46 protein-coding genes and 1 tRNA gene (1 of these 47 running past the window's edge) are annotated in these 57,671 nt (G+C 65.0%); 14 read left to right on the top strand and 33 right to left on the bottom strand.

What is annotated here, in order from left to right; translation table 11 throughout:
• The 8 genes from iscA to BO1_RS06560 form a co-directional block, all read right to left on the bottom strand.
• On the bottom strand, positions 1 to 192 hold the 5' portion of the coding sequence (iscA, locus tag BO1_RS06600; protein ID WP_028216880.1) for an iron-sulfur cluster assembly protein IscA. The gene continues 132 nt to the left of window position 1, outside the view; 192 of the gene's 324 nt are visible here — the first part of the coding sequence; its start codon is at positions 190 to 192; the stop codon falls past the left edge of the window.
• Between the two features lie 23 nt (positions 193 to 215).
• On the bottom strand, positions 216 to 620 hold the full coding sequence (gene iscU, locus BO1_RS06595; RefSeq protein ID WP_028216879.1) for a Fe-S cluster assembly scaffold IscU: 405 nt from the start codon (positions 618 to 620) through the stop codon (positions 216 to 218).
• Between the two features lie 91 nt (positions 621 to 711).
• A complete protein-coding gene (locus BO1_RS06585; protein WP_028216878.1) occupies positions 712 to 1,935 on the bottom strand; it encodes an IscS subfamily cysteine desulfurase in 1,224 nt (407 codons plus the stop codon).
• Positions 1,936 to 2,012: 77 nt separating this feature from the next.
• Entirely contained in the window at positions 2,013 to 2,546 is a 534-nt protein-coding gene (gene iscR, locus BO1_RS06580) for a Fe-S cluster assembly transcriptional regulator IscR (protein ID WP_028216877.1), read from the bottom strand.
• Positions 2,547 to 2,700: 154 nt separating this feature from the next.
• Positions 2,701 to 3,183 carry a low molecular weight protein-tyrosine-phosphatase gene (locus tag BO1_RS06575; protein WP_028216876.1) on the bottom strand — a complete coding sequence of 161 codons (483 nt, stop codon included), beginning with the start codon at positions 3,181 to 3,183 and terminating at the stop codon, positions 2,701 to 2,703.
• Between the two features lie 118 nt (positions 3,184 to 3,301).
• Entirely contained in the window at positions 3,302 to 3,541 is a 240-nt protein-coding gene (locus BO1_RS06570; protein WP_028216875.1) for a hypothetical protein, read from the bottom strand.
• A 159-nt stretch (positions 3,542 to 3,700) separates the two neighbouring features.
• Positions 3,701 to 5,137 (bottom strand): lactate utilization protein B, encoded by a 1,437-nt coding sequence (locus tag BO1_RS06565; RefSeq protein WP_028216874.1) that lies wholly within the window; start codon positions 5,135 to 5,137, stop codon positions 3,701 to 3,703.
• A gap of 137 nt (positions 5,138 to 5,274) precedes the next feature.
• The gene (locus tag BO1_RS06560) at positions 5,275 to 5,997 is read right to left on the bottom strand and encodes a (Fe-S)-binding protein (RefSeq protein WP_028216873.1); all 723 of its coding nucleotides are present in this window, start codon (positions 5,995 to 5,997) and stop codon (positions 5,275 to 5,277) included.
• Between the two features lie 235 nt (positions 5,998 to 6,232).
• Between BO1_RS06560 and BO1_RS06555 the strand changes: the two genes are divergently transcribed.
• Positions 6,233 to 7,033, top strand: coding sequence for an IclR family transcriptional regulator (locus tag BO1_RS06555; protein WP_028216872.1), 801 nt, complete (start codon positions 6,233 to 6,235; stop codon positions 7,031 to 7,033).
• 86 nt (positions 7,034 to 7,119) lie between these two features.
• Here the strand turns inward: BO1_RS06555 and BO1_RS06550 are convergent, their stop codons facing one another.
• The 3 genes from BO1_RS06550 to pbpG form a co-directional block, all read right to left on the bottom strand.
• Entirely contained in the window at positions 7,120 to 7,644 is a 525-nt protein-coding gene (locus tag BO1_RS06550; protein WP_028216871.1) for a helix-turn-helix transcriptional regulator, read from the bottom strand.
• 3 nt (positions 7,645 to 7,647) lie between these two features.
• Positions 7,648 to 7,935, bottom strand: coding sequence for a hypothetical protein (locus BO1_RS60965; protein WP_043283961.1), 288 nt, complete (start codon positions 7,933 to 7,935; stop codon positions 7,648 to 7,650).
• Positions 7,936 to 8,203: 268 nt separating this feature from the next.
• Complete coding sequence (gene pbpG, locus BO1_RS06540; protein WP_028216870.1) at positions 8,204 to 9,385, bottom strand: D-alanyl-D-alanine endopeptidase; 1,182 nt, start codon at positions 9,383 to 9,385, stop codon at positions 8,204 to 8,206.
• A 739-nt stretch (positions 9,386 to 10,124) separates the two neighbouring features.
• Here pbpG and BO1_RS06530 point away from each other — a divergent pair.
• A complete protein-coding gene (locus tag BO1_RS06530) occupies positions 10,125 to 10,700 on the top strand; it encodes a phasin family protein (RefSeq protein ID WP_028216869.1) in 576 nt (191 codons plus the stop codon).
• A gap of 218 nt (positions 10,701 to 10,918) precedes the next feature.
• On the opposite strand, the gene lpdA is transcribed toward BO1_RS06530, so the two are convergent.
• From lpdA to aceE, 3 genes are all read right to left on the bottom strand, one after another.
• The gene (gene lpdA / locus BO1_RS06525) at positions 10,919 to 12,688 is read right to left on the bottom strand and encodes a dihydrolipoyl dehydrogenase (RefSeq protein ID WP_028216868.1); all 1,770 of its coding nucleotides are present in this window, start codon (positions 12,686 to 12,688) and stop codon (positions 10,919 to 10,921) included.
• Positions 12,689 to 12,775: 87 nt separating this feature from the next.
• Positions 12,776 to 14,440 (bottom strand): dihydrolipoyllysine-residue acetyltransferase, encoded by a 1,665-nt coding sequence (aceF, locus tag BO1_RS06520; RefSeq protein WP_028216867.1) that lies wholly within the window; start codon positions 14,438 to 14,440, stop codon positions 12,776 to 12,778.
• Positions 14,441 to 14,520: 80 nt separating this feature from the next.
• Positions 14,521 to 17,217 (bottom strand): pyruvate dehydrogenase (acetyl-transferring), homodimeric type, encoded by a 2,697-nt coding sequence (aceE, locus tag BO1_RS06515; protein ID WP_028216866.1) that lies wholly within the window; start codon positions 17,215 to 17,217, stop codon positions 14,521 to 14,523.
• A gap of 296 nt (positions 17,218 to 17,513) precedes the next feature.
• Here aceE and fixL point away from each other — a divergent pair, with 296 nt between their 5' ends.
• The 4 genes from fixL (at position 17,514) to BO1_RS06495 (ending at position 24,221) form a co-directional block, all read left to right on the top strand.
• Entirely contained in the window at positions 17,514 to 20,030 is a 2,517-nt protein-coding gene (gene fixL / locus BO1_RS06510; RefSeq protein ID WP_028216865.1) for an oxygen sensor histidine kinase FixL, read from the top strand.
• The gene (fixJ, locus tag BO1_RS06505) at positions 20,027 to 20,680 is read left to right on the top strand and encodes an oxygen response regulator transcription factor FixJ (protein WP_028216864.1); all 654 of its coding nucleotides are present in this window, start codon (positions 20,027 to 20,029) and stop codon (positions 20,678 to 20,680) included. The genes fixL and fixJ overlap by 4 nt, the downstream gene beginning before the upstream one ends.
• A 288-nt stretch (positions 20,681 to 20,968) precedes the next feature.
• Positions 20,969 to 21,823: a bifunctional methylenetetrahydrofolate dehydrogenase/methenyltetrahydrofolate cyclohydrolase FolD gene (gene folD / locus BO1_RS06500; RefSeq protein WP_028216863.1), complete on the top strand. Its 855-nt coding sequence runs from the start codon at positions 20,969 to 20,971 to the stop codon at positions 21,821 to 21,823.
• 298 nt (positions 21,824 to 22,121) lie between these two features.
• Positions 22,122 to 24,221 (top strand): M3 family metallopeptidase, encoded by a 2,100-nt coding sequence (locus BO1_RS06495; protein WP_028216862.1) that lies wholly within the window; start codon positions 22,122 to 22,124, stop codon positions 24,219 to 24,221.
• 94 nt (positions 24,222 to 24,315) lie between these two features.
• Here BO1_RS06495 and BO1_RS06490 read toward each other — a convergent pair whose 3' ends face one another.
• Together BO1_RS06490 and dinB are read right to left on the bottom strand one after the other, a co-directional pair.
• Entirely contained in the window at positions 24,316 to 25,602 is a 1,287-nt protein-coding gene (locus BO1_RS06490; RefSeq protein WP_028216861.1) for an amidohydrolase family protein, read from the bottom strand.
• Between the two features lie 183 nt (positions 25,603 to 25,785).
• Positions 25,786 to 26,916 carry a DNA polymerase IV gene (gene dinB, locus BO1_RS06480; RefSeq protein ID WP_245643721.1) on the bottom strand — a complete coding sequence of 377 codons (1,131 nt, stop codon included), beginning with the start codon at positions 26,914 to 26,916 and terminating at the stop codon, positions 25,786 to 25,788.
• Positions 26,917 to 27,107: 191 nt separating this feature from the next.
• Between dinB and BO1_RS06475 the strand changes: the two genes are divergently transcribed.
• Positions 27,108 to 27,803 carry an aspartate/glutamate racemase family protein gene (locus BO1_RS06475; protein WP_028216858.1) on the top strand — a complete coding sequence of 232 codons (696 nt, stop codon included), beginning with the start codon at positions 27,108 to 27,110 and terminating at the stop codon, positions 27,801 to 27,803.
• A gap of 88 nt (positions 27,804 to 27,891) precedes the next feature.
• On the opposite strand, the gene BO1_RS06470 is transcribed toward BO1_RS06475, so the two are convergent.
• Together BO1_RS06470 and BO1_RS06465 are read right to left on the bottom strand one after the other, a co-directional pair.
• A tRNA-Met gene (locus BO1_RS06470) sits at positions 27,892 to 27,968 on the bottom strand.
• Between the two features lie 181 nt (positions 27,969 to 28,149).
• The gene (locus BO1_RS06465) at positions 28,150 to 28,695 is read right to left on the bottom strand and encodes a PadR family transcriptional regulator (protein ID WP_028216857.1); all 546 of its coding nucleotides are present in this window, start codon (positions 28,693 to 28,695) and stop codon (positions 28,150 to 28,152) included.
• Positions 28,696 to 28,957: 262 nt separating this feature from the next.
• Between BO1_RS06465 and BO1_RS06460 the strand changes: the two genes are divergently transcribed.
• On the top strand, positions 28,958 to 29,944 hold the full coding sequence (locus BO1_RS06460; protein ID WP_028216856.1) for an NAD(P)H-dependent flavin oxidoreductase: 987 nt from the start codon (positions 28,958 to 28,960) through the stop codon (positions 29,942 to 29,944).
• Between the two features lie 118 nt (positions 29,945 to 30,062).
• Here the strand turns inward: BO1_RS06460 and BO1_RS06455 are convergent, their stop codons facing one another.
• Positions 30,063 to 30,692, bottom strand: coding sequence for a 2-hydroxychromene-2-carboxylate isomerase (locus tag BO1_RS06455; protein WP_028216855.1), 630 nt, complete (start codon positions 30,690 to 30,692; stop codon positions 30,063 to 30,065).
• A 79-nt stretch (positions 30,693 to 30,771) separates the two neighbouring features.
• Here BO1_RS06455 and BO1_RS06450 point away from each other — a divergent pair, with 79 nt between their 5' ends.
• Both BO1_RS06450 and xth read left to right on the top strand, forming a co-directional pair.
• On the top strand, positions 30,772 to 31,500 hold the full coding sequence (locus tag BO1_RS06450) for an SDR family oxidoreductase (protein WP_028216854.1): 729 nt from the start codon (positions 30,772 to 30,774) through the stop codon (positions 31,498 to 31,500).
• A gap of 539 nt (positions 31,501 to 32,039) precedes the next feature.
• Positions 32,040 to 32,825 carry an exodeoxyribonuclease III gene (gene xth, locus BO1_RS06445; RefSeq protein ID WP_028216853.1) on the top strand — a complete coding sequence of 262 codons (786 nt, stop codon included), beginning with the start codon at positions 32,040 to 32,042 and terminating at the stop codon, positions 32,823 to 32,825.
• A 53-nt stretch (positions 32,826 to 32,878) separates the two neighbouring features.
• Here xth and BO1_RS06440 read toward each other — a convergent pair whose 3' ends face one another.
• The 4 genes from BO1_RS06440 to glnA all read right to left on the bottom strand — a co-directional run bounded on the left by BO1_RS06440 (position 32,879) and on the right by glnA (position 39,458).
• A complete protein-coding gene (locus tag BO1_RS06440) occupies positions 32,879 to 34,960 on the bottom strand; it encodes a prolyl oligopeptidase family serine peptidase (protein WP_028216852.1) in 2,082 nt (693 codons plus the stop codon).
• Positions 34,961 to 35,093: 133 nt separating this feature from the next.
• A complete protein-coding gene (gene ntrC, locus BO1_RS06435; protein WP_028216851.1) occupies positions 35,094 to 36,668 on the bottom strand; it encodes a nitrogen regulation protein NR(I) in 1,575 nt (524 codons plus the stop codon).
• Between the two features lie 47 nt (positions 36,669 to 36,715).
• Positions 36,716 to 37,858 carry a nitrogen regulation protein NR(II) gene (glnL, locus tag BO1_RS06430; RefSeq protein WP_028216850.1) on the bottom strand — a complete coding sequence of 381 codons (1,143 nt, stop codon included), beginning with the start codon at positions 37,856 to 37,858 and terminating at the stop codon, positions 36,716 to 36,718.
• A 184-nt stretch (positions 37,859 to 38,042) separates the two neighbouring features.
• Entirely contained in the window at positions 38,043 to 39,458 is a 1,416-nt protein-coding gene (gene glnA / locus BO1_RS06425) for a type I glutamate--ammonia ligase (protein ID WP_028216849.1), read from the bottom strand.
• 507 nt (positions 39,459 to 39,965) lie between these two features.
• On the opposite strand from glnA, the gene BO1_RS06420 reads away from it, so the two are divergent.
• Positions 39,966 to 40,430: a rhodanese-like domain-containing protein gene (locus tag BO1_RS06420; RefSeq protein WP_028216848.1), complete on the top strand. Its 465-nt coding sequence runs from the start codon at positions 39,966 to 39,968 to the stop codon at positions 40,428 to 40,430.
• Between the two features lie 186 nt (positions 40,431 to 40,616).
• Here BO1_RS06420 and BO1_RS06415 read toward each other — a convergent pair whose 3' ends face one another.
• From BO1_RS06415 to hrpA, 5 genes are all read right to left on the bottom strand, one after another.
• Positions 40,617 to 41,444, bottom strand: coding sequence for a competence/damage-inducible protein A (locus BO1_RS06415; RefSeq protein ID WP_028216847.1), 828 nt, complete (start codon positions 41,442 to 41,444; stop codon positions 40,617 to 40,619).
• A 42-nt stretch (positions 41,445 to 41,486) separates the two neighbouring features.
• Positions 41,487 to 42,320, bottom strand: coding sequence for an EI24 domain-containing protein (locus tag BO1_RS49915; protein WP_043283958.1), 834 nt, complete (start codon positions 42,318 to 42,320; stop codon positions 41,487 to 41,489).
• 173 nt (positions 42,321 to 42,493) lie between these two features.
• Positions 42,494 to 43,522 carry a sterol desaturase family protein gene (locus tag BO1_RS06405; RefSeq protein ID WP_043283957.1) on the bottom strand — a complete coding sequence of 343 codons (1,029 nt, stop codon included), beginning with the start codon at positions 43,520 to 43,522 and terminating at the stop codon, positions 42,494 to 42,496.
• A 45-nt stretch (positions 43,523 to 43,567) separates the two neighbouring features.
• Positions 43,568 to 44,599, bottom strand: a complete 1,032-nt coding sequence (locus BO1_RS06400; RefSeq protein WP_043283955.1) for a YVTN family beta-propeller repeat protein — start codon at positions 44,597 to 44,599, stop codon at positions 43,568 to 43,570.
• A 208-nt stretch (positions 44,600 to 44,807) separates the two neighbouring features.
• Positions 44,808 to 49,466, bottom strand: coding sequence for an ATP-dependent RNA helicase HrpA (gene hrpA, locus BO1_RS06395; RefSeq protein WP_028216844.1), 4,659 nt, complete (start codon positions 49,464 to 49,466; stop codon positions 44,808 to 44,810).
• Positions 49,467 to 49,489: 23 nt separating this feature from the next.
• Here hrpA and argA point away from each other — a divergent pair, with 23 nt between their 5' ends.
• The 3 genes from argA (at position 49,490) to proP (ending at position 53,356) form a co-directional block, all read left to right on the top strand.
• Positions 49,490 to 50,890 carry an amino-acid N-acetyltransferase gene (argA, locus tag BO1_RS06390; protein ID WP_028216843.1) on the top strand — a complete coding sequence of 467 codons (1,401 nt, stop codon included), beginning with the start codon at positions 49,490 to 49,492 and terminating at the stop codon, positions 50,888 to 50,890.
• Positions 50,891 to 50,960: 70 nt separating this feature from the next.
• Positions 50,961 to 51,236: an oxidative damage protection protein gene (locus BO1_RS06385; protein WP_027793465.1), complete on the top strand. Its 276-nt coding sequence runs from the start codon at positions 50,961 to 50,963 to the stop codon at positions 51,234 to 51,236.
• Between the two features lie 650 nt (positions 51,237 to 51,886).
• On the top strand, positions 51,887 to 53,356 hold the full coding sequence (gene proP, locus BO1_RS06380) for a glycine betaine/L-proline transporter ProP (protein ID WP_156992161.1): 1,470 nt from the start codon (positions 51,887 to 51,889) through the stop codon (positions 53,354 to 53,356).
• Between the two features lie 128 nt (positions 53,357 to 53,484).
• Here proP and BO1_RS06375 read toward each other — a convergent pair whose 3' ends face one another.
• From BO1_RS06375 to BO1_RS06355, 5 genes are all read right to left on the bottom strand, one after another.
• On the bottom strand, positions 53,485 to 53,964 hold the full coding sequence (locus tag BO1_RS06375) for a metallophosphoesterase family protein (protein WP_028216841.1): 480 nt from the start codon (positions 53,962 to 53,964) through the stop codon (positions 53,485 to 53,487).
• A gap of 157 nt (positions 53,965 to 54,121) precedes the next feature.
• A complete protein-coding gene (locus BO1_RS06370) occupies positions 54,122 to 54,490 on the bottom strand; it encodes a cupin domain-containing protein (RefSeq protein WP_407669907.1) in 369 nt (122 codons plus the stop codon).
• Positions 54,491 to 54,561: 71 nt separating this feature from the next.
• Complete coding sequence (locus tag BO1_RS06365; RefSeq protein ID WP_028216839.1) at positions 54,562 to 56,052, bottom strand: mercuric reductase; 1,491 nt, start codon at positions 56,050 to 56,052, stop codon at positions 54,562 to 54,564.
• Between the two features lie 313 nt (positions 56,053 to 56,365).
• A complete protein-coding gene (locus BO1_RS06360; protein WP_028216838.1) occupies positions 56,366 to 56,575 on the bottom strand; it encodes a hypothetical protein in 210 nt (69 codons plus the stop codon).
• Positions 56,576 to 56,767: 192 nt separating this feature from the next.
• On the bottom strand, positions 56,768 to 57,382 hold the full coding sequence (locus BO1_RS06355; protein WP_028216837.1) for a glutathione S-transferase family protein: 615 nt from the start codon (positions 57,380 to 57,382) through the stop codon (positions 56,768 to 56,770).
• Positions 57,383 to 57,671: the final 289 nt, after the last annotated feature.

The raw sequence follows: 57,671 nt of genomic DNA, 5'->3' as shown, positions 1-57,671 counted from the left end.
CACGATGACCTTCACGCCGTGGCTCTCGAACACGTTGTCCTCGGGCGCGAGCTCGTCGACATATTCGAGCTTGTAGGCGAGGCCCGAGCAGCCCGTCGTACGCACGCCAAGGCGCAAGCCCACGCCCTTGCCGCGACGGACCAGGTACTTCTGCACGTGCTGTGCCGCTTTTTCTGTCAACGTGATTGCCATAACGTTCTCGCCCTGACCAGTCCTTAAGCCGCGTCGGCCTTTGCTTCCGTCGTGTGACGCTGACGGTAATCGGCCACCGCTGCCTTGATCGCGTCTTCCGCGAGAATCGAGCAGTGGATCTTCACCGGCGGCAGCGCCAGTTCTTCAGCGATCTGCGTGTTCTTGATGTCGAGTGCCTGATCGAGCGTCTTGCCCTTCACCCACTCGGTCACGAGCGAGCTCGAAGCGATGGCCGAGCCGCAGCCATAGGTCTTGAACTTCGCGTCTTCGATGACACCGTCCGCGCCCACGCGGATCTGCAGCTTCATGACGTCGCCGCATGCGGGCGCGCCAACCATGCCGGTGCCGACCGCGTCGTCGTCCTTCGCGAACGAGCCGACGTTGCGCGGGTTTTCGTAGTGGTCCAGAACCTTGTCGCTATATGCCATGATCACACTCCTTCAATTCGTGTTTGCCGCGCTGCATCTGTTTTGCGCTGCGGCCGGTTCGATTTTCGCTGCCAGCTGCTTCCAGTAAGCCTTAATGCGCCGCCCACTGGATGGTCGACAGGTCGATGCCATCCTGGTGCATTTCCCACAGCGGCGAGAGCTCGCGCAGCTTGGCGATCTTCGTCTGCAGCAGGTTGATCACGTAGTCGACGTCCTGTTCGGTCGTGAAGCGGCCCACCGTGAAGCGGATCGAGCTGTGCGCCAGCTCGTCGTTGCGGCCGAGCGCGCGCAGCACGTACGACGGCTCCAGCGACGCCGAGGTGCACGCCGAGCCCGACGACACCGCCACGTCCTTGACCGCCATGATCAGCGACTCGCCTTCGACGAAGTTGAAGCTGATGTTCAGGTTGTGCGGGACCCGCTTTTCCATGTCGCCGTTCACGTAGGTCTCTTCGATTTCCGAGAGGCCCTTGAGCAGACGGTCGCGCAGCATGCGCACGCGCTCGTTTTCCGTCGCCATTTCTTCGCGCGCGATGCGGAACGCCTCGCCCATGCCGACGATCTGGTGCGTCGCGAGCGTGCCCGAGCGCATGCCGCGCTCATGGCCGCCACCGTGCATCTGCGCTTCGATACGCACGCGCGGCTTGCGGCGCACGTACAGCGCGCCGATGCCCTTCGGACCGTAGGTCTTGTGCGCCGAGAACGACATCAGGTCGACCTTGAGCTTTTGCAGGTCGATGGGCGCCTTGCCGGTCGATTGCGCGGCATCGACGTGGAAAATGATGCCCTTCTCGCGGCAGATCTCGCCGATCGCCTCGATATCCTGGATCACGCCGATCTCGTTGTTCACGTGCATGACCGAAACGAGGATCGTGTCGGGACGCAGCGCGGCCTTGAACACTTCGAGGTCGATCAGGCCGTCTTCCTTCACGTCCAGATAGGTGACTTCGTAGCCTTCGCGCTCGAGCTCGCGGCAGGTGTCGAGCACGGCCTTGTGCTCGGTCTTCACCGTGATGATGTGCTTGCCCTTGCTCTTGTAGAAGTGCGCGGCACCCTTGATCGCGAGGTTGTCCGATTCGGTTGCACCGGAGGTCCAGATGATTTCGCGCGGGTCGGCGTTCACGAGCGCCGCGACGTTCTCGCGCGCTTCCTCGACGGCACGCTCCGCGTCCCAGCCGTAGGCGTGGCTGCGCGACGCCGGATTGCCGAACTGCTCGCGCAGATACGGAATCATCTTGTCCACCACGCGCGGGTCGACAGGCGTCGTCGCGCTGTAGTCCATATAAATGGGCAGGTGGGGAATGTCGTTATTCATCTATCGCTCCGGGGGATTCTGTCTGCTGCTCTGTGTATTGCGCTGGCCGTAGTCGGGATCGAGAACCAGGTTCAGGATCAGGAACCGGCCATGTTGAATATGGAATTCGGCCCGAGCGGCACCGTGCGCACCGGCTCCATTGCCGGCGCCTCGGTGCGGCGGTCGCGCAGGACGGTGGGCGCGGCGCCTTCGCGGGCGCGCTGCTTGTCCACCAGATCCTTCAGCGAAACCGAATCGAGGTACTCGACCATCTTCTGGTTCAGCGTCGACCAGAGCTCGTGCGTCATGCAGTGGCCGTCGTGCTGCTTGGTGCCTTCGCAAGCGCCCTTGCCGCCGCACTGGGTCGCGTCGAGCGGCTCGTCCACGGCGATGATGATGTCCGCAACGGTGACGTCCTCCGCGCGGCGCGCGAGGTTATAGCCGCCGCCCGGCCCACGGACCGATTCGACGATTTCATGACGGCGCAGCTTGCCGAACAACTGTTCCAGGTACGACAGCGAGATATGCTGGCGCTGGCTGATACCCGCAAGCGTCACCGGGCCCTGCTCCTGGCGCAGGGCCAGGTCGATCATCGCCGTAACGGCGAAACGGCCTTTGGTGGTGAGTCTCATGATGTAGGGGAACCGCTATTCTCGACAATTTTCGTCAAGTATAAATACATGACTAGTTTAGTCAAGTATCCGCGCCGCCATCCGGGTTATTAGGCGCATGACGAAAAGGGAAAACGGCGCGAAACCTGCACGAGGATGCGCCGCAACGTTCATCTCAGTCCGCCAGCCGCGGACGCAGTGCCGACAGCAAGCCCGAACAGGCCGCTTCGCACTGGTCAAGCACCGCCTCGAACCCGGCGTCGCCACCAAAATAGGGGTCGGTAACGACGCGCTCCTGCGCGTGTGGAGCGAATTCCATCAGCAGACGAATCTTGTCGCGCCCGGCAGAAGGCGCCACCTGCTGGAGCGCCGTCACATTGGCGTCGTCCATCGCAACGATCAGGTCGAACGTGCCAAAGTCTTCCGGCGCGATCTGACGGGCGCGCAGCGGCGCCAGATCGTAGCCGCGCTTCGCCGCGGCGCGCTGGGCGCGTTCGTCGGGCGCCTCGCCGATATGCCAGTCGCCGGTGCCCGCCGAATCGACCGACACGTGCGTGCTCAAACCCGCCTCGTCGACAAAACGCCGCATCACGGCTTCAGCCGTAGGCGAGCGGCAGATATTGCCAAGACAAACGAAGCAGACGGAAACCTTTTTCATCGTGTCGGGTGTGAGGCGGGAAGCGGCTTCAGGCGTGCCGCCCGGCGCAAACGAAGCGTCGATTATACAAAGTGTCGGCGATGTACGCTGGGCGTATCCCGCGTAATCAACGATACGTTTAGATCGCGCTCGTCTGCGGCGGCAACGGCGCCACGCTGCGCATGGCCTTGACGGGCGCCTTCACGTCGCCCGCATCGCCAACCAGGCCATACGACACAGTGCGCGCCAATTCGGCGCTCACTTGATCGGCTGCCAGCGGGAACTGCTGCTCGGCGGTATGCCAGGCGTGAGCCCACGCAATCGCCGCAAGCGGCACGATCAGCGCCAGCGGCCAATACACCACTATTTTCTTTCTCATGATGCGACTCTCTCTCGACTGTGGGGCGACACGTGCCAACGCACTATCGCCAGTCGAAATGATATAGACGATCGCAATCAGGAAAAACCCGGCAAAGACGAACACACTGTTGTCGCAGATTAAACAGTGCACGGTCTGTCGTTGACGAGAGCCCAGTCATCACGTCTTCCGCGTACGCCCCGTAGCGTCCAGATGCGTGTGCCGCGCAGCGTACAGCTCGCGGAACGTACGGCCGACCGGAGCCGGCATGTCACGCCCATCGGTCCAGCCACGCGCGAACGGCAGTTTGCGAATGAGCTGCGACTGGCCGCCCATGCGCTCCAGCACGCGCACGCCGAGCTTCGTGAGCAGCGCATACGCGCCCGGATGCAGGGCGAACCATCCCCAGACCGCCAGCGCCGCGCGTTCGCGCCATGGGCGCAGGCGCCGCTCGGTCTGCTTCTCGCGCAATTTGCGCAGCAGGTCCGAAAGCGGTATGCCCACCGGACAGACGCTGTTGCACTCGCCACAGAGCGTGGCGGCCTGCGGCAGATCGAGTGCCTTGTCGATGCCGACGTAGCTGGGCGTGAGCACCGACCCCATCGGCCCCGGATATACCCATCCGTACGCGTGTCCGCCCACCTTCTGATAGACGGGACAATGGTTCATGCACGCGCCGCAACGGATGCAGCGCAGCATCTCCTGGAACTCGCCGCCGATCAGGCCGGTGCGCCCACCGTCGACGAGCACGACATACATATGCTCGGGGCCGTCCTGATCCTGTGCGCCGCGGGGGCCCGTGAGCACGGAAAAGTAGTTCGAGGTGGCCTGCCCCGTAGCGGAGCGCGGCAGCAGGCGCATCGCGGTGGCGAGGTCCTCGAGCGTCGGCAGGACCTTTTCGATGCCGGTGACCGCCACATGCACGCGCGGCATCACGGTGCACATGCCCTCGTTGCCCTCGTTCGTCACGAGCACGACCGAGCCCGTCTCCGCGACAAGGAAGTTGCCGCCCGTCACGCCCATGTCCGCCGAAAGGAAATGCGGCCGCAGGACCTCGCGCGCCTCGCGCGTCATGTCGGGGATTTCGGTCAGGCGCGGCTTGTGGTGCGTCTTCGCGAACAGATCGGCGATCTCGTCCTTGTCCTTGTGGACGACGGGCGCAATGATGTGGCTCGGCGGCTCGTTATTGTTGATCTGCAGGATGTATTCGCCGAGATCCGTCTCGATGGATTGCACGCCCATCCCGGCAAGCACGGTATTGAGCTGCATCTCCTCGGAGACCATCGACTTCGTCTTGATGACCTTGCGCACCTCATGCTTGCGCGCGATCTCGGCGACGAGCTTCGCCGCATCGCGCGCCGTCTCGGCGAACAGGACCGTCACGCCGCGGCGCGCGGCCTCGGCCTCGAATTGCTCGATCCAGACGTCGAGATTCTCCAGCGCGCGATTGCGCCGCTCCTTGAGCGCGGCGCGCGTGGCCGGGAAATCGATCGCCGTGATCGCCTCTGCGCGAGCGGAGACGAACTTGGTCGAGAGCTTCTTGAGGTTTTGCTGAAGACGCTGATCGGCCAGCTTCTGGCCTGCGCGCGCCTTGAATTGCATCGATTGAACTTGCATGGCGTGGAATCGGGGCGTGTGTGCGTTCGTATGCGGTCGGATTCAGGCGAATTGCTGTGGCGTCATGGCGTGGACGCCTCGCCCGGTGAGCAAAATGCAGCCAGTTGGCCGCAACCAGACGGCGAGCGCGCGTCGCCTCAAACGTCGCCGGCCAGCACCTGGGCGACATGCAGCACGCGGGTGCTGGAATCGCCGGTGCGACGCAGACGCCCTTCGATGTTCAGCATGCAGCCGAGGTCGCCGAGCACCACGGCGCCCGCCCCGCTTGCCTGCACGTTCATGCATTTTTCGTCGGCGATCGCCGTGGAGATTGCGCCGTACTTGACCGCAAAGGTGCCGCCAAAGCCGCAACAGTGCTCGCAGTCCTTCATCTCCTGCACGGCCACGCCCCGCTGCGCGAGCAGCGCACGGGGCTGCGCCTTCACACCCAGCTCGCGCAGTCCCGCGCAGGAGTCGTGATAGGTTACCGGCCCGCGGAACTCGCCCTCGGGCAGCGTGACTTTCGCGACATTCACGAGGAAGTCCGTCAATTCGTAGACGCGCTCGCGCAGACGGCCGTAGCGCGCCATCAGTTCCGGATCATCGCGAAAGAGATCGCCGTAATGCACGCGGATCATGCCGCCACACGAGCCCGAAGGCACCACCACATAGTCGAATTGCTCGAATTCGCGCAGCGTCTTTTCCGCCAGGTCGCGCGCAAGCGCCCGTTCGCCCGAGTTATAGGCCGGTTGGCCGCAGCAGGTTTGCGCAGGCGGCACGTCCACCTCATAGCCGGCCTCCTCGAGCAACTTGAGCGCCGAAAAACCGATTTCGGGACGCATTGTGTCGATGAGGCAAGTGACGAACAAACCGACTCGCATGGGAACTCCTCGTGAAAACCGTCCCCGATTATCCGACGTTTCGCCGCCACCACCAACGCCGGACTGCACCAGGATGGACCGTCGGCCGCGCCAGACAGGCCTGCTAGCGCGGCCGCCACGCCGAGGCGCCATCCCGTCAGCCGCTGTCTTTTTTCACCATACGAGATACAATGCACGCTTCCGCGTCGCGTTTCCAATACGCGCCAAACGATTCTGCCCCCGGAATTTGCCCCCCATGACCGACACCAATCCGGATCCGAAGACCTCGATTCAGGTGATCGAGCGCATGATGCGCCTCCTCGACGCGCTCGCCGCGCACACCGATCCGGTCAGCCTGAAGGATCTCGCGCAACGCACCGAACTCCATCCTTCCACCGCACACCGCATTCTCAACGACATGGTGAGCTGCCGGCTCGTCGACCGCTCGGACCCCGGCACATACCGGCTCGGCATGCGGCTGCTGGAGCTCGGCAATCTCGTGAAGGCGCGCCTCTCGGTGCGCGACGCCGCGCTCACGCCCATGCGCGAGCTGCATCGCCTCACGGGCCAGACCGTGAACCTCTCCGTGCGCCAGGGCGACGAGATCGTCTATATCGAGCGCGCTTACTCGGAACGCTCCGGCATGCAAGTGGTGCGGGCAATCGGCGGCCGCGCGCCGCTGCACCTCACCTCGGTCGGCAAGCTCTTTCTTGCCGCCGACGAAGCGAATCGCGTACGCGCCTACGCCACCCGCACGGGCCTTTCGGGTCACACGCGCAACAGCATTACCGACCTTGGCCGGCTGGAGCGCGAACTCGCGCACGTGCGCCAGCAATCTTGCGCACGCGATAACGAAGAGCTGGAACTGGGCGTGCGCTGCATTGCAGCGGGCATCTACGACGATACCGGCAAGCTCGTCGCCGGACTTTCTCTCTCCGCGCCCGCCGACCGCCTTCAGGACTCGTGGCTCGGGCAACTGAGCAAGACGGCGCTCACGATTTCAGAGTCGCTCGGCTATCACCCGGAGCCCGCCGAAGGCAACGTGCAGACCGCCTGAGGCCGACGGTTGCGCGAACCGGCTTCGCACCCAAGCCGAAGTCCCTGAAGCGCCGGCAGGTCCGGCGCTTCTCTTCTTCATGCTTCTCACTCGACAAGCTCGGCAAGCTGGCGCTTGATGCCCGTGTCGATTTCGCGCGCCTCCTTCACCAGATTGACCTGCTTCGCGGTAAACGCCGTCTCCAGCAATGCGACGTCGATGCTGTAGCCCTGGCGGCCGCTCAACCACGCGAGGATGTCGCCGAGATGCCAGAGCGACGGATTGCCTTCGTGCACAGGCGGCGGAAAATCTACCGTGTGCGCGAGCATCAACTTGCGCATGTTCTGACGCGACATGCCTGTCATGTCCGCAACATCGGTCAAGCCGACCAGATCCGGCGCGGCCTCCACCAGACGCGCCCCGGGCGCCGCCTGCTTGACATTCTGCAACGCCGAGTAGATGGCCGACCACGCGCTCTCGCTCTCGCGTGCGAATGCCAGTGCGATGCGACCAGGCTGCCCTACGCCGATCGTGGCGTCGTCGCAGCCCGCTTGCGCCAGCCGCTCCACGAGGTCGTCGTGATCGCAGTCTTCCGGCGCGAGCTGATACTTGAGCGTGAATACATAGTTCATCAGTTACTCCTGCTGTTTGGCACTCGGTCGCCCGGGCGGCGCGTTCGCGCGCTGCACCGTGCAGTTGTCGACCACGCGCCTCAACAAATGCGCATGGTTGCCGGCGTTGCGCGGCGTGCTCCAGATGCTCGTGATGCAGAACTCTCCGCACCGGCAATCTGCCTGGTTGTACGGGCAGTACATCCTGCCCCACGCGTGGCCCTTGCCTTTACCTGGCTGAACTAACCAACCTCTGGATTCGGCATAAGCCAGCGCAGCCTCGACCTCTTTCTTGGGATGCGATCGTCTCATCGGCAAACTCAGTGTAGGGGCCGCCGCAGAAGTTGTCAATTGACAACCGACAAACTTGCGGCAGCCAAATCGCGCTATCCGGCCGGACAGCGCGTCTCGAACCACTGAAATTCTGCTGACGAAACCGATCGCCCAACAGCTAGCCTCATGGCGTAGGAAACGCCCATGCCGGCCCGAAAAGCAAACGCCCCGCAATTGCGGGGCGTTTGTACTGGCGAAGCCGAAAGCGACTTGACTGACCTGATATCAGGCCGGGCTTCGGGCCCGATCAGGTGCCCGGACCGCCAGCGTCCGCGCTCGTGATGCGCGGCTGCTGGTCGGCGCCGCCGTTATCGAGCCACGTGCGCACGCGGGTCGCATCGGCGAAACGCGAATACTTGCCGCTCGAATCGAGCAGCACCATGATCACCGGCCGGCCGTGGACCGTCGTCTGCATCACGAGGCACTCGCCCGCTTCGTTGATGAAGCCGGTCTTCTGCAGGCCGATGTCCCATGACGGATTGCGGATCAGCGCGTTCGTGCTGTTGTAGGCGAGATTGCGCTTGCCCGTGAACACGTCGTAGCTGCGATCGGTCGAGAACTGGCGGATCATCGGATACTGATAGGCCGCGTTCACCATCTTCACGAGGTCACGCGCAGTCGAGACGTTGTGGCTGGAGAGCCCCGTGGAATTCTCGAAGTGCGTGTCGGTCATGCCAAGCTGCTTCGCCTTGGCGTTCATGGCCGCGATGAACGCAGGACGGCCGCCCGGGTAGTAACGCGAAAGCGCCGCCGCCGCGCGGTTTTCCGACGCCATCAGCGCGATATGCAGCATGTCTTCGCGCGAGAGCACCGAGCCCACCGAGAGGCGCGAACCGGTGTTCTTCTCGTAATCGCGGTCTTCGTCGGTGACTTCGATCTGCTCGGTGAGCGGCGCCTTCGAATCGAGCACGACCATCGCGGTCATCAGCTTGGAGATCGAGGCGATCGGCACGACCGCATGCGAATTCTTGTCGAAGAGCGGCTCCAGCGAGTTCTGGTCCACCACGTAAGCAACACCCGAGCGCAGCATCAGCGAATCGGGCGTTTCATGCAGGCCGAACGCCTGGCCCACGGTCGGCTGACGCGGCTCGAACGCGACGCGGCGTACCGCCGTGTGGTGGCGGCCGTTCATCGTGTAGCTGACGCGGCGTTTCCTGGCTGTCGGGCGCGCATCGTCCGTCGCGGCGACGGTGCGGGTCGCACCCGATTTTTTGGCAACCTTCGCAGGCGCCTGCGCGCCGCTTGCGGCCTTTTTGGTCGTCTTTTTGGCCTTGGCCGGATTGGCCGCAGCGGTGTCCTGCGACGCAGCAAAAGCGCCCTCAGGCACTACGAGCGTCGCGCTGATGACCACGGAGACAGCGACCGACAGTGCGGTACTGACAACCGATGAGGGCACCAGTTTGAACGACAGGAGCTTGTCGGATTTCATTGGTGTTCTGGATGAAGCGGCGGGATCGTTCGCCAAGTGTAGTAAAACCACGAAAAATTCGCAAATTGAAGCACTTATGGCTACTCGTTAAACCGAAGTCTGGCTTTCAATTGAGTTGACCAATGCGCTTCGCACATTCGATGGAGAGAGACAATCGCCTGGGTGGCCCCACCCTGCTGCGCCTTGCGCTGGCAATGTTTGTTGATTGCCTACGCATTGACGGCGCGCGCCATGCAGAACTTGATGTGGGGGAAATACCGAGGACGATTCTCTGACGCCGGTGCCGCCGAACCACGCGACGGGCATTCGACAGCCATGGAGCTTTAACGTTCCATGACGAAATTTGGTGGACGCGCTCAGCGCAATCCTGCACCGGACTTCAACGAATCGTACGACGCACGCCACATCCGGCGCGCATCGTAAGACTGAATCTTGCCAGATCGAGCGCGGACACGCTTGATCTCGTCAGGGAAAGCCGCACAGCAAGTAGGATGCAGACACTATGCCGCAGTTCGGCGAGACGGCTGAGCACACGTTCATGCCGGGCGCATAAGCAGTTGTTTAATAATGCTTTCATGTAATTGTGCGTTGCACCAAAAGTTCTTGACTTTCGTTTTTGGCGACCTAAAATCGAGATCAATGTTGCGACGCACCAAAGCGCCGTGCAGATCACTCCGAGTCTTGCCACTTACTCCAGGCGACCCGCGAACGAGGCCGCCAAACATCCAGGAGCGTAAACATGAGTCTGCTGACCCCTGAGCAATTCGCCGCTGCCCAGAAAGCCAACCTCGAAACGCTGTTCGGTCTGACCGGCAAGGCGCTCGAAGGCGTGGAAAAGCTCGTCGAATTGAACCTTCAGGCCGTTCGCTCGAATCTGGCGGAATCGCAGGAACAGGCGCAGCGCGCACTGTCGGCAAAGGACGCGCAAGAGTTCTTCGCCCTGCAATCGAGCTTCGCTCAACCGCTCGCCGAAAAGCTGCTCTCGTACGGCCGCCACGTCTATGAAATCGCCTCGGCTACGCAAGCCGAGTTCGCCAAGGTTGCTGAAGCGCACTACGAAGAGCAAAACCGCAAGGTCCAGTCGCTCGTCGACAACGTCGCCAAGAACGCGCCGGCCGGTTCGGAAACCGCGGTCGCCGTGATCAAGTCGGCCATCAACGCTGCGAACACGACCTACGAAACGGTCCACAAGGCCACCAAGCAAGCCGTCGAAATCGCCGAAAGCAACTTCAACGCCGCGACCGCCGCGGCCAGCAAGGCTGCTGCGCAAGCTTCGCGTTCGGCTGCCGCCGCTACCGCCAAGAAGCCGGCCTGAACGTCGCGTATCGACCTGTGGCGCGCTGAAAGGCGCGCCCAGTGCCGGACCTGACGCTCCGGTCCGGCATGTCGCTTGCCCGGTCGCTGGAGGCCGGGAATTTTTTTCGCTCCTGCGCCTCTCGCAGGCAATCAAAGCGACCCACGGCATCGCTACCTCCCAAATGAAAACGGCGCACTCCTCGCGGAGTGCGCCGTTTCTTCATGCGCGCGGCAAACTTACTTCTTCTTTTGCGGCGGCAGGTCCGTGCAGACGCCTTCGTACAGCTCGGCAGCCATGCCCACCGACTCGCCCAGCGTCGGGTGCGGATGGATCGTCTTGCCGATGTCGGTCGCGTCCGCGCCCATTTCCACGGCGAGGCAGACTTCGCTGATGAGGTCGCCCGCATTCAGGCCGACGATGCCGCCACCGATCACGCGATGCGTCTCTTCGTCGAAGATCAGCTTGGTGAAGCCCTCGTCGCGGCCATTGGCGATCGCGCGGCCCGAAGCGGCCCACGGGAACACCGCCTTGCCGTACTTGATGCCTTCGGCCTTGCACTGCTCTTCGGTCTTGCCGGCCCACGCCACTTCCGGATCGGTATAAGCCACCGAAGGAATCTGCAGCGCGTCGAAGTACGCCTTCTCGCCGTGCGCCGCCTCGGCCGCCACGTGGCCTTCATGCACGGCCTTGTGCGCGAGCATCGGCTGGCCGACCACGTCGCCAATCGCGAAGATGTGCGGCACATTGGTGCGCATCTGCTTGTCGACTTCGATGAAGCCGCGATCCGTCACCGCCACGCCGGCCTTGTCCGCGCCGATCTTCTTGCCGTTGGGCGAGCGGCCCACGGCGACCAGCACGAGGTCGTAGCGCTGCGCTTCGGCCGGCGCCTTCTCGCCTTCGAAGGTGACGTAGATGCCGTCGTCCTTCGCCTCGGCCTTCGTGGTCTTGGTCTTGAGCATGACGTTCGCGAAGCGCTTCGCGTTGTACTTCTCCCAGACCTTCACGAGATCGCGGTCGGCGCCGGCCATCAGGCCGTCGAGCATTTCCACGACGTCGATCTGCGCGCCGAGCGTCGCGTAGACCGTCGCCATTTCCAGGCCGATAATGCCGCCGCCGATCACCAGCATCTTCTGCGGGATCTGGCGCAGTTCAAGCGCGCCGGTCGAGTCGACCACGCGCGGATCTTCGGGCATGAACGGCAGCTTCACGGCCTGCGAGCCGGCAGCGATGATCGCCTGCTTGAAACGAACGATCTTCTTGCCGCCCTCGCCTGCCACTTCCATGTGGTGCGGATCGAGGAACGTGCCAAGGCCGGTCACGACTTCGACCTTGCGCGCCTTCGCCATGCCGGCGAGGCCGCCCGTGAGCTTCTTGACGACGCCCGACTTGAAGTCGCGCAGCTTGTCGAGGTCGATCTGCGGCTTGCCGAACGTGATGCCGTGCGAGCCGAGCGCTTCGGCTTCGTCGATCACGAGCGCCGTGTGCAGCAGCGCCTTCGACGGAATGCAGCCAACGTTCAGGCACACGCCGCCGAGCGTCGAATAGCGCTCGACCAGCACGGTCTTCATGCCGAGGTCGGCGGAGCGGAACGCCGCCGAATAGCCGCCGGGGCCGGCGCCGAGCACGAGCATGTCGCATTCGACATCGGCGCTGCCGCCAAAGCTGCCGGCTTGCGGCGCGGCGGTTTTTGAAACTTCGGCGGCCTTCGGCGCTTCAGCGGCCTTGGGTGCCTCGGCCTTCGGTGCCGCAGCCGGAGCCGCCGCGCCTTCCGAAGCCTCGACCAGCGCGATCACCGTGCCTTGCGACGCCTTGTCGCCCGCCTTGATCTTCACTTCCTTGACCGTGCCCGCGACATCGCTGGGCACTTCCATCGTGGCCTTGTCCGACTCGAGCGAGAGCAGCGTCTGCTCTTTTTCGATGACGTCGCCGGCCTTGATGTTGACTTCGATGACGTCGATGTCCTTGAAGTCGCCGATATCCGGCACTTTCACTTCGACGAGACTCATGGTGTCCCCTTATGGAACGACCGGCCGCGCCCACGGCGACGCGCACCCGTTGGTGCGGCGCCGCGGCGCGAGCCGGTCGAAGCGGTTTTACAGAATCACGCGGCGGAAATCGCCGAGGATCGAAGCGAGGTACGCGTTGAAGCGCGCGGCAGCGGCGCCGTCGATCACGCGGTGGTCGTACGAGAGCGAAAGCGGCAGCGTGAGGCGCGGCACGAACTGCTTGCCGTCCCACACCGGCTTCATGGCGCTCTTCGAGAGGCCGAGGATCGCCACTTCGGGCGCGTTGATGATCGGCGTGAAGTGCGTGCCGCCGATGCCGCCGAGCGACGAGATCGAGAAGCAGCCGCCTTGCATCTGGTCGGGCTTGAGCTTGCCTTCGCGCGCGAGCTTCGAGAGCTCGGCCATTTCCTTCGCGATGTCGACGAGGCCCTTCTTGTCCGCGTCGCGGATCACCGGCACGACGAGGCCATTCGGCGTGTCAGCGGCAAAACCGATGTGGTAGTACTGCTTGAAGACGAGATTGTCGCCGTCGAGGCTCGCGTTGAACGCCGGGAACTTCTTCAGCGCCGCGACGCAGGCCTTGATGACGAACGCGAGCATCGTGAACTTCACGCCCGACTTCTCGTTTTCCTTGTTCAGCTGCACGCGCAGCGCTTCGAGGTCGGTGATGTCCGCTTCGTCGTTGTTCGTGACGTGCGGGATCATGACCCAGTTGCGGTGCAGGTTCGCGCCGGAAATCTTCTTGATGCGCGAAAGCGGCTGCGTATCGATCGGGCCGAACTTCGTGAAGTCGACCTTCGGCCACGGCAGCAGGTTCAGACCCGCCCCGCCGCCGGCAGGCGCCGCGGCAGCAGCCGGCGCTGCCAGCGCGCCCGTCATCACGCCCTTCACGAACGCGGTGACGTCGTCCTGGGTGATGCGGCCCTTGGGACCCGTGCCCGTGACGCGGCCGACGTCCACGCCCAGATCGCGCGCGAACTTGCGCACGGACGGCGATGCGTGGCTCGGACGGCGCGTGCCGCCTTCGCCTGCTGGGATGATCGGCGCCTGCGCGAGCGCCGACGGTGCGGCGGGTGCGGGCTTGGCCGCGGCGGGCGCGGGGGCGTCCGACGGCTCTTCGATATGCTTCGCAGCCGGAGCGGCGGCCGTCGCCGCTGCGCCCTCTGCTTCGACGATGACGATCTCCGTGCCTTCCGACACGTTGTCGCCCACCTTCACTTTGATTTCCTTGACGACGCCGGCCACCGGGCTCGGCACGTCCATGGTCGCCTTGTCCGACTCGAGCGTGACGAGCGACTGCTCCTTCTCGACCCGGTCGCCGACCTTCACGCCGATCTCGATGACCGGCACGTCCTTGTAGTCGCCGATGTCGGGGACCTTGACGCTTTGCACGCCACCGCTTGCGGCAGGCGCTGCCGCTGCAGCAGGCGCGGCGGCGGCCGGCGCAGCAGCGGGTGCGGGAGCCGCAGCAGGTGCCGCGGCAGGCGCAGCAGCCGGCGCCGCGGCCGCACCCGCGCCGTCCAGCACGAGCACGAGCGAGCCTTCCGACACGTTGTCGCCCACCTTGACCTTCACTTCCTTGACCGTGCCCGACGCGGGGCTCGGCACATCCATCGTCGCCTTATCCGATTCCAGCGTGATGAGCGACTGCTCTTTTTCGACGGTATCGCCCGCCTTCACCAGCACCTCGATCACAGGAATGTCCTTGTAATCGCCGATGTCCGGCACTTTGACTTCGATCGCTTGACTCATTGTTAGTGTCTCCGGGGCCGCATACGACGCGCCTCCCCGCTTCGGGGAGGCGCTCATGCCATGCACAGGGGGATGATGCGTTAGACGGTCATCGGGTTGGGTTTGGACGGGTCGAGCTTGTACTTCGCAATGGCGTCAGCCACCACCTTGCGCTCGATCTTGCCTTCGTCCGCGAGCGCGTTGAGCGCCGCGACCGTCGTCCAGTAACGATCGACTTCGAAGAAGTGACGCAGGTTTTCACGCGTGTCCGAACGGCCGAAACCGTCGGTGCCGAGCACCACGAACTTGCGCGGAACGAGGCCGCGGATCTGGTCGACGAGTGCGCGCACATAGTCGGTCGATGCAATGACCGGACCTTCCGTGCCCTTGAGCAGCTTCTCGACGTGCGACTCGCGACGCGGCTCGCTCGGGTGCAGCAGGTTCCAGCGCTCGACTTCGTGGCCTTCGCGAGCCAGTTCCGTGAAGCTCGGCACGCTCCAGAGGTCGGCTTCGACGCCCCAGTCGTTCTTGAGCAGGTCGGCGGCGGCGATCACTTCGTTGAAGATCGTGCCCGCGCCCATCAGTTGCACGCGCGGGCCCTTGGCCTTCGCGTCGCCCTTACGGAACGAGTACATGCCCTTGAGGATGTCGGCTGCCACGTGCTCGCCCTGCGGGATCGCCGGATGCTCGTAGTTCTCGTTCATCACGGTGATGTAATAGAACACGTCTTCCTGATCCTGCACCATGCGGCGCAGGCCGTCCTGCATGATCACGGCCAGTTCGTAGCCGAAGGTCGGGTCATAGGTCACGCAGTTCGGCACCGAAGCGGCCCACAGGAGCGAGTGGCCGTCTTCGTGCTGCAGGCCTTCGCCGTTGAGCGTCGTGCGGCCCGCGGTGCCGCCCAGCAGGAAGCCGCGCGAGCGCATGTCGCCGGCCGCCCACACGAGGTCGCCGATACGCTGGAGGCCGAACATCGAGTAGAAGATGTAGAACGGCACCATGATCTCGCCGTGCGTCGAGTACGACGTCGCTGCCGCGATCCAGTCGCACATGCCGCCGGCTTCGTTGATGCCTTCCTGCAGGATCTGGCCAGTCTGCGATTCCTTGTAGAACATCAGCTGGTCGGAGTCTTCCGGCACGTACTTCTGGCCTTCCTGGTTCCAGATACCGATCTGGCGGAACAGGCCTTCCATGCCGAAGGTACGCGACTCGTCCGGCACGATCGGCACGACGCGCTTGCCGAGCGCCTTGTCCTTGAGCAGGATGTTCAGGATCCGCACGAACGCCATGGTCGTCGAAATCTCGCGGCCTTCGCCCGTGCCCTTCAGGAGCGGGTCGAACGCTTCGAGCGCCGGCACCGGCAGCGACTCGGCCTTCTGGCGACGAGCCGGCAGGTAGCCGCCGAGGTCCATGCGCTTCTGGCGCATGTACTCGAGCTCCTTCGAGCCTTCCTCGAACTTCAGATACGGCACGTCGACAATCTGCTCGTCCGTGATCGGCAGGCGGAACTGGTCGCGGAACTTCTTGAGCTGATCCACCTGCATCTTCTTCTGCTGGTGGGTGATGTTCATGGCCTGGCCGGCCTCGCCCATGCCGTAGCCCTTGATCGTCTTCGCGAGAATCAGGGTCGGCTGGCCCTTGGCGTGCTGGGCCTGATGGAATGCCGCGTAGATCTTGTGCGGGTCGTGGCCGCCGCGGTTCAGGTTCCAGATGTCGTCGTCGGACCAGTCGGCAACCAGCGCCTTCAGCTCAGGCGTGTTGAAGAAGTGCTCGCGCACGAACGCGCCCGACTCCGACTTGTAGGTCTGGTACTCGCCGTCCACCACTTCCATCATGCGGCGCATCAGCGCGCCCGTCTTGTCGCGTGCGAAGAGAGCATCCCAGCGGCTGCCCCAGATGACCTTGATGACGTTCCAGCCCGCGCCGCGGAACTCGCTTTCGAGCTCCTGAATGATCTTGCCGTTGCCGCGCACCGGGCCGTCCAGACGCTGCAGGTTGCAGTTGATGACGAACACGAGGTTGTCCAGACGCTCGCGGCCGGCCATGCCGATCGCGCCGAGCGATTCCGGCTCGTCCGTCTCGCCGTCGCCGAGGAAGGCCCAGACCTTGCGGCCTTCGGTCTTCGCGATGCCGCGCGCCTGCATGTACTTCATGAAGCGCGCCTGGTAGATCGCCATGATCGGGCCGAGACCCATCGAGACGGTCGGGAACTGCCAGAAGTCCGGCATCAGCCACGGGTGCGGATACGACGAGATGCCCTGGCCGCCCACTTCCTGACGGAAATTGTCGAGCTGGTTATCCGAGAGGCGGCCGAGCAGGAACGCGCGCGAGTAGACGCCCGGCGACGAGTGGCCCTGCACGAACACGAGGTCGCCGCCATGCTCGGCGGAGGGTGCGTGCCAGAAGTGGTTGTAGCCGACGTCGTAGAGCGTGGCGGCCGAAGCGAACGAGGCGATGTGGCCGCCCACGTTGGTGTGCTTGCCCGCGCGCAGGACCATCGCCATGGCGTTCCAGCGCGTGTACGAGCGAATGCGGTGCTCGATGTCCTGATCGCCGGGGTTCTTGGCCTGGTTGGCGACAGGAATCGTGTTGATGTACGGGGTGTTCGCCGAGAACGGCAGATGCTCGCCATGCACGCGGGCGAACTCGATCTGCTTCTCGATCAAATAGTGTGCGCGATCGGGGCCGACCGTCGAGATGACGCCGTCCAGCGCCTCGAGCCATTCGGCGGTTTCCTGAGGATCTTCGTCCTTCTCGGCGGCAACGTATTTCAGGACTTCGTCGGGTACAGCGGACATACTCGTCTCCTGGATGTAGGGGAACGCTGTTGATCGGACCATGCGGATGACGACCCTTGCGACGTGACCGGGCCGACCGCAGCAGCTTTGCGGGCGATTGTAATGACCGCCTCTTGCTTCACGCAAGGAATTTTTCGAATCGCGAGATGGATTTTTATAATGTGAAAAATTGCTGCAGTGCACGCTTAATCGTTCGCGCCCCTGCGCCGATATCGGCCAGTTTGCACCCGTTTATCGGCGATTTACCGCTTTTTTCACGGCGTTCCCGGCTCTTTCGCTGAGCTACAATCCTTGCCATGTTGACCGAACGGCTTTTCGCACGCTCGGCGCGACCGCCCGGCTCGCCCGGCGAGTCCTCGCCGTCCCGCTGGCACCACGGACCCTGGTGGTCGAATTCCTATTTGCTGACGCCGCTCCTGTCGATCCTCGTCTTCCTGATCGTCATGAGCCTGATCTTGTGGAGCCTGAACCGCCGCGAGCAGCAGCAGCAGGAAGACACGCTCTATCGCAACGTGGCCTGGGCGCAGCAGCAGATCCGCCTGTCCATGACGGGCGCGCAGGAGCAATTGCAGGCGCTCGCGCGCGACCTCGTTGCAGGCCACGCCGACCCGCAGTACTTCCAGACGTCCACCACGGACATCATGCAGGGTCATCCCGAGATCCTCTATCTGAACTGGTACACGAGCCAGCAGGAGCCTCGCTGGCCCAACACGGCCATGCCGGTCTTCGGCCAGCGCCTTGCCAAGCCCAACGACGCGCAGATGGACGAGGCCGTGAAGGCGGCCTTCGCCGAAGCGCGCTCGTCGCGCCGTCAGGTCTACTCGCCGCTCATCTACGACGACGTCGGCAACGGCTACATCACCTTGCAGACGCCGGTGTACCGCGACCGCGATTTCCTCGGCACGATCGCGGCCGTGTTCTCGGTCGAAGGGATCCTGAAGCACGACATCCCGCCCGAGCTGTCCGCCAAGTACAAGATCTCGATCCTCGACGCCAACAACCGCGAGCTCGCCACCACCTCGACGCGCCCGCGCCTGCCGCACGACGTCTACTACGACCTGCCGCTCGACCCGCCCGGCCAGGGCGTCTCGGTGCGCGTGTACTCGTTCCCGCAGATGACCAACTTCACGAACAATACGCTCGTGTGGCTGGTCGCGGGTCTATCGTGCTTCGTGCTGTGGAGCCTGTGGAGTCTATGGAAGCACACGCGCCAGCGCTTCGAGGCACAGCAGGCCTTGTACGCGGAAGCGTTCTTCCGGCGCGCGATGGAAAATTCGGTGCTGATCGGCATGCGCGTGCTCGACATGCACGGCCGCATCACGCACGTGAACCCGGCGTTCTGCCGCATGACCGGCTGGGATGAGAGCGATTTGGTGGGCAAGCACGCGCCGTTCCCCTATTGGCCGCGCGACGCCTACCCCGAAATGCAGCGCCAGCTCGACATGACGCTGCGCGGCAAGGCGCCTTCGTCGGGCTTCGAGTTGCGCGTGCGCCGCAAGGACGGCTCGCAGTTCCACGCGCGGCTCTATGTCTCGCCGCTCATCGACAGCTCGGGCCGCCAGACCGGCTGGATGTCGTCGATGACCGACATCACCGAGCCCAAGCGGGCGCGCGAAGAGCTCGCCGCCGCGCACGAGCGCTTCACCACGGTGCTCGAGAGCCTCGACGCCGCCGTCTCGGTGCTCGCCGCCGACGAAGCCGAGCTGCTGTTTGCCAACCGCTACTACCGCCACCTGTTCGGCATCCGTCCGGACGGCCATCTGGAACTGGCCGGCGGCGGCGGCTTCGATTCGGCGGCCGCCTCGTCGGATTCGATCGACATGGTGGACGCCTACGCCGGCCTGCCCGCCACCGCGCTCACCGAGAGCGCCGCCGACGCGCAGGAAGTCTACGTCGAGAGCATCCAGAAGTGGTTCGAGGTGCGGCGCCAGTACATCCAGTGGGTCGACGGCCACCTCGCGCAGATGCAGATCGCGACCGACATCACCACGCGCAAGCAAGCCCAGGAACTGGCCCGCCAGCAGGACGAGAAGCTGCAGTTCACGAGCCGCCTCATGACGATGGGCGAAATGGCCTCGTCGCTCGCGCACGAGCTGAATCAGCCGCTCGCCGCGATCAACAACTACGCCTCGGGCACCGTCGCGCTCGTGAAATCGGGACGCGCCGCGCCCGACAACCTCTTGCCCGTGCTCGAAAAGACCGCGCAGCAGGCGGTGCGCGCGGGCATGATCATCAAGCGCATCCGCGAGTTCGTGAAGCGCAGCGAGCCCAAGCGCCAGGCCACCCGCGTGGCCGACATCGTCGCCGACGCCGTGGGCCTCGCCGAGATCGAGGCGCGCAAGCGCCGCATCCGCATCGTGACCGACATGCGCTCGCGCATGCCCGTGATCTACGTCGATCCGGTGCTGATCGAGCAGGTGCTCGTCAATCTGCTGAAGAACGCCGCCGAAGCCATGGCCGATGCGCGCCCGAATCTGGTCGACCCCGTGATCCGCGTGATCGTGAAGCGCGAAGGCGGCAACGTCTGCATCAGCGTGGTGGACCAGGGCCCGGGCGTGGACGAAGCCACCGCCGAGCGCCTCTTCGAACCTTTCTACAGCACCAAGTCCGATGGCATGGGCATGGGGCTGAACATTTGCCGCTCGATCATCGAATCGCATCGCGGGCGCCTCTGGGTGGTCAACAACGTCGAAGCAGACGGCCACATCAGCGGTGCCACGTTCCATTGCAGTCTGCCCATCGGCGAATCGGATCATCCCTCGCGCGACGGATCCGACGAACCGACTCCACAAACCGTTACGGGAGAGCCATGAACAGCCCAGTCACCACTCAGGAAACCGTCTTTGTTGTCGACGACGATGAGGCCGTAAGAGATTCCCTGCGCTGGCTGCTTGAAGCGAATGGCTACCGCGTGCAGTGCTTCACGAGCGCGGAAGAATTCCTCGAGGGATACCAGCCGGCCCAGCAGGCCGGACAGATCGCCTGCCTGATTCTGGACGTGCGCATGCAGGGCATGAGCGGACTCGAGCTGCAGGAGCGCCTGATCGCCGACAACGCCTCGCTGCCGATCATCTTCGTGACCGGCCACGGCGACGTGCCGATGGCCGTCTCCACCATGAAGAAGGGCGCGATGGACTTCATCGAGAAGCCGTTCGACGAAGCCGAACTGCGCAAGCTCGTCGAGCGCATGCTCGACAAGGCCCGCAGCGAGAGCACCAACGTGCAGCAGCAGCGCGCCGCCGCCGAGCGCCTCGGCAAGCTCACGGCGCGCGAGCATCAGGTGCTCGAGCGCATCATCGCGGGCCGCCTGAACAAGCAGATCGCCGACGACCTGGGCATCAGCATCAAGACCGTGGAAGCGCACCGCGCGAACATCATGGAAAAGCTGAACGTAAACACGGTCGCCGACCTGCTGCGTCTCGCGCTCTCCAACAAGCCGCAACAGGCGCAGCAGCCGCAGTAAGGCTGCCTGCCGGCGCGGGCCGGCACGAAAAGGGAACGGCGCACCCGGCGCATGGCCGTATTGGCGCATGGGCGCGGCGCCTTCCCTACCACATTCCCACCGTTTCATCCTGCCTCGTCCGGCCGGCGTATCGCCTGGCCGCGACAGTTCGCGCGCGCCGCGCGGGTATAATGTCGGCCTTCGCAGCCGGCGCCCGCTTCAACCGATAGTCCCGACGCACGAGCGACGGCCTGCCCGCCGCGCTCCGGCATGCATCTCCGCATTGCCCACTCTCGAACTCGACCGACCATGACAGCCACCCTCATCGACGGCCTCGCCCTCTCCAAGAAACTGCGCGCCGACGTCGCCACGCGCGCCGCCGCCCTCACCGCCCGCGGCCATCAGCCCGGCCTCGCGGTCGTGCTGGTCGGCGACAATCCGGCGAGCGAAGTCTATGTGCGCAACAAGGTGAAAGCCTGCGAGGACAACGGCCTCTATTCGTCGTATGACCGCTATGCCGAGTCGCTTTCCGAAGCCAATCTGCTCAAGCGCATCGACGAGCTGAACCGCGATCCGAAGATTCACGGCATCCTCGTGCAATTGCCGCTGCCGAAGCACATCGACAGCCACAAGGTGATCGAGGCCATCGTGCCGGAAAAGGACGTCGATGGCTTTCACGTGGCCAACGCCGGCGCGCTCATGACGGGCCGGCCGCTGTTCCGCCCCTGCACGCCCTACGGCGTGATGAAGATGTTCGAGGAATACAAGATTCCGCTCGAGGGCGCCAGCGCCGTGGTGATCGGCCGCTCGAACATCGTCGGCAAGCCGATGGCGCTGCTGCTGCTCGAAAAGGGCGCCACGGTCACGATCTGCCACAGCAAGACGCGCGACCTCGCGAAGCTCACGCGCGAGGCCGACATCGTGGTGGCCGCCGTGGGCAAGCGCAACGTGCTGACCGCCGACATGATCAAGCCGGGCGCGACCGTGATCGACGTGGGCATGAATCGCGACGACCACGGCAAGCTCTGCGGCGACGTCGATTTCGCGGGCCTGCAGGACGTGGCCGGCTTCATCACGCCGGTGCCGGGCGGCGTCGGACCGATGACCATCACGATGCTGCTCGTGAACACGATCGAGGCGGCGGAGCGCGCGGCCGGCGTCTGAGCGCTCGGCAAGCCAGGCCGGCGCAATCGAGCACAATCCGGCACACTCGCGAAGCCGTCGCAAAGCGGCCCGGCGCCAGGCGCGCGGGCCGCTTTTTTTCGTGCGCGCATGGGCGACGCCCACGCCGCCACGCCGCGATTGCGCCGCCGCAGCCGGACTTCTGTTAATTTGCTCGGATGCACCGGTTGGAAAGTGCGCACCGCGCCCCAATAACCGGCATATCGGGGTGCGCGCAGGTGCGTGGCGCCCCGGCTCACCTCACAGCGAATCAACCGCGACAGAAGGAACAGGACGCATCATGGCAACTACTCCCTCCGACAATCCGCTGCTCGATTTCACCGGCCTGCCGCGCTTCGGCGAGATCCGTCCCGAACACGTGACGCCCGCGCTCGATGTGCTGCTCGCGAACGCGGACGCCGCCGTCGATCGCGCGGCCCAGCCGATGACGCCCTCGCAGTGGAGCGACGTAGTCGAGCCGCTCGAGCGCGCCACCGAACCGCTCTCGCGCGCCTGGGGCGTGATCGGCCACCTGAATGCCGTCGCCGACACGCCGGAGCTGCGCGCCGTCTACGGCGAGAACCTGCCGCGCGTGACCGAGTTCTGGTCGAGCGTCGGCCAGAATCTCGCGCTCTACGAGAAGTACAAGGCCATCACGAACCACAACTCGTTCGAGCTGCTCTCAGGCGAGCGCAAGAAGATCCTCGATAACGCGCTGCGCGACTTCCGCCTCTCTGGCGCGGAGCTGCCCGAGGACCAGAAGCCGCGTTTCGCCGAATTGCAGGAGCGCCAGGCCGCGCTCTCGAAGGCGTTCTCCGACCACGTGCTCGACGCGACCAACGCCTACGCGTTCTACGCGACGAACGAAAGCGAGCTCGCGGGCCTGCCCGCCGACGTGGTCGCCGCCGCGCGCGAAGCCGCCGAGCGCGAGAACAAGGAAGGCTGGAAGTTCACGCTGCATTTCCCCTCGTATTTCCCGGTGCTGCAATACTCGGAAAACCGCGCGATGCGCGAAACGATGTATCGCGCCTACGTCACGCGCGCGTCGGAGCTCGGGCCCGAATACGGCGGCGGCAAGCCCGACTGGGACAACACCGCAATCGTCGACGACGAGCTCAAGCTGCGCGCCGAAGAAGCGAAGATGCTCGGCTACAACAACTTCGCTGAAGTCTCGCTCACGCCGAAGATGGCCGAGTCGCCCGCCCAGGTCATGAGCTTCCTCGAAGACCTCGCCACGCGCGCGCGTCCGCACGCCGAAAAGGACTGGCAGGAACTGCGCGAATTCGCCGCCAGCGAGCTCGGCCTCACGCAGATCGAGCCGTGGGACATGGCCTTCGCGGCGGAGCGCCTGCGCCAGAAGCGCTACTCGTTCTCGGAGAACGAGGTCAAGCAATACTTCCCCGAAGACTTCGTGCTCAAGGGCCTCTTCAAGGTCACCGAGACGCTGTTCGGCGTGCGCATCCGCGACGACAACGCCGCCGTCTGGCATCCGGACGTGCGCTTTTTCCGTGTCGAGAACGCGGACGGCACGCTGGTCGCGCAGTTCTATCTCGACCTTTACGCACGCGAGGGCAAGCGCGGTGGCGCATGGATGGACGACGCGCGCTCGCGCCGCAAGCTCGACGGCAGTAACGTGCAGACGCCGGTCGCCTATCTCACCTGCAACTTCTCGGCGCCGGTGGGCGGCCGTCCCGCATGCTTCACGCACGATGAAGTCATCACGCTCTTCCACGAGTTCGGCCACGGCCTGCATCACATGCTCACGCGGGTGGACGAGCTCTCGGTCTCGGGCATCAACGGCGTGGAGTGGGACGCGGTGGAGCTGCCCTCGCAGTTCATGGAGAACTTCTGCTGGGAGTGGGACGTCCTCACCGAGATGACCTCGCACGTCGAAACGGCCAAGCCGCTGCCGCGCGAACTGTTCGACAAGATGCTCGCCGCGAAGAATTTCCAGAGCGGCCTCGGCACCCTGCGCCAGATCGTGTTCTCGATGTTCGACATGGCGCTGCACGTGGACTTCGACGCCTCGAAGGGCAAGACCGTGAACGAGCTCGCACGCGAAATCAACGCGCGCTATCACGTCATTCCGCAAGCGCCGTTCTCGCGCTGGCCGAACACGTTCAGCCACATCTTCGCGGGCGGCTACGCGGCGGGCTACTACAGCTACAAGTGGGCCGAAGTGCTGTCCGCCGACGCTTACGCGGCGTTCGAAGAAGCGGCGCAGGAAGCGAAGTCGAGCGTGCTCGACGCAGCCACGGGCACGCGCTATCGCCAGGAGATTCTGGAAGTGGGCGGCAGCCGCCCGGCGATGGACTCGTTCAAGGCGTTCCGCGGGCGCGAGCCGAGCATCGATGCGCTGCTGCGCCATAACGGCATGGAGCAGCCGCCGGCGCAACACTAAACGCACTGGCCACTGCTGCGCCAAGGCACGAAAAACCGCGCACGGGGATCTGTCCCGTGCGCGGTTTTTTATCGCCTGTCGTTTGGTGGAGCGTCTAGCGGTTCAGCTTGAAATCGACGCTCCCGGGCCGACCTTCGAGCGCAAGCGTTGCGCGCTGCGCGGGCTGACGGCTCACCACGCTGCCCCGGCTCACCACGGCGAGGCGCGCCGCGCGCAGGCGAATAGCCTCGATGGCATCGCGCGCGTCGAGCACCACGAGATTCGCCGCGCTGCCCGGCGCAATGCCATAGCCTTCGAGGCCGAGAATCTTCGCGGGATTGACCGTGACCGCATCGAAGCATGCGCGCGACGCCTCCACGCCCGTCATTTGCGCGACGTGCAGCCCCATCTGCGCGACTTCGAGCATGTCGCCCGAGCCGAAGCTGTACCACGGGTCCATCACGCAGTCGTGGCCAAACGCGACGTTGATGCCTGCCGCCATCAGCTCGGGCACGCGCGTCATGCCGCGCCGCTTGGGATAGGTATCGGAGCGGCCCTGCAGCGTGATGTTGATGAGCGGATTCGCGATCGCCGCCACGCCCGACTCGCGCATCAGCGGGATCAGCTTGCTCACGTAGTAGTTGTCCATCGAGTGCATCGACGTGAGATGCGAGCCGGTCACGCGGCCATGCAAGCCGAGGCGATGCGTTTGCGCGGCAAGCGTTTCGATGTGGCGCGAGAGCGGATCGTCGGACTCGTCGCAATGCATGTCCACGCGCAGGCCCTTTTCCGCCGCGAATTCGCAGAGCAGGCGCACCGACTCCGCGCCGTCAGCCATGGTGCGCTCGAAGTGCGGGATGCCGCCCACCACATCCACACCCATGGCGATGGCGCGCTTGAGATTGTCGAACGCGCCGGGGCTGCGCAAGAGGCCGTCCTGCGGAAAGGCCACGAGTTGCAGGTCGAGGTACGGCGCCACGCGGCGCTTCACTTCGAGCAACGCTTCGACGGCGAGCAAACGCGCGTCGCAAACATCGACGTGTGAGCGGATCGCCAGCAGCCCGCGCGCGACGGCCCAGTCGCAGTACTGCAGCGCGCGCTCGACGAGCGCCTCCTGCGTGAGGTGTGGCTTGAGCTCGCCCCACAGCGCGATGCCCTCCAGCAGCGTACCCGACGCGTTCACGCGCGGCAGGCCCCAGGACAGCGTGGCGTCCATGTGAAAGTGAGCGTCGACGAAAGGCGCGCTGACGAGCGCACCGGCCGCGTCGATCTCCTCGCGCGCCTGCGCCGCGAGATGCGGCTCGACGGCGGCAATGCGCCCCGCCTCGATGCCGATATCGACCGTGGGATGCCCGGCAGGATGCGCATGTGCAAGCACGGCGCGGCGAATGATCAGGTCCATGGATGGCTCCTCGATGGCGTCTTCTTCTCTCGCGAAACGATGTTGCGCGTCTTTGCATCGCGCTGCGATTCCGACTTGATTCTATCGGCGCCTGAAATGGCCTGCCAACACGAAGCCGCCCGCGCCGTGCAAGCGGCGACCGAACGCGCATCGCAGACGCATTGCACGCCGATCGCGCGCGAGTCACGCCCCGGCTTCGCGGTCGTCGTCTTCGGGATCGTCGTCGAATAGCGCGAACTGGCCGCGCAGCGCGGGATTGTCCTCCTCGAGCCGCACGCCCGCGCCCAGCAGCCGCACACCGAGCTTGCGCCGCGCGAGCCCCTTTTCGAGCAGCGCGAGCAGCGTGGGCAGATCGGTGGCATCGGCCACGCACTCGACCGTCGTGCGCTGAAAATTCGCGAAGCGGATCTTCACGAAGAGCTTGCGCACGGCGTGCGCGCAGCCGGCGCGCTCGATGCGCGCGTCGAGTTGCACGGCAAGGCGCTTGAGCTCCTCGCTACACGCTTCGAGCGTCAGCAGATCGCTCACGTAAGTCGTCTCGACGCTCACCGACTTGCGCTCCTGATCCGCGCGCACGGGCCGCTCGTCGATGCCGCGCGCGAGCTCGTAGAGCCGCTTGCCGAACACGCCGAAATGCCGGTGCAGATCGAACAACGACCATGTGCGCAACTGCGCGCAGGTCGATAGCCCGAGGCTCTCCAGCTTCGCCGCCGTGACCTTGCCGACGCCGTGAATCTTGCGCACGGGCAGCGCCGCGACAAACGCGTCGACCTCATGCGGACGCACGACGAAGAGCCCATCGGGCTTGTTCCAGTCGGAAGCGATCTTGGCGACGAACTTGTTGGGCGCGACGCCCGCCGACACCGTCACGCCCACGGTCTCACGCACGCGCTCGCGAATCTCGTTCGCGATCAGCGTGGCGCTGCCTTTGCAGCGCGTGGTGCGCGAGACGTCGAGATAGGCCTCGTCGAGCGAGAGTGGCTCCACGTCCGCCGTGTAGTCGCGATAGATCGCCATGATCTGCCGCGAGGCGATGCGGTACTTCTCCATCGCCGTGGGCAGGATCAGCAGCTCGGGGCATTTGCGCATGGCAAGCGCCGACGACATGGCCGAATGCACGCCAAAGCGGCGCGCCTCGTAATTGCAGGTCGCAATCACGCCGCGCTGGTCGGGCCGCCCGCCCACCGCGATCGGACGCCCGCGCAGCGTGGGGTCGTCGCGCATTTCGACCGATGCGTAAAAGCAGTCGCAATCGCAATGGATGATCTTGCGAGCGAAGCCGGCAACCGCGGGCGTTTGAGGCTCGGGCGACACCGGCGGCGAGAGATCGGAAGAAGGCGTGTTCAAAGTACTGATACTGTACAAAAACACAGTGCCATTTTCAAGAAAACTGTCCGTGGTCGCCCGCCTTGCCGTACTGCGGGACTCGGGCGGGACCGTACCTGTACAGCGGCGCTGGCATGCCTATACTCGTCCGATCAATTCAACCAATGGCGGGACGCGCGATGAAGACGATCGGTGTGATTGGCGGGATGAGCTGGGAGTCGTCGGCGGAGTATTACCGGCTGCTGAACCGCTACGCGAAGGCACGGCTCGGCGGCCACCACAATGCACGCAGCCTGATGACGACGGTCGATTTCGCCGAGGTGGAAGCCTTGCAGCGCGCGGGCGACTGGGACGCGCTCGGCGTGCAGATGGCGCAGGCGGCCGCGCAACTGGAGCGAGGCGGCGCCGATCTCGTGCTGCTGGCGACGAACACGATGCATCGCGTGTGCGCGTCGATCGAGGCGGCCATTTCGATTCCGTTTCTGCATATCGCCGATCCGACCGGCGCGGCGTTGAAAGCGGCAGGCGTGACACGAGTGGGCCTGCTCGGCACGCGCTACACCATGGAGCAGGACTTCTACGTGGGCAGGTTGCGCGACGTGCACGGCGTCGAGGCGCTCGTGCCCGACGAGCGCGAGCGGATGGACGTGCATCGGATAATCTACGACGAGCTCTGCCATGGCATCGTCGAAGCAGAATCGCGTGGCACTTATCAACGTGTGATCGAAGCGCTCGCGGCACGCGGCGCGCAAGCGGTAATACTCGGCTGCACGGAAATCACGCTGCTGATCAGCTCGGAGGATTCGGCGTTGCCGGTGTACGACACGACGGCACTGCATGCGCAGGCGGCCGTGGATTGGGCGCTGGAGGGTTGATGCGATAAAGCCTTTTCCTTTGCGAGCAGGCACGTGCAAAGGAAAAAGCCCGCATGACTTTCGTCATGCGGGCTTCGAGAATCCTGCTTGGTTGCGGGGGTAGGATTTGAACCTACGACCTTCGGGTTATGAGCCCGACGAGCTGCCAGACTGCTCCACCCCGCGTCCGTCAGAGAAGAGAATTATAGGGGCATGCAGTCTTCACGTCAACTCTTTTCCAAACATTCGATCGGCGCACTGGCTTGTCTACAGCGGCAGCGTTCAAGCTCACCTCACGCCAGCAACGCGCGCCGACGCCAATCGATTCGGAATCCGAACATAATCGCAGCGCTACGCTTCCCGGAACCTACATATCACCGCGGTTCAAAAGCGGACGAAGTTCCTCGGCCCATTCGAGCCACGATTCCTGCGTCTGTATCCCGGCCTTGAGAATCGCATACTGCAACTGCTGGCCGCGCGTAAGCGCCGGCGCGCCGAAATCGCGCTGCTCGATCGCGCGATAAGTCTCGAGTCGCTCACGCGCATCATCGATGAGCCGAGGCAATTCCTCGTCCAGCCCAAGCGGACCGATTACGGCATCGGCGCGCAGCTTCAGCAAGAACACGTTGCGGTCGTCCACGCCCAGTTGCGTTTCGCGCACCCAGCGCTCGACCTCCTCGCGCCCCGTCGGCAGCACGCGATAAACCTTCTTGCGCGTGGCAGCCGCGTCGGTCGCGCCCTCCTCGACGACCGCGACCCAACCAGCCGCCACCATGCGGCCAAGCTCGCGGTAGATCTGCTGGTGCGTGACCTGCCAGAAATAGCCGATCGCCCGGTCGAAGCGCCGGGCGAGGTCATAGCCGGAGGACGGCTTTTCGAGCAGGGCAATCAGGATGGCGTGCGGTGTCGACATGGGGCGATTCTAAACCAGGCCCCGGCGATGCCGCCCCGGTTTATCGCCCGCTGAACGCCAATCGATCCGACACTGAATACGGGCACTATGCAACTAGTTGCATAGTGCCCGTCAGTTTGCTATGTTTGACCCTGCCGGCCCGCAAGCGCGGGCGCACAACGCGAACCACACCGCAGCGCCCACGCCGGGTCGCCGCCTTTCATCAGCTTTGCATGGGATGGGACCCACCGCCACGCCAGGTCCCATCGACAAGGAGATACGCATGGCCCTGCCCGCCGTCCTGCGACGCGGCCTCTCGATTCCCGTCGTCGGCTCGCCGCTTTTCATCATTTCGAATCCCAATCTCGTGATTGCGCAGTGCAAGGCGGGCGTGGTCGGCTCCTTCCCCGCGCTGAACGCGCGCCCCGAGCACGTGCTGGGCGAGTGGCTCGACCGCATCACGACCGAGCTCGCCGAATACAACGCGAAGCATCCCGAGCAGCCCGCCGCGCCGTTCGCGGTCAACCAGATCGTCCATAAGTCGAACGACCGCCTGCAGCACGATCTGGGCGTGTGCGCCGAGTACAAGGTGCCCATCGTGATCACGTCGCTGGGCGCGCGCGAAGACGTGAACCAGGCCATTCACGCGTGGGGCGGCATCGTCCTGCACGACGTGATCAACAACACGTTTGCGAAAAAAGCCATCGAGAAAGGCGCGGACGGACTGATCGCCGTCGCGGCCGGCGCCGGCGGGCATGCGGGCACGCTCTCGCCGTTCGCGCTCATCCACGAGATTCGCGAATGGTTCGACGGCCCGCTGCTGCTCTCGGGCGCGATCGGCAACGGCAACGCGATTCTCGCGGCGCAGGCCGCGGGCGCGGACCTCGCGTATGTCGGCTCGGCCTTTATCGCCACCCACGAGGCCAATGCGGTCGATGCCTACAAGCAGATGATCGTCGAGAGCGGCGCGAGCGATATCGTCTATTCGAATCTCTTCACCGGCGTGCACGGCAACTATCTGCGTTCAAGCATCGTGGCGAGCGGCCTGGACCCCGAAGCGCTGCCGCAATCCGACCCGTCGGCGATGAACTTCGGCTCGACGCGCGTGAAGCCGTGGAAGGACATCTGGGGTGCGGGCCAGGGCATCGGCGCGGTCAAGGACGTCGTGCCCGCAGCCGAGTTGATCGCCCGCCTGAAGCGCGAGTATGAAGCGGCGCGCGAACGCCTCGGCGTGGTGAGCGCAAGCACCGAGGCAACGGCCGCAGCCTGAGCCGCGACGCAGGCAAACACAGGCAAACACAGGGGAACGCATGGCATACACCGGCGTTCCCCGCACTTGCGCGCGATGCGCACGCGCCGTGCGCGTGAAGCACCGCACGCCGCTCCGTTCAAGCCGACGCTTTTGCGCGCGCAATCTCCTCTTCGACGTCGCGCAAGCGGTCCTTGCCGAAGAACATCTCCTCACCGACGAAAAAAGTCGGCGCACCAAACGCGCCGCGTTCGAACGCGGCCTGAGTGTTCGCGAGCAACGTGCCCTTGACGTCCGCATCGCCGAGCGCCGCTTCGAAGCGCGCCACGTCGAATCCGTCTGCCTCGAGCGTTGCGCGCAATACCTGCGGGTCGTCGAGCTTCAAGCCGTCCTCCCACATGTGCGCGAACATGCGGTCAACGTAGCGCTCGAACAGGCCATCGACACCCTCGCGTTGCGCGGCGACGGCGCCGCGCATGAGCTGCAGCGTGTTCACGGGAAAATGCGGATTCATGCGATACGCCGCGAGTCCGTGCTTGTCGACGAAGCGCTGCATCTCCAGCATCATGTACTTGCGCTTGTTCTCGATGTGCGCGGTGGTCTCGGCCGGCGAGCGATTGCCGGTCAGCTTGAAGAGTCCGCCGAGCAGGATCGGCACATACTCGAAACGCACGCCCTGCCGCGCCTCGATAGCCGGAATCACCTTGTGGCTCAGGTAAGCGTTAGGACTGCCAAAGTCGAAAAGAAACTGCACTTTCACTGTGCTCATCGTTGCTCCTCCATTTATGCGTGAAATGCTTTGACGCATATTCCCCCATGCAGCCTGACATGACAAGGAGACAAACATCATGACCCAAAAGAAAGCCGTGCTCGTGATCGGCGCGGGCGACGCCACCGGCGGCGCGATCGCGCGCCGCTTCGCGCGCGAGGGCTACATCGCGTGCGTGACGCGCCGCCATGCCGACAAGCTCGCGCCGCTCGTCGCGCAAATCGGGGCCGAAGGCGGGGTGGCACACGCGTTCGGCTCGGACGCGCGCAAGGAAGAGGACATGGTCGCGCTATTCGCCGAAATCGAGGCGAACATCGCACCCGTCGAGGCCGCGATCTTCAATATCGGTGCGAACGTGCGCTTCGATGTCACCGAAACCACGGCGCGCGTTTATCAGAAGGTCTGGGAAATGGCCTGCTTCGCGGGCTTCCTGATGGGACGCGAGGCGGCCAAAGTCATGCTGCCGCGCGCACGCGGTTCGATCTTCTTCACGGGCGCGACCGCTAGCTTGCGCGGGCGCGCGGGCTATTCCGCTTTTGCGGGCGCCAAGCACGCGCTGCGCGCGCTCGCGCAATCGATGGCGCGCGAGCTTGGGCCAAAGGGCATTCATGTCGCGCAAATCATCATCGACGGCGCGATCGATACGGAATTCATCCGCGAGAATTTCCCGGAACGCTACAAGCTCAAGGAGCGCGACGGCATCCTGAATCCCGAGCACATCGCCGATGCGTACTGGACGCTGCACCAGCAACCGAGGGATGCGTGGACGCACGAAATGGACCTGCGGCCGTGGATTGAGGAATGGTGAACGGGTGAACCGTGTGGCGCGGCGGTGCGCCCTGCTGCTTGAGAACATCAGCGCGATGAGTGTGATCGCAGGGAAGAACCATTCGCCCGAGTAATGAAGAATTGCCCACGCCGCCGCGGCGCAAGCCATCGCGGCGAGCAATAACGAAATCTTGTCGAGAACGGTGCTCATGCCGCCATCCTTTGCGCGGCCAACGATGCGTATGCGCGACGACGTAGAACGGCGAATGCTTTAGCAAAGTCACCACAAGCCATCGTCACCCTCAATCGATTGATACCCAGACCGGAACCGGCCGATACTATCAGACGATTGAAGGATGATTCCTTTAGAGTGGCTGGGATATAAAGGCGCAGCGCCGCTGCCTTCCTCTCCCGCTCCCCTGCCTCGCCACCATGCCGCCGTGCGCGATAAGATGGCGCGTGCCTGTCAGCCACCCAGTTTCTACCGGGGCAAAAGAGGGTGGCCTGACTGCCAGCCAGCCCCAAACTTGACGGCTCAATCAGCCGCAAACCCTTGCCCAGCAAGGCTGTGAGAATTTAATGAAAATCGCCACCTGGAACGTCAACTCCCTGAAGGTCCGTCTGCAACACGTCATCGACTGGCTCGGGCAGAGCAACGCCGACGTGCTCTGCCTTCAGGAACTCAAGCTCACCGACGACAAGTTCCCGCGCGCCGAACTCGAAGCACAAGGCTATCGCAGCTGGTTCACGGGCCAGAAGACCTATAACGGCGTGGCCATCCTCGTGCGTGACGGCCTCGCCGTCGACGAAGCCACGGTCGTGCGCAACATCCCCGGCTTCGAGGACCCGCAGCAGCGCGTCATTGCCGTCACGGTGGAAGGCGTGCGCATCGTCAGCGCGTACTTCCCCAACGGCCAGGCGCCCGGCTCCGAGAAGTTCGCCTACAAGCTGAACTGGCTGAACGCGCTGCACGACTGGCTCATCGTAGAGATGCAGCAGCATCCGAAGCTCGCGCTGCTCGGCGATTACAACATCGCGCCGGAAGACCGCGACGTGCACGATCCCAAAGCCTGGGAGGGCCAGAACCTCGTCTCGCCCGAAGAGCGCGCGCAGTTCCAGCGCCTCATCGCGCTCGGCTTCGTCGACGCGTACCGGCAGTTCGAGCAGCCCGAAAAGATGTTCTCGTGGTGGGACTATCGCATGTTCGCGTTCCGCCGCAATGCAGGGCTGCGCATCGACCACATCCTGCTCTCGCCCACGCTCGCGCCCTCGCTCGTGTCGAGCGAGATCGACAAGGTGCCGCGCAAGTGGGAACAGCCGTCGGACCACACGCCGGTCGTGGCCGATCTGACGATCGCGGGCTGAGCGTCAATCGCACGCGGGCATACGCTCACGCGAGCGAGCCCAGCCCGCGCCGCTCACCACGTTCCGGCGAGCGTGGTCCACAAAAAGCGGTACACGAGCGCATCGTATTGCGCGCGCTCGAGCGAGTCGCTGCCTGGCCCGTGGCCACCTTCTGTGTTCTCCAGATACCAGACGTTCGCGTGCCCCTGCTCCTGCATGCGCGCGACCATCTTGCGCGCATGCGCGGGATGGACGCGGTCGTCGCTGGTCGAGGTCGTGAAGAGCACCGGCGGATACGCAACGCCGGCCTTCACGCGCTGATACGGCGAGTATTCAGCAAGCGCACGCCCTTCTTCGGTGTCCTCAGGATCGCCGTATTCGTCCATCCATGACGCCCCCGCATGCAAGAGCGGATAGCGCAGCATGTCGAGCAGCGGCACTTCGCACACCACCGCGCCGAACAGCTCGGGCCGCTGCACCATGCACGCGCCAACCAGCAGGCCGCCGTTGCTGCCACCCTTGATGCCCAGTTGCGCCGCGCTCGTATAGCCCTCGGCCACCAACTGCTCCGACACCGCGATGAAGTCGTCAAACGAGCGCTGCCGATGCTCGCGCTGCGCATCCACGTGCCAGGCCGTGCCATACTCGCCGCCGCCGCGAATATGGGCGATGGCGACGATGCCGCCCTGCTCCAGCCAGCCAATGCCGGAGCCGACGAGATACTGCGGCGTGAGCGCGATCGCGAAACCGCCATAGCCCGTCAACAGGCACGGCAGCGGCTTGCGCGCATCGCCCTCGAGCGCGGCGCGCGGACCGACCACGGTGAACGGCACCATCGTGCCGTCCGCGGAGCGCGCATGCGAGCGAATCACCGCAAGCGGCGTGGCGTCGAACTGTGTGGGCCAGCGGTCGAGCAGTTCCCAGCTCTGCAGGTCCTGCTGCGCGAGATCGGCGAGCCAGTATTCGGGCGGCAGCAGATAGTCGTCCACGTCGACGAAGACTTCGTCGTTGAGCGTGTCTTCGATGGGCGACACGTCCACCTGCGAACTCGCGCGCGCCGGGAACAGACGCGACTGCCATGTCCACACGCCGTCCTGCTGCTGCGGCTGCCACAGCATCGTGCGGCTTTGCACGTCATCAAGCCACGAAACGATCAAGACGTTTTGCGTATTGGTCCAGTCGCACGCGGACGTGACCGGCGTGGGCTTGAAGAGCGGCGTGACATCGCGCTCGCCCGCGAGAAATGCGTCCTCGCGGATCGCGAGCAGCGAGCCGCCCGCCCAGGTTGTTTCGCCGAGCGTCCAGTCGAGTCGCGGCTCGAGCAGCAGCCAGCCGTGCCATGCGCCCACTGCCACGTGCGAGGGCACGTCGTAGAGCTGCCACTGGCTGCGCTCATCGAGACGATACGTAAAGGAATCGAAGAAGTCGACGCTGCGCACCACGTCATGGCGCTTCTCGACAGGGTCGTAATCGCCCTCCACGCTGATGTCGTCGAACTCGCCGCGAAACACCACGGGCGCATCGGCGAGCCGCGTGCCGCGCGTCCAGCGGCGCACCTCGCGCGGGTAGCCCGAGCGCGTGAGCGTCTTCTTGCCGTGATCCCAGCCGACGTACGCGGTATCGCGGTCGATCCACGAGACGATGTGCTTGCCTTCCTTCTCGATGGCAAAGCCGCCGTCGACGAACACGCGCCTGGCGAGGTCGAATTCGCGGACGATGACGGCGTCGGCGCCGCCGTCCGAAAGCTGGATCAGCGCCCGATCGCCATCGGGATAGAGGATGTCGATGCCCGCGCAAACCCAGGGCATACGTTCAGCCGCGCCGAGCGCGTCGAAGTCGATCAGCGTCTCCCATTGCGGCTTGCGCGCACGCCAATCGGCCCACTTCGTGCGGCGCCAGAGGCCCTTGGGATTGTCCTCGTCTTCCCAGAGGTCGTAGGCCCACTCCTGCCAGCGGCTCGGGATCACAGGCCGCTCACGCGGCAGATAGGCCTGTGCGAGGCGCTTCTCCAGCGCCTCGAAGCGCGCGCCGCCCTGCCACGCGCGGCGCGTACGCGCGTTCTGCTCTTCGACCCAGGCCATGGCGGCGGAGTCGTCGAGCGATTCGAGGGAGAGGAACGGATCGGCCTCGGCGGGCCAGGGAGAAGTCACGGGCATATTCGATCGTCGACGGGAAAAACAGCGTCGATTATGCCCCAGCGCGCGACCAGGCTCCTTGCGCCTGAATGCGGGCGTGCGCGGCGGCGCAGACCGGCCGCCCCGCACGATTCATGCCGCGCTCACTGCGCGCTCATTCGAGATTGAGCTCCTGGATCTTGCGCGTGATGGTATTGCGGCCGATTCCCAGGCGCTCGGCGGCCTCGACTTTGCGCCCGCGCGTAAAGTCGAGCGCTTCGCGAATCACCGCGGCCTCGAAGCGGCGCGAGAGCTCGTCCATGACGCCCGCGCTGTTCTCGCGCAGCAAGCGCGCAACTTCAGTACGCAGGCCGCTTTCCCACACACTCACGGGTAGCACGGCCGCACCGCTGGCGCCAGGGAAAGTGCCCGCCAGCGCACCGGGTGCGCCAATGCTCGCGGCCGCGACGCCCGCCGCGCCCGTCACGCTTCCCGCCACCGCCGCACCGGCCCCGCTCGCCAGCGGCGCGCCCACCGAGCCCGCGCCAGCCAGCGCGGCTTCGCTCAAAGCCACCGCCTGGGCGCCCTCGGCATGCGCAGGCACCAGATCGGGCGGCAGATCCTTGATCTCGATGGTCTGCGCGGGCGCCATCACCGTGAGCCAGTTCGCGAGGTTTTCGAGCTGGCGCACGTTGCCGGGGAACGGCAGCGCCGACATATAAGCGAGCGCCTCGTCGGACACGCGCTTGGGCTCGACGCCCAGTTCGCGCGCGCTCTTTTGCAGAAAGTGGCGCGTGAGCAGCGGAATGTCTTCGCTGCGTTCGCGCAGCGCCGGCAAGCGCAGGCGAATCACGTTCAGACGGTGATACAAGTCCTCGCGGAACAGGCCCTGGCGCACACGCGTTTCCAGGTTCTGGTGCGTGGCCGCAATCACCCGCACGTTGGCACGCAGCGGATTGTGGCCGCCCACGCGATAAAACTGCCCATCGGAGAGCACGCGCAAGAGGCGCGTCTGCAGATCGAACGGCATGTCGCCGATTTCGTCGAGGAACAGCGTGCCGTTTTCGGCCTGCTCGAAGCGGCCCTGGCGCATCGCCTGGGCGCCCGTGAACGCGCCGCGCTCGTGGCCGAACAGTTCGGATTCCAGAAGATCCTTCGGGATGGCCGCGGTGTTCAGCGCGATGAACGGGCCGTTCGCGCGTGGGCTATGCCGGTGCAAGGCGCGCGCGACGAGCTCCTTCCCGGTGCCCGACTCGCCGGTGATGAGCACGGTGGCCGCCGAATGCGAGAGGCGGCCGATGGCGCGAAACATGTCCTGCATCGCGGGGGCCTGGCCGAGCATCTCGGGCGCCTCGGCGGGCCGCTCGTCCCACTGCTGCTCGCCGCGCATGCTCTCGTCCACGGCGCGGCGGATCAGCTCGACGGCTTTGTCCACGTCGAAGGGCTTGGCGAGATATTCGAACGCGCCGCCCTGGAACGCGGCCACCGCGCTATCGAGGTCGGAGAACGCGGTCATGATGATGACGGGCAAGCCCGGCACGCGCTCGCGCACGGTCTGCAGCAATTCGAGGCCCGAGCCACCCGGCATGCGAATGTCGGAGACGAGCACCTGCGGGCTGTCGTGATCGAGCGCGCTCGCGGCGTCGCGCACGTTCGAGAAGCTGCGGGTCGCGAAATTCTCGCGCGCAAGGGCTTTTTCGAGCACCCAGCGTATCGATTGGTCGTCGTCTACTATCCAGATCGGCTTCATAAGGTCGGTCAGAAGTCCTGGTGGCGTGCGTTGGTGGTAGCGGTAGATCAGTAGTCAAGCGGCAGCAGGATCTGAAATTCCGTGTGGCCCGGCCGGCTTTCCACTTCGATCAGTCCGTCGTGCTGCTGGACGAACGTCTGCGCGAGCGTGAGGCCGAGACCGCTGCCATCCTCGCGTCCGGAGACGAGCGGATAGAAGATGCGGTCACGGATGTCCTCGGGAATGCCGGGTCCGTTGTCGATGATATGCAAGTCCAGTGCCAGCTTGCACAGGCGTTTGGAAATCGTGATCTTGCGTGCGATGCGCGTGCGCAGCTCGATGCGCGCGTCGCCTTGCGAGATCCGTTCGCGCAGCGCCTGCGCCGCGTTGCGCACGATGTTCAGCAGTGCCTGGATCAGCTGCTCCTTGTCGCCGCGCAGGTCGGGCACGCTCACGTCGTAGTCGCGCTCGATCGTGAGGCCGCGCGGAAACTCGGCAAGAATCACGGCGCGCACGCGCTCGCACACTTCGTGAATGTTCACGTCGCCGACGATATGCGGATGCCGGTGCGGCTCGAGCAGCCGGTCGACGAGCGTCTGCAGCCGGTCCGACTCCTTGATGATCACCTGCGTGTACTCGCGCAGCTCGCCGCGCTCGAGCGTGCCGAGTTCGAATTCGAGCAGCTGTGCTGCACCGCGAATCCCGCCGAGCGGATTCTTGATCTCGTGCGCGAGATTGCGGATCAGATGCTTGTTGACGGTCGCGAGGTCGTGAATGCGCTCCTCGCGATCGCTCTTGATGTGCCGCTCGTTCTCGAACAACTCGAGCAGCACGTAGTCGGGCGCGCTCTCGAGGAAACCGACGATCGCGTGCACGTGCAGCGGCTCGCGGCCCGGGCGCTCGAGTGTGGCATCGAGGCGCGTCGCATGAAAGCGGTGCGCCGCGATCGACGCGATCGTTTCGAGCAGCTCGTCCGCGTTGGAAAAAAGATCGGACCACGCCATCTGCGCGAGCTGGCGCCGCGAAAGATCGAGCATCGCCTCGGCCGAGGGGTTCGCGAACGCCACGCGCAAGGTGCGCTTCTCGAGCACGAGCACGACAGTGGGCAGCGCTTCGAAGCCGGGCAGGAGCCCCGACTCCACGAGCGTTCCCTCGCCCGAGAGCGGCTCCGCGTGACCCTTCCTTGCCTTGATCAGATTCTTGAGCACCATGTTGCGGACGGGCGGGTTCAATCCATGTTGGTAAAAGACAGCGACGCGGCAATCAGGCCAACTTCGGACTAACGGACCAACGGACCAACGAAAAAGGGACGGCGCTGCCGTCCCTTTGCGACCGTTTCGCCGAAGTCGGAGAAGGCGCTACGCTCGCTTGCGGCCAGCGTAGCCCCATCGTCGATTACAGCGAGTAGTACAGTTCGAACTCGACCGGGTGCGTGGTCATACGCACGCGCTGGAGCTCGCCTTCCTTCAGGTCGAGGTAGGCGTCGATCATCGAATCCGTGAACACGCCGCCGCGCGTCAGGAACTCGCGATCCTTGTCGAGCGCTTCCAGCGCCTGGTCGAGGCCCGCGCAAACGGTCGGGATCTTTGCATCCTCTTCCGGCGGCAGGTCGTACAGGTTCTTGTCGGCGGCTTCGCCCGGGTGGATCTTGTTCTGCACGCCGTCCAGACCGGCCATCATCAGTGCCGAGAAGCACAGGTACGGGTTGGCCAGCGGATCCGGGAAGCGCGTTTCGATACGGCGGCCCTTCGGATTCGAGACGTGCGGAATACGGATCGATGCCGAACGGTTGCGTGCCGAGTAAGCGAGCTTGACCGGTGCTTCGAAGTGCGGAACCAGACGCTTGTACGAGTTCGTGCCCGGGTTCGTGATGGCGTTGAGCGCGCGAGCGTGCTTGATGATGCCGCCGATGTAGAACAGCGCGAACTCGGACAGACCGGCGTAGCCGTTACCCGCGAACAGGTTCTGGCCGTCCTTCCAGATCGACTGGTGAACGTGCATGCCCGAACCGTTGTCGCCGACGATCGGCTTCGGCATGAACGTCGCCGTCTTGCCGTAGGTGTGCGCAACGTTGTGGACGATGTACTTCAGTTGCTGCGTCCAGTCCGCGCGCTGAACCAGCGTCGAGAACTTGGTGCCGATTTCGTTCTGGCCTTGACCTGCCACTTCGTGGTGGTGCACTTCGACCGGAATGCCGATCTGCTCGAGCAGCAGACACATTTCCGAGCGGATGTCCTGGAACGTGTCGACCGGCGCGACCGGGAAGTAGCCGCCCTTCGTGCCCGGCCGGTGGCCCGTGTTGCCGCCTTCGAATTCCTTGCCCGACGACCACGGCGCTTCTTCCGAGCCAATCTTGACGAAGCAGCCCGACTGGTCCGTGTTCCACTGGACCGAGTCGAAAATGAAGAACTCGGGTTCCGGACCGAAGAAGGCCGTGTCGCCGAGGCCCGTGCTCTTCAGGTACGCTTCGGCGCGCTTCGCGAGCGAGCGCGGATCGCGCTCGTAGCCCTTGCCGTCGGCCGGCTCGACCACGTCGCAGGTCAGCACGAGCGTGGGCTCTTCGTAGAACGGGTCGATGAACGCAGTGTTCGCGTCCGGAACGAGCAGCATGTCCGAGGCTTCGATGCCCTTCCAGCCGGCGATCGACGAACCGTCAAACGCATGGCCCGACTCGAACTTGTCTTCGTCGAATGCCGACAGCGGCACCGAGACGTGCTGTTCCTTGCCACGCGTATCGGTGAAGCGGAAGTCGACAAACTTGACGTCTTCGTCCCTGACGAGCTGCATGACGTCGGCCACGGATTTACTCATAACCTATTCTCCTGATTAACGATTTCGGCGAACGTTGCCGCCGTGCCAATTCTGTTGATCCATGCTGACCGCTCTGGTACGCCTCGAGCAGGCCGGCTGCGAATCGATCGGGACATCTAAAGCAGCTTCCGTGCCAAGTCTGCGCCACCCTGGCGCAAACCCAATCTGGGCGCGCACCTGAACTAAAACGACGCGCGCCGCAAATGTGCCGGCTCCACAAACGAGCCGCCTTCACGCACCATTTCCGTGCACTCCCGAATTTGGCGCGAGAAACTGACTCCATTATGGTGCATAAAAACCTGATTGCACCATTCCGATGCAAAACCGGCTGGGCGACGCTTTGCACGCACCGCGCACGCACCCCGCTGGCGTGTGCGGGGTGTCTAGATTAGCGCACCACCGCCCCGCCGAGGCTCTTTTATGCGGCATGGACGCCCCCTTCCCGCGCTCATGCAGCGCGCTAGAATGATCTTTTGGTTCAACACGAGAAACAGGAGATCTGCTGTCATGAGTACGCTCGAACAGTTGTACGCCCAAGCCGACAAGCGCCGCGTCGAGAACCAGTTGCCCTATGCGGGCGCGATCTCGCCCGCCGAGGCGTTCGAGCTTCTGCAACTCGACGCGCGCGTGAAGCTCGTCGATGTGCGCACTCGAGCCGAGCTCGATTGGGTCGGCCGCCCCGTGGTCGGCGACGGCCAGTATGCCCATGTCGAGTGGACGCGCTACCCGGGCGGCGTGCCCAACGCCGAATTCATCGCGCAGCTCAAAAACGTTGCCGATCCTGAAGCGCCCGTGCTGTTCCTCTGCCGCAGCGCCGCGCGCTCGAAGCTCGCGGCCATCGAGGCTGCCAAGGCCGGCTACAAGCAGGCGTACGACCTGCTCGAAGGCTTCGAAGGCGACAAGAACAGCGAAGGGCATCGCAAGACGGTCACGGGCTGGTGCTTCCGCGGCCTGCCCTGGCTGGGCGCCTGACGCGAAAGCCACGCGCCTCGCCCGGATCGGCTGAAGCGATTGCGGCCACGGTCCGCCGGCGCTAGCCCGGCGGATCACTTTGAGCGCCGCATATGACACGGCGATGATCGCACCGCACGCCCGGGACACGCGGCACGGCCGGGCAGCGCCCGTTCCGGGATAACCCGCCGCCGGGCGCTGCCAGCGTTATCGGGCCGGCGCGGCGTTGCCGGTCTTGGCCGGCTCCACGATGTCGCCGCCCAGCAGGTGCACGCCTTCGCGCAGCTTCACGAACGCTGCCGCCACCGCCTCCGGCTCCCCCTTCACGCCCAGATCGATATGCCGGCGCGCATAAATGCCGCCGCGCTCCGCATCGCCCACGCTCGGCAGGCTGAACACGCGCACGCCCGGGAAATCGCGCTCGATGCGCTCCATGAGCGGCGTGAGTGTCGACTCCGGCAGCTCGAACACGAGCAGCGACTTCTCCGCATGCGGCGTCTGATGATGCAGATGCGCGTACTTCGTATCGAGCACCCATTCGATCATCGGCCAGGCCATCACCGGAAAGCCCGGCACGAAATGGTGATCGCGAATCGAAAAACCCGGGATCTTGTTATAGCCGTTCGGGATGATCTCGCAGCCCTGCGGGAAGGTGCCCATCTGGAAGCGATGCTGGTTCTCGGGCGAATTGAAGTCGACCGGATCGGCGCCCGTGTGCATGTCGCGGATGCGCTCGCTGATCAGCGTCCTCGCGTCGGGGTGCAGCGCAAGCGGCACCCCAAGCGCGGCCGCGGCGCACTGGCGCGTGTGGTCGTCCGGCGTCGCGCCGATGCCGCCCGTGGAAAACACGATGTCGCCCGAAGCAAACGAGCGCGCGAGTGTCGCGGTGATGCGCGCCGGGTCGTCGCCGACGTATTCGGCCCAGTCGAGCGCGAGGCCGCGCGCGCCGAGCAGTTCGATGACCTTCGGCAGATGCTTGTCGGTGCGGCGGCCCGAGAGAATCTCGTCGCCGATGATGATGACGCCAAATGCCATGAGTTGCCTCGTCGTAATCGCAGGAATGGGATGGGGTGAACTTCAGTGCACGATGGTCACGTCGTGCCCGGTCGGGCGCGCCTCTTCCGTGCGCAGTCGCTGGAGCGCGCGCAGGCAGTAGTGGCCGAACCAGAGCGCCGTGAACACCAGAATGAACGCATAGATCCAGATGGTCGCCACGGCGACGAACGGGAAAAACAGCAGCAGCCACGCGGAGGCAATCCAGACCGCCGTGGGCAATGAGCTGAGCAAGCCGCTCGCCACACCAATGGCGAGCAGCGGCAGCCGATACCGCCGCACGAGCTCGCGCCGCTCCTCGGCGGTGGCATGCAGCGCGAGCGCGTCATAGGTCATCACGCGATACGTCAGCCAGCCCCACAGCAGCGGCGGCACGAGCGCGAAGAACGGCGGGAAGAACCACAACGGCAGCGAGACGCACAGCAGCGCGATGCACGCCACCGTGGTCCAGAGCGAATGAAACAGGCTGCCGTACCAGCTGCCGCCGTGCCGCGCCTCCAGCATCGCGTACTGCCGGGCCGTGAGATGGCGGATCACGCGCGGCATCGAGATTGCGACGATCAGCAGCAAAACGGTGATGACGATGAGCGGAACCGACAGGACGATCACCACGAACGGCCCGATCATGTTGCGCAGCGTGCCGTAGCCGAGCAGGTCGAACAGATGATAGAGGTACGCGGAGGCCCACCAGTGCTCGAGCGCGGGACGCAGCGCATCGATGAGCGGTTGCCAGAACACATAGAGCAAGCCGCCCCACACCGCCGCCGCCACGAGGAACGGCACGAAGGTCAGGAACAGCATCGAGGGGTGGAATACGCCGGCAAGCGCGCGTCCGAATGAGCGCAGCAGATCGTTCATGCGAGGGGGAAATGTGCGGTAAGACGAGGAAGCATCGCGAGGCCCACGGGTTCGGTGCGTCAAATCGACAGCATAAACCACGGCGCGGTGGGCCGGCCAAAGACTAGAAGCATGAGAAGCAGACGACGCGCACGTCCCGGCGGGAAAGCGCAAGAACGGGCAGGAACTTCGGATCAGGCAGCGCTGGCGTCGTCGCGGGTTTCGCCTTTTGCGCCCCGCTGAGCCGAAAGGCGACGCGCGATGCGCCGGAACGCGAGCCCCTGCTGGGCCCAGAAGCCTTCGCCATAACGCGCGCCTTCGAGCTGGTCGCGAATGCCGGTCGGCTCGATCTCGCGATTGAACGACGCGCTGCCGAACATCATGTCCCACCAGGGAAACAGCACGCCGAAATTACAGCCATAGGTCGTGCCCTCGTGGCCATAGCCGATCGCGTGATGACGACGATGAAAGCGCGGGCTCACGACGAGGCGCTCGCCGAGCCAGCCGAAGTGCACGCGAATATTGGCGTGCTGGACGTTCTGCACGAAATCCGTGAGGGCGACGAGCACGACGAACTGCGCGGGAGGCACGCCAATCACGAGCGCGATGGCGGCGAACATGCAGGACTGTCCCAGCACGTCGAGGAGGTGATTGCGGTTATCGCACCAGAACGACATCTTGCGCTGGCTATGATGGACCGCATGCAGCTCCCACCACAGGCCGAAGCGGTGCGAGAGCCGGTGATACCAGTAGCCGAAGAAGTCGAGCACGACCAGATAGATCGCGAACGTGACGAGCGGCACGGTCGTCACGCCGGGCCAGAGATTGTCGATGTCGACACTCATCACGCCGTGCAGGCGCAGCCAGCCCTGGGCGCGGTCGAACACCGGCTGCAGCGCGAAAAAGAACAGCAGATTGAAGATGCCGAGCCGCGTGATCCAGGTGTATAGGGCGTCCACGCCCACACCCTTGCGGCCGCGCCACTTTTCCACCGGCACGAACGCTTCGAGTGGACGCAGGATCGCGTACATGGCCGCGATCTCCAGCACGCCGACGATCACCCAGTAGAGCGCGTCGAACGTGTCCTCATCGACATCCATGTAGCCGGCGTAAAAAAGCAGCGGCTGTAGAACGTTCACATAGACGAGCGTCTGGAGCCACGACACGAGGTCGTCGGCGCCGGACGCGGCCCAGTGTGCGCAGGAACTCAGAAAGGCAAGCATGTGCGGCGGGAATCCATCGACGAGGCGCGCGCGAGCGTGCGTGCCTCAGGCACCGTTGGGCGACATGACTGGCGCGCGGTCGTAGAAGTAGATGCCGTGCGGCGAGCGGCCCACGGGAATCGTCTTCACGAGCTTCTTCGTCTGCATGTCGATCAGGCCCACGCGTTTGGCGAAGCGGAACGTGACCCACAGGTAGCGCTTGTCGGCGGTCAGCTCCATATCGTCCGGCCCGGGCAACAGGCCGTTGATCTCGCCCACTTTCTCGAGCGACTCTTCGTCGATGATGCTGATGACGTTCGAGACGCGGCTCGACACCAGCACGTGGCGGCCGTCCACCAGCGAGCGGAAGTTGTGCGCGGCCTTGCCCACCTGGATCGTCTTGATGACCTTCTGGTTGCGCCAGTCCACCACCGCGACGTAGTCGGCGCCCGTCATGCCGACGAGCAGGTACTTGTCGCCGGGCGTGAGCCACAGGCCCGCGGGCGCAGCGCCCACCTTCATCTTCCAGAGCACGCGCTGGGTGGGCAGGTCGACCGCCGCGACCTCGCCCGACACCTGCAGCGAAACGAACACGGTGTTGCTGTCCTTCGTGAACGCGAGGTGGCTCGGCATGGCCGAGAGCGGCAGGCGTTTGGCAAGGGTGAAATTGCCGGCGCCGCCATAGTGATAGATGTCGAGACGGTCAAGACGCAGGCCCGTGGTCACGAACCACTTGTTGTCGGGCGAGAAGCCGAGCTGATACGGGTCCTCGATATTCTCGATCCAGCGCTGCGGCTTGCCGGTCTTCGGGTCGACGAACAACAGGTTGTTCGACACCGAATTCGCGACGATCAGCGAGCTGTTGTCGGGCGTCGGGAACAGGTGATGGGGCTCCTTGCCCGTGGGCACGGTGCCGACCACTTCGTGGGTCTTGTCGTCGATGAGGCTCAGCGTGGCTTCGCCCGAGTTCAGCACGATGATGTTGTTCGCGTGCGCGGCGGTAGCGGGAATACCGGCGAGCGCGGCGCAGGCCAGCGCAGCACTGGCAGCCTTCACAACGAGGCGGCCCGCGGCGCGGCGGAACGTTTGATTACGCATGGGGGGTCGTTTCCGGACAGATTCGTGATTGTAGAACGTCTACCTTCCTGCAAGGTTGACGTAGGGCCGATGAAATGCGACCAGGTGCCGCGCCTGGTCTCGTTTTGCCCTGTTTTGTCCGTTCCTGCGCCGCTTTTCGAACTTTTGCGATCGTCCGTGTCCCGTCATGCCGGACGGCCCGCGACAGGCTGCGGGCCGTCGCGAGACGTCAGCGCAGCATCGACTCCCAGACCTTGTGGAGCCGCTTGACCGACACCGGCATGGGTGTGCGCAGCTCCTGCGCGAACAGCGAGATGCGCAGCTCCTCGAGCAGCCAGCGGAACTCGGACAAGCGCGGATCGAACACGCCGCCGCGCTGCGAGAGCGCGCGCTGATACTGCTGCGCGAGCGGCAGGAGCTCGGCCGCCTGACGCGCGTCGCGGGCCGGATCGGCGCGCAGCTTGTCGATGCGCAACGCCACGCCCTTGAGATAGCGCGGGAAATGCACGAGCTGCGCGTACGGCGTCTCCAGAATGAAGCGCTTGCCGATGAGCGCATCGACCTGCGCCTGCATGTCCGCCGCCGGCGCGCCGAAGGCCTTCGCCTGCACGAGCTTCTTCGTCACCGATGCGTATTCGGCGAGGATCTGCCCGACGAGGCGCGCGATCTCCTGCGCGAGCAGCGAGAGACGTCCGCGGCCTTCGTCCTTGCGCGCGTGGAAGCTCGCTTCGTCGTCGGGCAGCGGGTCCTGCAGGCAGGCGCGGTCGAGCGCGAGCTCGATCAACTGGTCGCGCAGTTCCCCCTGCGTGGCCCGCGCCATGAACTGCATCGCCATCTCGCGCAGGCCCGGCAGGTTCTTCTCCATGTAGCGGATCGGCTCGCGCAACTGCAGCGCAAACAGACGCCGCAAGCCGGCGCGATGGATGCGCGCGGCCTCTTCAGGCGAATCGAACACTTCCACGTCGCAATGCGCGCCGCGGTCGACCAGCGCCGGATAGCCGAACAGCGTCTGGCCGCCCCGGCGGATCTCCAGCAGCTCCGGCAGCTTGCCGAAGTTCCAGGTCGTGAGGTTCTCGTAGAGCGCGGTGGCCGGCGCGGCGTCGGTGGACGCGGGCGTATGTGGCGCGTTGCCTGGCTTCGGCCCGCTCTTCGCCGCGCTCGCCGGTGCGTCGGCGGCACCCTGCGGTACGTCTTGCGCAGCGGTGCGCGGCTCCCCTGCCCCACGCGCTTCGAGCGCCGCCAGCGCGGTCGCACTCGCGAGCTTCTGGAACTGCTGCTGCGCCTGCGCGCCCAGCTCGCTGCGCAGTTGCGCGAGATTGCGGCCCATCGCGAGTTGGCGACCGTGCTCGTCGATCACCTTGAAGTTCATGAAAAGGTGCGCCGGCAGCAATTCGAGCTTGAAGTCGGACGACTTCAAGGCGACCTGCTTCTGCTCGCGCACGTCCGCGATGAGCGCCTCCACGAGCCCGCCCGCGCCGAAGCGCTCGCTGCCCACGCGCTCGGCAAAGGCCGCCGCGTACTCGGGCAACGGCACGCAATGACGGCGCAGCTTCTGCGGCAGCGACTTCAGCAACAGATGCGCCTTCTCCTTGATCATGCCCGGCACGAGCCATTCGGAGCGACGCGCGTCGACCTGATTGAGCGCGTAGAGCGGCACCGCGAGCGTCACGCCATCGCGCGGCGAGCCCGGCTCGAAGTGATAGGTGAGCGCCATCGCCACGCCCGACATCGTCATGCGCTTCGGGAACAGCTCGGTCGTCACACCGGCGGCTTCGTGGCGCATGAGGTCGTCGCGCGAGAGATAGAGCAGGCGCAGCTTGTCTTCGGGCTGACCGCTCTTTTTCACCTCGTCGCGATACCAGTGCTCGAACGACGCGCCCGAATAGATGCCCTCGGGAATCGCCTGGTCGTAGAACGCGAAGATCAGTTCGTCGTCGACGAGCACGTCCTGGCGGCGCGACTTGTGCTCGAGCTGCTCGATATCGGCGAGCAGCTTGCGGTTGTGCGCGAAGAACGCGAGCTTCGTGTCGAACTCGCCTTCCACGAGCGCGCCGCGAATGAAGAGCTCTCTTGCACGCGCCGGGTCCTGTTTGCCGAACGCCACGCGCCTGCGCTGATAGACCGGCAGGCCATACAGCACGCCGCGCTCGAACGCGCTCACCTGCGCCGCGCGCTTTTCCCAGTGCGGCTCGGAAAGCGACTTGCGCAGCAGATGCGCGCCCACCTTCTCGAGCCACTCGGGCTCGATCTTCGCGATGCAGCGCGCGTACAACCGGCTCGTCTCCACGAGCTCGGCGGCCACGACCCAGCGCCCCGCCTTTTTCACGAGCGCCGAGCCCGGCCACAGATGGAACTTGATGCCGCGCGCGCCGAGATAGTGCGGCTCATCGTCGGCTTTCAGGCCGATATTGCCGAGCAATCCCGTGAGCAGCGCGTGATGGATCTGCTCGTAGGTCGCGTCCGCTTCGTTGATGCGCCAGCCGTGCTCGCGCACCACCGTGAGCAGTTGCGAGTGAACATCGCGCCATTCGCGCAGCCGCAGATGCGAGAGGAAGTTCGCGCGGCACGCATCCACGAGCTGCTTGTTCGACTTCTTGTGCGCGACGGCGTCCTCGAACCAGGCCCAGATCTTGAGCCACTGGAGGAATTCGGAGCGCTCGTCGGCAAAGCGTCGATGTGCCTGGTCGGCCTGCTCCTGCGCCTCGATCGGCCGGTCGCGCGGGTCCTGCACCGAAAGCGCGCTCGCGATGATCAGCACTTCGCGCATGGCCTGCTCGTCGCGTGCGCCGAGAATCATGCGGCCCACGCGCGGATCGAGCGGCAGGCGCGCGAGCTCACGCCCCAGCGGCGTGAGCGCGTTGTCGTCGTCGACGGCGCCCAGTTCATTGAGCAGCTGATAGCCGTCCGCGATCGCGCGGCCCGGCGGCGGCTCGATGAACGGAAACGTCTCGATCGCCGTGAGATGCAGCGACTTCATGCGCAAGATCACCGCCGCGAGCGACGAACGCAAAATTTCCGGATCGGAGAATTTCGGCCGAGCGAGGAAATCCTGCTCCTCATAGAGGCGGATGCAGATGCCGTCCGCGACGCGGCCGCAACGGCCCGCGCGCTGGTTCGCGGCGGCCTGCGAAATCGATTCAATCTGCAGCTGCTCGACCTTGTTGCGGTACGAGTAGCGCTTCACGCGCGCGAGACCCGTGTCGACGACGTAACGGATGCCCGGCACCGTGAGCGAGGTTTCCGCCACGTTGGTGGCCAGCACGATGCGGCGCGCGTTCGACGGCTTGAACACGCGCTCCTGCTCCTGCGCGGAGAGCCGCGCGAACAGCGGCAGGATCTCGGTGTGCGGCGGATGGTGCTTGCGCAGCGCCTCGGCGGCGTCGCGGATCTCGCGCTCGCCGGGCAGGAACACGAGCACGTCGCCGGAGCCCTCGCGGCACAGTTCGTCGACGGCGTCGACGATGGCGTCCATCAGATCGCGGTCGGTATCGCGCTGCGATTTACCGCCTTTCTCGCTGCGCTCGCGGCCCGTCGTCCCCTGTGCGGCCTTCACCGCCGGGCTGTCCTCCTGCACCGGCCGATAGCGCACCTCGACGGGATACAGCCGCCCGCTCACCTCGATCACGGGCGCGCGCTTTTCCTCGCTGCCGAAATGGCGCGCGAAGCGATCGGCGTCGATGGTCGCCGAGGTGACGATCAGCTTCAAATCGGGCCGGCGCGGCAAGATCTCTTTCAGATAGCCGAGCAGGAAATCGATGTTCAGGCTGCGCTCGTGCGCCTCGTCGATGATGATCGTGTCGTAGGCCTTGAGCAGCGGATCGGTCTGCGTCTCGGCGAGCAGGATGCCGTCGGTCATCAGCTTGACCGACGCGCCCGGCGCGAGATTGTCCGTGAAGCGCACCTTGTAGCCGACCACTTCGCCGAACGGCGTGCCGAGCTCTTCGGCAATGCGGCGGCCCGTGGCCGACGCCGCGATCCGGCGCGGCTGCGTATGGCCGATGAGGCCCGTGCCGCCCGCGCCGCGTCCGCGGCCGAGCGAGAGCGCGATCTTCGGCAATTGCGTGGTCTTGCCCGAGCCGGTCTCGCCGCTCACGATCACGACCTGGTTTTCGGCGATGGCGCGCGCGATCTCCTCGCGGCGGCCCGAAACCGGCAGCGCTTCGGGGAACGTGATCGGCGGAATGGGATTCGGCGCGATCGGGGCGCGTGGCGCGCGGGGTTCGCGCGGCTGACGCTCGGCGCGCGGCGCGCGCTCGCCTTCGTTGGCGGGGCGCGATGCGTTTTCGGATTTGGGCTTGCCGGGCTGCGGCTGCTTCGGCTCGTGCGCTTGATCGGGCTGCTTCGGTTGCTTCGGCTGTTGCGCACGCGGTGTTGGATTGCGCGGCGTTTGCGCTTGCGCATCGCGCGGCTCGCCGCGCTGCGCTGTGCGTTGATCGTTGCGCGATGCGCCCGGCTGCGAGCCTGTGCGCTGCGGCTGCGGCTTCAGTTCACGGCGCACCTCACCCGTTCGCCCTGTGCCCGGAGATTCAGCACGCAAAGGCGCCGGCACTACCGGCCTGTTTTCGCTGCGCTGCGCTGCATGCGGCGTCTGCGCAGCCGGCTTCGCCGCGGCTGGCTCCTGCCCCTGCGCACGCGCCGTCTGCGCGCGCGCTTGCTCGACGTTCTGGCTACGCTTTTCGCCAGCCGCCTGCGCGCCCTTCTGCGCTTTCTGCTGATTGCCCGCCCCGCCGCTCACGAGCGCGGCAAGCCGATCGGCGGATGCCAGCTTCTCTCCGTCGCCATACTTCTGCGACGCGCGCTTTTCCTGCGCGCCGCCATGCGCCGCGTCTTTCCCGGCAGGGGTGTTGCTGCCCTGCGCCGAGGCAGGTCTTTTGGGTACATTCGACATGGGGGCGCATTATAATCCCGGGCATGAATTCCCAAACCGACCTCGTCCCCGCCTCCGCGAGCGCGCCGGCCTCCGCCGCCGCGGATTCCGCTTCAGAGCAAGCTGCCCAGCAAGCCGCGCAGCACGCACAGTTCGTCGACTGGATGCGATCGGTCGCGCCCTACATTCACGCATTTCAGGGCAAGACCTTCGTCGTCGGCTTCGGCGGCGAAGTGGTGCACCAGAATCTCCTCAACGCGCTCGTCGCCGACATCGCGCTCTTGCAGGCCATGGGCATCCAGATCGTGCTCGTGCACGGCTCGCGCCCGCAGGTCGAAGAGCAGATGAGCCTGCACGGCGTGGAGTCCGAGTTCTCGCATGGCATGCGCATCACCAATGCCCGCGCGCTGGAGTCGGCGAAAGAAGCCGCCGGCGAAGTGCGACTCGACATCGAGGCCGCCATCAGCCAGGGTCTGCCGAACACGCCGATGGCGCACGCGCACATCAGCGTGGTCTCGGGCAACTTCGTGACGGCACGGCCGGTCGGCATTCTCGACGGCGTGGACTTCCAGCACACGGGTGTCGTGCGCAAGATCGACGCCGATTCGATCCGCCATTCGCTCGCGAGCCGCAAGCTCGTGCTGCTCTCGCCGCTCGGCTTCTCGCCCACCGGCGAGGCGTTCAATCTGTCGATGGAAGACGTCGCCTCGGCGGCGGCCATCGCGCTGCGCGCCGACAAAATCATTTTCCTTACGGAAACGCAGGGCCTGATCGACGAGGAAGGCGAACTGATCCGCGAAATGTCCCTCGACGACGCCTACAAACTGCAGGAAAGCGGCACCGTGCTCGGCGACGCGGGCTTCTATCTGAAGCACTCCATTCGCGCCTGCCGCGGCGGCGTGGGCCGTGCGCACATCATTCCCTACGTGCTCGACGGCGGCTTGCTGCTCGAACTGTTCCTGCACGACGGCGTGGGCACCATGATCTCGTATGAGAACCTGGAGAGCCTGCGCGAAGCCACGCCGGACGACGTCGGCGGTATTCTCACGCTGATCGAGCCGCTCGAAAGCGACGGCACGCTCGTGCGGCGCGGGCGTCACCAGATCGAGCGCGACATCGACCACTTCTCGGTGATCGAGCACGATGGCGTGCTGTTCGGCTGCGCCGCGCTCTACGCGTATTCGCAGGAGCGCATCGGCGAAATGGCGTGCCTCACGGTCTCGCCCGAGGCACAAGGCTCCGGCGACGGCGAGCGGCTCCTGCGCCGCATCGAGCAGCGCGCGCGTGCGCGCGGCCTCACACGCATTTTCGTGCTCACCACGCGCACGGAGCACTGGTTCCTGAAGCGCGGCTTCGTGAAGGCCACGGTCGACGACCTGCCCGAAGACCGCCGCCGCCTCTACAACTGGCAGCGCAAGTCGCTCGTGCTGATGAAACAGCTATGAAAGCGCCGTCCCCGTCTGGGGACGAAGCGCGACGCGCCGCCCACACCTACGACTACAGGAGAAGCACAGCATGGCCCGTATGATCCAATGCGCCAAGCTCGGCAAGGAAGCCGAGGGACTCGACTTTCCGCCGCTGCCGGGCGAACTCGGCAAACGCATCTACGAAAACGTCTCGAAAGAGGCATGGCAAGCCTGGCTCAAGCAGCAAACCATGCTCATCAACGAGAACCGGCTGAACATGGCCGACCCGCGCGCGCGCCAGTACCTGATGAAGCAGACGGAGAAGTTCTTCTTCGGCGAAGGCGCCGATCAGGCGTCGGGCTACGTGCCGCCGACCGAAGGCTGAAACGCCTGCGCCGCACGCCGGGACCCATTCCCGGTGGCCGTCTTCAGGGCGGCACTTGATGCGGCCAGACGAAGCGAAAAAACCGCGCCTCCGGGCGCGGTTTTTTTATGCGCTTCATGCGTATACCGGGCTCATCCAGGGGTGCGTCAACAGAGCCGGCCAGATCGCGCAATCCCCCGCCACACGGGGCCTCGAGGGTTCCCCGGGGATCCCCGCCAGACGGGCGGTTTGCGCGATCTTACGTTATCGTGCTATCATAACGCTTCGTTCAACAGGCATTAGCCATCAATTGCAATCGGGCCGACGCCCAAAACCGCCTACTTCCTGATTGCTTTCATACAAAAAGAACGCTCCGCCACGCGGACCTTCTTTTTCGTTCAGCGGCGCTTCACCGGGCACCCTCGTGCCGGTCCAGCGTCCTCATGCGCCCTGCCCCCCCAACCACGGCCACGCAGGCGCAACGCATACGCACAATTCGATTGAGTGTCGTTTCGCGACACTTCAGCATGCCACTCGTGCGCCGCCTGCCTCGCAGACGGACCGGGCGCCCTTCCTTTGCGGCGTTCGCGCGCGAAATGTCGCCGCTATCGCGAAACGGCACTCTCCGGCAACCGTGGCGAGCTCTTGCAGGCTCGTCGCTGTCATTGGAGATGCATACCTTGACCGCTTCCACCTCCGGCTCATCGGCGAGCTCGACCGATCTGACGCTCGACGACATTACGATCGTCGACAAAAGCCTCCTCAAACGCGCCGTCGGCGCCATGGCGCTTGGCAACGCCATGGAATGGTTCGACTTCGGCGTCTACAGCTACATCGCCGTGACGCTCGGCCAGGTGTTCTTCCCGTCGAGCAGCCCCTCGGCGCAGCTCATCGCCACCTTCGGCACGTTCGCCGCGGCCTTTCTCGTGCGCCCGATCGGCGGCATGGTGTTCGGGCCGCTCGGCGACCGCATCGGCCGCCAGCGCGTGCTCGCGATGACCATGATCATGATGGCCTGCGGCACCTTCGCGATCGGCCTGATTCCGTCGTACCACTCGATCGGCATTGCCGCGCCCGTGCTGCTGCTCGTGGCGCGCCTGATCCAGGGCTTCTCGACGGGCGGCGAGTATGGCGGTGCCGCGACCTTCATCGCCGAATTCGCCACCGACAAGCGTCGCGGCTTCATGGGCAGCTTCCTCGAGTTCGGCACGCTGATCGGCTACGTGCTCGGCGCGGGCACCGTCGCCGTGCTGACCGCCGTGCTCTCGCACCAGCAGCTGCTCGACTGGGGCTGGCGCATTCCGTTCATGATCGCGGGCCCGCTCGGCCTCGTGGGTCTCTACATCCGCACGAAGCTCGAAGAAACGCCCGCCTTCAAGCGCGAAGCCGAGCTGCGCGAAGCCGAAGAGCACGCGCGTCCGAAGCTCACGCTGAAGTCGCTCGTCACGGAGCATCTGCGCCCCTTCCTGCTGTGCGTGGGCCTCGTGCTGATCTTCAACGTGACCGACTACATGGCGCTCTCGTATCTGCCGAGCTACCTCTCGGCGACGCTGCACTTCAACGAAACGCACGGCCTCTTCCTCGTGCTGATCGTGATGGTCCTGATGATGCCGATGACGCTCGGTTTCGGCCGCCTCTCGGACGCCATCGGCCGCAAGCCGGTGATGCTCGCGGGCTGCGTGGGCCTGATCGTGCTGTCGATTCCCTCGCTCACGCTGATCCAGACGGGCGAGCTCCTGCCGGTGTTCTTCGGCCTCCTGATTCTCGGTGCGCTGCTGTCGTGCTTTACCGGCGTGATGCCCTCCGCGCTGCCGGCGCTGTTCCCGACCGCGATCCGCTATGGCGCGCTCGCGATTGGCTTTAACGTGTCGGTGTCGCTGTTCGGCGGCACGACGCCGCTGGTCGCCGCCTGGCTCGTCGAGCACACGCAGAACCTCATGATGCCCGCGTACTACCTGATGGGCGCCGCGGTGATCGGCATCATCTCGGTCGTGGCGCTGCACGAGACGGCGCGCAAGCCGCTGCCGGGCTCCGCGCCGTGCGTCGGCACCAGGGCCGAGGCCCATGCGGTGCTGCGTGGCGTGCGCGTCGCCCGCGAGATCGACGAGGATTACGCCGCGCACGGAGCGGTGCGGGTGTAACGCAGCCGTAGCGCAGTCGCGCTGCTACGCTATGCACTGAGGATTTCGCATCGGAAATCATCGAAGGCCAGCCACGTGCTGGCCTTTTTTGCGTCGCGCGCGCGGCGGCGCCGATGCGCGCGACACGCTCAGTCGATCAGCCGCGTGTGCTCGACGTGCAGCGCGCCGTCGTTTCCGATCGTCAACATTGCGGCGGAAATCGGCAATTTGAAGCGGCGTGGTCCGGCGCTGCCCGGATTGACGTAGTGCACACCATCACGCATTTCAAGCGCCGGCTTATGCGAATGGCCGCTGACCACGACGGCGATGCCCTGCGCTGCCGGATCGCCACTCAGGTCGGGCAATTCGTGGATGACGGCAATCGCAATACCGCCGATTTCGACGACGGTTTGGACCGGCAGCGCCTCGGCCCATGCGCCGTGGTCGTTGTTGCCACGCACGGCAGTCAGCGGCGCGATCTGGGCGAGCCGGTCGAGCACGCCTGGCTCGCAAATATCTCCCGCGTGGACGATCGCATCGCAGCCCGCCAGGAAGCTCAGCAGCTCGGGCCGCACGAGATTGTGCGTATCGGAAACCAGCGCGACGCGCAGCGGATGTTGACGTGACATGAGACGGCGTTTCGTAACGGAAAAACGGTTGCGGCGCGGGCGACGATCGATCGCGCGTGGTCTGCACGGTTCGCGGCTCAGCCGGTACAGGTGATTATCGTCGACGTGCCGCGCCTCTCGTCTCCGAAAGGAAAATTCCGCCGCGGCGCGGGCCGGCTCACTCGCGCTCGTCAGCGCCCGCGCCAAAATACACGGCGAGCCACACCGTGGGCGCCGCAGTGTCGGTCCACGCCACGCGGTGCCGGCAGTGCGCGGGAATGTGCACATAGTCGCCGGGGCCCATCCGGTGGCGCGCACCACCTTGCGCCGCGAATTCCAGCTCCGCCGCACCCGCTAGCAAAACCACCCACTCGTCGCGCGGATCGTCGTACCAGAACCCTTCCGGGCTCGCCTGCCCCGTCGAGACGATCCGTTCGATCAGCACGCCGGCTCGCGCGACGAGCCGCTCGAAACGCTCGTCGTGCGCGCCGGCTTCGATGCCCGCGTAGAGGTTGCCGACCGATGCGCTGCCCGATGCGTTGTCCAATGCGTTACTTGATGCGTTATCCGATCGGTTGCCAGCACGGTCGCCGGCAGGCGCGTGCTCGCCGGGCGCGCTCATGCGAGCGGCCTCAGTCCGTCGAGCAAGGTCGGCACCAGTTCGCTCACCGTCGGGTGAATGTGCATCGCATATTGGAGCGTCGTGTACGGCGCATCGGCGGTCATTGTGTCGATGAACGTGTGGATCGCCTCGTCGCCTTCGATGCCAAAGATCGTCGCCCCAAGAATGCGCCGCGTTTGTGCATCGACCAGCGTCTTCATGAATCCATCCGTCTCGCCGCGCTCGCGTGCGCGTCCGACGCGCGACATCGGCATCGTCGCAATCAGCGCGGGCCGGCCGCTTGCGCGCACCTCGCGCTCGCTCAATCCCACGCGCGCAAGCGGCGGATCCACGAACACGGCATAGGCCGGAATGCGCGCGTCGGCACTGCGCGACACGCCGTCGAACAAATTCGCCGCGACGATCTGGTAATCGTCGTACGAGGTATGCGTGAATGCCCCGCGCCCGTTCACGTCGCCAATGGCCCACACCCCTGGCACGCGCGTGCGCAGTTCTCCGTCGACGGAAATGAGGCCGTGCTTGTCGCGCTCGATGCCCGCCGCGTCAAGTCCGAGATCGTCGGTATTCGGAATACGGCCCGTGGCAAACAGCAGATGAGAGACGTCGAGCGTTTCGTGCTCGAGCTCGATGCGTATGCCGTCCGGGTGCACCAAGCCCGCCTCCGCGCTCGTGCCAACCACATCGCCAGTCATGCCGCCAGTGCCGCTCGCGCCGAGCGGCGCCACGCTGCGCGGCGCGTTGCCGAAGCGAAACTCCACGCCTTCGCGCGCTAGCACGTCCTGAACGGCCTGCGCGACGTCGTCGTCTTCGCGCGCCAGGATGCGCTGCCCACGCACGAGCACCGTCACGCGGCTGCCGAAACGGCGAAACACCTGCGCAAATTCCAGCGCCACGTAGCTGCCGCCGACAATCGCCAGATGCGCCGGCAATGTCTCCAAAGCGAGCATCGTCGAGTTGGTTTCATATCGGATACGGTCGAGCCCCGGCAGCTCGGGAACCGCCGCGCGCGTGCCGGTATTGACGAAGATTTCGGGCGCTTCGAGAAGCACCGTCTCGCCGCTCGCCAACGCCACACTGACCGTATGCGCGCCGGTAAAGCGTGCATGGCCCTGCAGCACCGTAACGTTGGGCGCGTTGCGCAGCCAGCGCTCGACGCCATCGCGCGACGCGCCAATGATGCGGTCTTTGCGCGCCTTCACGAACGCGAGATCGACGCTCACATCGTCGCCTTGCGCGCCGTTTTCCGCGCCGCCTTGCGTGGCGTTGCCAATACGCACGCCGAAATCCGCCGCGTGGCGCGCCACATGTGCAGCGCGTGCACAGGCCACGTAGGCCTTGGTCGGCGTGCAGCCAACATTCACGCAAGTGCCGCCGAACGCCGCGCGCTCGATCACCGCCGTCTTGCGCCCGCTGGCGCCGAGCCGTACCGCGAGCGGCGGACCGCTCTGACCCGTGCCGATCACGATCGCATCGAAACGCTGTGCCATGCCGACCTCCTTGTTGCGAAACGGCGTGCCGCTCGCGTGCGCGCGTTACGTTCGCGCCATCTTACGCCGGCAACCCTTGCGCCGCGCGTGAGCGCGCGCGGTCCCGCCGTGCATCGGCAAGCCGGCGCGGCAAACCGGTCAAAGCATCGGCATTTCCAGTCGGAAAACGAGAAAAAAGAGCCGCCCCGGATCATGAGGCGGCTCACAAGGTGACGTCACAACAGCAAACGGGCGAAGCCGCTGCGCGTCGGGGGGAGAATCGTTAAAGCGGTACGTTGTCTGTGACCTGTCGGTCGCTCGCAGGTAAATGGGATCAGTGGACGCGTTCACCCGGCGCAGCACATTCATGGCTTGCGCACCAGAGTTCGCGCGAACGCTGCAGCGCCGCGCGTGCACCGCGCGTCGCCACCATCAAGCCGATCTGGCCCATATTGAAGTCGAGCGACACCATCAGCTGCATCAGGTCCACCATCGGCAGAACCAGGGCTGGCTGATACAACTGTCGTTCGATAAAGGATTTCATGACGGCTCCCGCTTGAACCGCCGCGTCGGTCTGACGCAGCGGTATTTCCATGAGAGCCATTCTAGGAATGTAGCGTCTGCCGATAAATGGCCCGGACGCGAAGTCACTTGTTGCTAAACGCGAACAATCGGGCAAACAGCAGCGCCAACTGCGGGACAGAACGATCAGCGGGCCCGCGCGCGGGCCCGTGGCTCACTCGAGCGGCGTCGCCACGAACTCCGGCAACGCTTCGGCGCGGGCCGAGTGCGCGGCGAGCGCCGGATAACGCGCGGGGTCCGCAACCCCCGGCAAGATGTGCTGCGTGAAGCGCCAGGCCACCGCCGCCGTGATGTCGGCCTGCGTGATCCGCCCAGCGCAGAGCCACCCCGCACGGCCTCCCAGCAGCTGGTCAAGCACCGCATACGCCGCGTGCATCTGCGCATTGACGCGCTCGAACCACGGCTCGTGCTGACGCTCTTTGGGCCGCAACTGGCGCTCGTACACCTGCTGCACCGTCTTCTCCATGGCCGCCAGCGCGAACCCGTTCACGCGCAGCGCGAAGGTGCGCTCCTGCGCTTCTTCGGGCATCAGCCGCCGCGCCGCCGGCACCTTGCGGTCGAGGTAATCGAGGATCAGCGTGGAATCGATCAGCAGCGTGCCGTCGTCGTCGATGAAGGTCGGAGCCTTCACGACCGGATTGATCTGCGCAAACTCGTCATAGTGCCGGAACACCGACACGCTGCGATGCTCGAACGGCATCCCGAGCACGTGCAGCGAAATGGCGACACGGCGCACATACGGGGAATCCATCATGCCAATCAACTGCATTGCTTCACCTCGTACAAGAAAAGGGGGACCGGACAGCCGATAGTGCAGCATCGGCGGATGCATTTCAAGATTGGTGAGGCAGTCCTCGCAATCGACCGTTTTCGACCGGCGACCACCTCGTTTGCTCCAGAAAAACAGTGCCTGAATGCATGAACCGGAGCGCGTGTCGTCTGAAAAATTGCGCGACAGATCGTGAAATCTGATCGATATCAAACATCGATATGGGGCCAAACTCGCCGTGTCGATGTGCCACGCAAGACTTATTTTGTCCGGCGCTACATTCGTTAGC

It is taken from the genome of Paraburkholderia oxyphila NBRC 105797 (genome assembly GCF_000685075.1).
In the GTDB taxonomy this organism is placed as follows: Bacteria; Pseudomonadota; Gammaproteobacteria; order Burkholderiales; family Burkholderiaceae; genus Paraburkholderia; species Paraburkholderia oxyphila.
Note: the sequence above shows the minus strand (reverse complement) of the source record. Positions and strands in the feature narration are given on the sequence as shown.

Excerpts from the sequence above, each read along its gene's own strand:
- iscU (WP_028216879.1), bottom strand. The coding sequence starts at position 620 with ATGGCATATAGCGACAAGGTTCTGGACCACTACGAAAACCCGCGCAAC.
- BO1_RS06585 (WP_028216878.1), bottom strand. The coding sequence starts at position 1,935 with ATGAATAACGACATTCCCCACCTGCCCATTTATATGGACTACAGCGCG.
- iscR (WP_028216877.1), bottom strand. The coding sequence starts at position 2,546 with ATGAGACTCACCACCAAAGGCCGTTTCGCCGTTACGGCGATGATCGAC.
- BO1_RS06575 (WP_028216876.1), bottom strand. The coding sequence starts at position 3,183 with ATGAAAAAGGTTTCCGTCTGCTTCGTTTGTCTTGGCAATATCTGCCGC.
- BO1_RS06570 (WP_028216875.1), bottom strand. The coding sequence starts at position 3,541 with ATGAGAAAGAAAATAGTGGTGTATTGGCCGCTGGCGCTGATCGTGCCG.
- BO1_RS06565 (WP_028216874.1), bottom strand. The coding sequence starts at position 5,137 with ATGCAAGTTCAATCGATGCAATTCAAGGCGCGCGCAGGCCAGAAGCTG.
- BO1_RS06560 (WP_028216873.1), bottom strand. The coding sequence starts at position 5,997 with ATGCGAGTCGGTTTGTTCGTCACTTGCCTCATCGACACAATGCGTCCC.
- BO1_RS06555 (WP_028216872.1), top strand. The coding sequence starts at position 6,233 with ATGACCGACACCAATCCGGATCCGAAGACCTCGATTCAGGTGATCGAG.
- BO1_RS06550 (WP_028216871.1), bottom strand. The coding sequence starts at position 7,644 with ATGAACTATGTATTCACGCTCAAGTATCAGCTCGCGCCGGAAGACTGC.
- BO1_RS60965 (WP_043283961.1), bottom strand. The coding sequence starts at position 7,935 with ATGAGACGATCGCATCCCAAGAAAGAGGTCGAGGCTGCGCTGGCTTAT.
- pbpG (WP_028216870.1), bottom strand. The coding sequence starts at position 9,385 with ATGAAATCCGACAAGCTCCTGTCGTTCAAACTGGTGCCCTCATCGGTT.
- BO1_RS06530 (WP_028216869.1), top strand. The coding sequence starts at position 10,125 with ATGAGTCTGCTGACCCCTGAGCAATTCGCCGCTGCCCAGAAAGCCAAC.
- lpdA (WP_028216868.1), bottom strand. The coding sequence starts at position 12,688 with ATGAGTCTCGTCGAAGTGAAAGTGCCGGATATCGGCGACTTCAAGGAC.
- aceF (WP_028216867.1), bottom strand. The coding sequence starts at position 14,440 with ATGAGTCAAGCGATCGAAGTCAAAGTGCCGGACATCGGCGATTACAAG.
- aceE (WP_028216866.1), bottom strand. The coding sequence starts at position 17,217 with ATGTCCGCTGTACCCGACGAAGTCCTGAAATACGTTGCCGCCGAGAAG.
- fixL (WP_028216865.1), top strand. The coding sequence starts at position 17,514 with ATGTTGACCGAACGGCTTTTCGCACGCTCGGCGCGACCGCCCGGCTCG.
- fixJ (WP_028216864.1), top strand. The coding sequence starts at position 20,027 with ATGAACAGCCCAGTCACCACTCAGGAAACCGTCTTTGTTGTCGACGAC.
- folD (WP_028216863.1), top strand. The coding sequence starts at position 20,969 with ATGACAGCCACCCTCATCGACGGCCTCGCCCTCTCCAAGAAACTGCGC.
- BO1_RS06495 (WP_028216862.1), top strand. The coding sequence starts at position 22,122 with ATGGCAACTACTCCCTCCGACAATCCGCTGCTCGATTTCACCGGCCTG.
- BO1_RS06490 (WP_028216861.1), bottom strand. The coding sequence starts at position 25,602 with ATGGACCTGATCATTCGCCGCGCCGTGCTTGCACATGCGCATCCTGCC.
- BO1_RS06475 (WP_028216858.1), top strand. The coding sequence starts at position 27,108 with ATGAAGACGATCGGTGTGATTGGCGGGATGAGCTGGGAGTCGTCGGCG.
- BO1_RS06465 (WP_028216857.1), bottom strand. The coding sequence starts at position 28,695 with ATGTCGACACCGCACGCCATCCTGATTGCCCTGCTCGAAAAGCCGTCC.
- BO1_RS06460 (WP_028216856.1), top strand. The coding sequence starts at position 28,958 with ATGGCCCTGCCCGCCGTCCTGCGACGCGGCCTCTCGATTCCCGTCGTC.
- BO1_RS06455 (WP_028216855.1), bottom strand. The coding sequence starts at position 30,692 with ATGAGCACAGTGAAAGTGCAGTTTCTTTTCGACTTTGGCAGTCCTAAC.
- BO1_RS06450 (WP_028216854.1), top strand. The coding sequence starts at position 30,772 with ATGACCCAAAAGAAAGCCGTGCTCGTGATCGGCGCGGGCGACGCCACC.
- xth (WP_028216853.1), top strand. The coding sequence starts at position 32,040 with ATGAAAATCGCCACCTGGAACGTCAACTCCCTGAAGGTCCGTCTGCAA.
- BO1_RS06440 (WP_028216852.1), bottom strand. The coding sequence starts at position 34,960 with ATGCCCGTGACTTCTCCCTGGCCCGCCGAGGCCGATCCGTTCCTCTCC.
- ntrC (WP_028216851.1), bottom strand. The coding sequence starts at position 36,668 with ATGAAGCCGATCTGGATAGTAGACGACGACCAATCGATACGCTGGGTG.
- glnL (WP_028216850.1), bottom strand. The coding sequence starts at position 37,858 with ATGGTGCTCAAGAATCTGATCAAGGCAAGGAAGGGTCACGCGGAGCCG.
- glnA (WP_028216849.1), bottom strand. The coding sequence starts at position 39,458 with ATGAGTAAATCCGTGGCCGACGTCATGCAGCTCGTCAGGGACGAAGAC.
- BO1_RS06420 (WP_028216848.1), top strand. The coding sequence starts at position 39,966 with ATGAGTACGCTCGAACAGTTGTACGCCCAAGCCGACAAGCGCCGCGTC.
- BO1_RS06415 (WP_028216847.1), bottom strand. The coding sequence starts at position 41,444 with ATGGCATTTGGCGTCATCATCATCGGCGACGAGATTCTCTCGGGCCGC.
- BO1_RS49915 (WP_043283958.1), bottom strand. The coding sequence starts at position 42,320 with ATGAACGATCTGCTGCGCTCATTCGGACGCGCGCTTGCCGGCGTATTC.
- BO1_RS06405 (WP_043283957.1), bottom strand. The coding sequence starts at position 43,522 with ATGCTTGCCTTTCTGAGTTCCTGCGCACACTGGGCCGCGTCCGGCGCC.
- BO1_RS06400 (WP_043283955.1), bottom strand. The coding sequence starts at position 44,599 with ATGCGTAATCAAACGTTCCGCCGCGCCGCGGGCCGCCTCGTTGTGAAG.
- hrpA (WP_028216844.1), bottom strand. The coding sequence starts at position 49,466 with ATGTCGAATGTACCCAAAAGACCTGCCTCGGCGCAGGGCAGCAACACC.
- argA (WP_028216843.1), top strand. The coding sequence starts at position 49,490 with ATGAATTCCCAAACCGACCTCGTCCCCGCCTCCGCGAGCGCGCCGGCC.
- BO1_RS06385 (WP_027793465.1), top strand. The coding sequence starts at position 50,961 with ATGGCCCGTATGATCCAATGCGCCAAGCTCGGCAAGGAAGCCGAGGGA.
- proP (WP_156992161.1), top strand. The coding sequence starts at position 51,887 with ATGCATACCTTGACCGCTTCCACCTCCGGCTCATCGGCGAGCTCGACC.
- BO1_RS06375 (WP_028216841.1), bottom strand. The coding sequence starts at position 53,964 with ATGTCACGTCAACATCCGCTGCGCGTCGCGCTGGTTTCCGATACGCAC.
- BO1_RS06365 (WP_028216839.1), bottom strand. The coding sequence starts at position 56,052 with ATGGCACAGCGTTTCGATGCGATCGTGATCGGCACGGGTCAGAGCGGT.
- BO1_RS06360 (WP_028216838.1), bottom strand. The coding sequence starts at position 56,575 with ATGAAATCCTTTATCGAACGACAGTTGTATCAGCCAGCCCTGGTTCTG.
- BO1_RS06355 (WP_028216837.1), bottom strand. The coding sequence starts at position 57,382 with ATGCAGTTGATTGGCATGATGGATTCCCCGTATGTGCGCCGTGTCGCC.